Here is a 57,671-nt window from a genome sequence, read left to right on the forward strand (position 1 = left end):
ACTCGGAATCGAGCTGAAGGTTCTCGATCTCGGTGGCGGTTTCGCTGCGCCGTACGCATCCTCCGGACGCAGGCCGATTTACCAGCAGCTCCAAGAGTCCATCGCGAGTGCGCTCGATGCCCGGCTGCCGGGCTGGCGTACCGGGGAGACAAGAATCGTGTTCGAGTCCGGCCGGTATCTCACGGCGGACTCCGGGGCGCTCGTCGCGCAGATCATGGATGTCAAAGACAGCCGCGACCGACGATATGTGATCACGGACACCGGAATTCACCATGTCGGCGGTCTGTCCGGCATTGGACGCGTTCTACCCGTGTCTGCACATGTCATGGCCGGGGCGACGCGCGGGGACGTCACCGGAATCGAGACCGACGACGACACGGATACGCGTGACATCGTCATCGCAGGGCCGCTGTGCACACCGGCCGACGTACTCAACAGGAACGCCGACCTCGCCGACCCCCACCCAGGCGACTTGATCGAGATTCCCAACGTCGGTGCCTACGGGCTGTCTGCGAGCTTGATGGGATTCCTTTCCCGGCCCGCTCCCGCCGAGGTACTCGTTCGTGGAACCGAAACGATATCAGCCACAAGAATTCACTTCGACAGACAGGATCTGACTATGACCACACACGACGCACAGCAGCCGGCGGATCACACACCCGAGACGGCGTGGGATCGAAACTTCGAACGCCACATTTCGCGAGCCATTCCCCGTCTGTCGATCGACGGCGGCCTGAAGGCCGACGAGGACCTCAAGAATGCCGGATTGGATTCGCTGGCGCTCGTCGCGCTGTTGGGCGACCTCGAACGTGAATACCGAATAGCGATCACCGATGACCAGCTGACGGCCGAGAATTTTGCCACTCCCGACTCGATTTGGTCGCTGGTCACGCGAGCACGAGACGCTGTCTCGTTGTAACTCCGCGTAGCGGATACTTGCTCGGCAGTATCGATTCGGCAGTATCGATTTCGAGCAGGTGTCCGCAGCACGACCCCAATATGAACAGATCACTCTCACAACGAGAAATATGTTCCATTTCGGTAATATCGGACTTCGGCAGAAGCTAAGTAGAACCGAATGAAGGAAACTCACCAGAATGAGCGTGTCGAAACTCGAGGGTAGAGGTATTTCGATCAAAACATTCGGCGCCCTCGAACTGGATTCACAAGACACAGTGTTCGAGATTCCCAGCGGGACGAAGCTCAGGTCGGTGTGGGCTTCCCTGGTGATCGACCCAGGCAATACTGTCTCGATGGAGACCGTGGCAGACATCGTGTGGGGGTCCAATCAACCCAAGCGCAGCCGTGAATCCATACACGTCTACATTTCGCAGCTTCGTTCGTTCCTCGATTCCTGTGGCCACTTTCCAGGACTCATCGAAACCCGAGCCGGCGGATATCGACTCGCAGTGAACAAACTTGACGTCGATTGGTGTGTGTTCGACGATGCGGTCAAGAACGCCCGCCCCAAGGCCAGATCCGGAGATCTCGACGGTGCCTGGGAGGACTTCGAAGTCGCGCTGGCGTTGTACCGCGGCCCTTTTCTCTCGGGACTATCGGACAGTCCGCTACTGGAAGCAGCCGTGGACGAGATGAACGAGGGTTACCTCGCGTGTCTGGAGCAACGCAACGAAGTGATGCTGGCACGCGGAGAAGTCGCCCCACTGATCGGCGAGCTGCGTAAACTGACCCGGCAGTTTCCTGTGCGCGAAACGATGCACCGCCAACTGATGCGGGCGTTGTACCTGTCCGAGCGGCAGATCGAGGCGCTCGAGGTCTACAACCGATTGCGGCACACGCTCCAAGGAGACTACGGAGTCGAGCCCGGTCGGCAAGTTCGCAGCGTGCACCAATCCATTCTCGAACGCGATTGCGAAGCGATCCGAGAGATGATCCTCCTGTAGTGCAACGCAATACACCGATACCGATGTCGCATCGGTATCGGCGTATTGCATGTTCTCAGACTTCGACGCGTGCCCCGGCGCGGATGGCCGCAAGTCGGTCGACGGCCTGCCTGGCAACACTGTCGGAGTTCAACAGGCTGTAGTAGATCGGACCCCAGATCCTTTTCTTCAGGAACGCCGATCGCTCGATAGCGCGGTAGATGGAACGGCGTCCGATCTCCGCGGCAATTCCCCGTTGCGCGAAGGCCAACTCCTGACGCATTTGCAGCGAACGTGCGGCCTCGACCGATTCCTCGCGCAGCGCCTGAAAACGTCTGCAGGCGTCGTCGACTGCGATGTCCGTCGAGTGGGTGAGGGCCGGCGGCAACAGATCCGCCAGTACGACGCCGTCGAGAATAGCGTGATTGACACCCTGAGCCAGGACCGGTGAAAGTGTATGCGCCGCATCACCGATCGCCACGAGGCCCGGAGTCGACCAACGCGGTGTGTAGCTGGTGAAAATATCCAGCACGGACGTATCGCGCCACGAACCGATTTGTTCCGCAACCGTGTCGGCGAGTTCCGGTACGAGTCGGGCGATTCGATCGTGCAGCGCAGGCAAACCGGATGCGCGAATCTCACGAAGTCCACCCGGTGGGATGTTGACACCGAGACGTACGAGGTCCGGGATCGTCGGAATGCACATGACGTGGGAATCGGCTTTCATGCGAACCTGATAGCGCGATCGGTCCCAGGATTCCGGCGCGGTCACCTTGATCCACAGGAAGTCACGTTGCATCGGTTTGCGCCGGGACGGAAGCGATGCCATCGCCGTCGTAGTCCCGTAACGTCCGTCCGCAGCGACCACGAGACGGGAGCGCACCGAATGCATTATTCCGTTGCAGCGGAAGCGGACTCCGCTGATCCGCCCGGAGGTACGGTCGAGTTCGGTGACCGTCGCAGCACGAATCATCCGGAGTTTCTTGTGATCGGCTCCGACGAACATCGCGTCGAGCAGCACGTCCTGGGGGACCTCGGTCGGTAGTTCGGAGTCGCGTCGAAGTTCCTCGAACCTGAGCGAGAGAACCGAGGTCCCGGAATCGACGATTCGGAGTCCGTCGACTGTCATGTACGACGCCGGGGACAGATGATCGAACACGCCGAGTGCTCGGAGCACGAACACCGAGTCCGGTGAGATGGACTCGCCGCGAAAGGATCTGGTCGAGGTTGCCGATCCCTCGAGTACAGTGACATCGACACCGTGCATCGCCAATGCCACCCCGAGCGCCATGCCTGCGGGACCACCGCCGACGACCAGTACATCGGTGTCGATCGTCTCGCCCTCGTTCGGAATGTATTCGCCCACGATGCGGCTCCCCTGGTTCTTGGATTCGAGTGTATCGACCGACCGTAGCAAGCAACGAATTCATTTGGATTGCACTGTGATTGCATCTCGCCAAAGACTCGCTAAAGGTCCTGCAGAGGAGCGTTGACCGGCTCGTACACACCAGCTTAACCTTCGACGAGATCGCTTCCCACGTCCCGAAAGGCTGCTACCGCAGATGCAGAACGGAAACGACGGCGCTCGTTGCCCATACTCATACCCCTTCGAGCGGCCCTCAGCCATGGAGATCGCCTCCGAGTACAGCACCATACAAACCGATGAGGCCGTCGCTGTGGTGAATATGCCGTCGGGCGATTCCGCTTTCCTCGTCACGCGATACGAAGACGTCAAGACCGTCCTCGGTGATCGACGATTCTCCCGAGCTGCCACGTTGGCCGAAGGCGCGCCTCGGCTGGGTCCGGTTCCACAGAACTTCCCCACCCTGCTCAACATGGATCCACCCGACCACTCCCGCGTCCGAAAGATGATCAGCGGCACGTTCACCGCTCGGCGCGTGAACACGCTCGTTCCGCACATCGAACAGCACGTCTCATCGTTCCTGACGGATATGATCGTCGCCGGACCCGACGCCGACCTGATCGAGTCGTTCGCAGCAAAGCTGCCGGTACAGATCATCTGTGAGTTGCTGGGCGTCCCCATGTCGGATCGTCCGCAGTTCGGTGCCTGGTCCAGGGCATTCCTGGCGACGACGAGCAAAGAATACACACCTGAGCAGGTCAAAGAAGCGCAGGTTGCGCTGTTCACCTATCTCAATCAGCTGATCGAGACGAAGAAGGCCGATCCGCAGGGCGACATACTCTCGGAACTTGCCGTTCAAAACGCGGAAGACCCCAGAATCTCCGATCTCGAACTGGTCTTCCTCGGTGTGACCCTCCTCGTCGCCGGGCACGAAACGACCGTCAACATGATCGGCAACGGAATCTTTGCTCTGCTGCTCGAGCCCACGAAACTGGACGAGCTCAGGGACCGTCCCGAACTCATCGACACCGCCATCGAAGAGCTACTGCGCCTGTTCGGTCCCGGGACGGAAGGGTTGCTGCGCATCGCAACCGAGGACGTCGAACTGTCCGGAGTCCTGATCCCCGCCGGTAGCGCGGTCCTCCCGAGTCTCGTTGCGGCCAATCGCGACGAGGACAAGTTCGAGGACGCGCAGTCGTGCGCCCTCGATCGAGACGAGGCTCAGCATCTGTCCTTCAGCCACGGCCCCCATTTCTGCATCGGCGCTTCCCTGGCCCGCGCCGAGCTCAGGATCTCCTTCAACGAGATCCTTCGCCGCCTACCCGGCCTCGCGCTTGCCGTCGATCCCGCCGAAGTTCCTCGACCGGAGGGCCTGCTGGTGAACGGCGTCGCACGGCTGCCCATCACCTGGGACGCCGACGCCGCACGCGCATTGCACGAGAAGGACTCCCACACGTTGCTCGACTCACACACACTGCAGGAGCAGATCCAATGAAGGTCACCGACACATACATCACCGGCACCGGGCACTGGTTGCCGGAAAGCGTCACCAGTCAATGGGCCGTCGAGGCCGGGTTGTACTCCCAGGAAGATCGCGACGCCGACGGCTTCATCGGCGCCTGCATCGAAAAGGAACTCGCTCCCCCACAGATGGCCGTCAACGCCGCGCGGGACGCCATCGACAACGCCGGTATCGCCCCCACCGACATCTCTGTCGTGTTCCACAGCAGCATCTGGTTCCAGGGCGTGGACATGTGGCCGTCGGCCTCGTACGTCGCCGCTCATGCCGCCCACTCGGGAGCCAGAGCATTCGACCTCCAGCAGCAGTGCAACGTCGGACTCGGCGGCATGGAGCTTGCGTCGCAGTTGTTGACTGCGATGGAAGACGGAAACATATTGATGACGACGGCCGACCGCTTCGGTGGCGATCGCATCGACCGGTGGAAGACCGAGAACGGCGTCGTATACGGCGACGGTGCCGGGGCGATTGTGTTGAGCCGCAACCCCGGTGCCTTCCGAATCCTCTCCACGTTCACGCAGGCGGAGAACGACTTGGAGAAGGTCGTGCGGGGACCCGAGTTCCGCGAGAACCCCGAAGCCGGGATCATCGACATCACCTCCCGATTCACTCATTTCATCGGAACCGGAGGAATGCGCGAGGCGGCCGGTCGTCTCGTATCTGCGGTGAAAAACTCGGTGGCAGGTGCCTTGGAGGACGCGGACTGCGAGATCGGCGAGATGGCCCACGTCGTCATCCCCGCTGTCGGGCGGACCAAGCTGGATTGGCAACTGCAGGAGCTCATTCCGGTCGATCTCGACAGGACCAACTGGAGCTTTGCAAGTACGACCGGCCACCTCGGATCCGGTGACCAGTTCGTCGGGCTGAGCGCGCTGCAGGCGGCCGGAACACTGAGCGACGGCGACAAGGTTCTGCTCGTCGGCGGGGGCGCCGGTTTCACCTGCACGAGTGTCGTTCTAAAGTACAGTGCTACGAACTTCGGCACCGCACCATCGACTGAGGAGAAGTAATCGTGACGTCGGCAAAAGCAGGCAGTGCACTGTGGGCGTTCGCCGCAGTCATGTTTCTCGCCTACCCGATCATGCGGCCGTACTCGACCGAGGTCGGTATGGAAGGCGCCGAGGCATTCGCGCAGACGAATTGGGTTGTCGCCCACGTGAGTGCGATGTTGGGATTCGTTGCCATCGCGCTTGCCCTCCGAAGCCTCGAACACGTCGTCGCGGCGACAGCCGGTGCAGCGACTGCAGGAACTGCCGTTGTTCTCACGTGGATCGGCGTCGGGCTGACGTTGACCTACTACGGCGCCGAGGCCTTCGCCCTCAACGCCGTCGGCGCGAAGGCGGTCTCCGACGCCGAGCCCGCGATCATGGATCTCGCGGATCCCATCAGGAACGGCGCCGTGCAGATTTCGATGTTCGGTATCGGACTGGTCCTGGTCCTTGTCGGCGGCATCTTCGCAGCCCTGGCCGTTCGACGGTCCGGCGTGCTACCAGCCTGGGCCGGCCTGCCGATCGCAGTGGGTCTCGCACTCTTTCTGCCGCAGTTCTTTGCTAGTCCCGCGCTCCGTATCGGCCACGGGGTCGTCATGTTCGTCGGTTGTGTCGTCATGGCCTGGGCCATGTGGAATGCGCGCACCGAACGTGTCAAGACCGATCTGGCGGCCGCCTCCCACTGAGGACGAGCATCCGACTGTGACGGCCTCGTCTGGTTCACCGCTGCAGTGAGCGATTCGGAGATGCCATCACAGCGGGGCTGCGCAGTTGGCGACACCGAGTACCTGATTCCGTTCAACCGGTTCGACCGCTACTGGGCAGTCCCACACACGTGGGTTGTCTGAGCGGGTCCATCGTCCGACTTCCTTGGGCCGAGCAAACCGGTACGCATTGCCTCGGGGTCGACCACCGATATTGATCGGGATGGCAACGCAAAGGGCCGCGCTGCCATCCCGATCAGTCTCGCGATCTGCTGCGTTTGTCGAGATACAGGTCGCTGTCGGCGCGCGCCAAAATCTCCGCAACAGGTTCACCGCCGGTAGTCGAAGATGCGACACCGACACTGACGTGCGACAGGCGTTGGCGGGTGGCCTGCACGAACGCCTCCACTACCTCATCGCGGTGCCCGGCCAACATGGCCGCGAATTCGTCCCCACCGAGCCGAGCAATGACTGTTCCCGGCGGTGCCAACCCCCTCCAAACCTGTGCCAACTCGACCAACATCGCGTCACCCACGCGGTGCCCATCTGTGTCGTTGACGGTCTTGAAGTCATCGACATCGATCGCTACCACCGTCAGGGAGTTCGGAGCTGGTGTGTGTCGCCGGATCTGCTCGGTGGGGCGCGCTTCCGAGGCCGCTATTTCCCATCCCGCTCGATTGAACACTCCCGTCAACGGATCAGTGCACGAGGCGATGATCAACTCTTTGGTCACAGCACCGAACGTTTCCGCCGCACCGACGATTGCCACCACGAACACCAAATAGCTGATGGGAGACAACGGCGCCGGTGCCCACCACACCGCCGCCAGCACACACGCAACGAGGACACCGATCAAGACACGAGCCGGACGGTTCCGATGGAATGCGCGGATGTACATCGCCACAAACATCACCGCAATCAAACACAGAAACTGTGCCGAGGTCAGGACATGGAACGCCATCACCATAGGCGAGGCGATCAATGCAGCCCCCAACGCCACCCGATGCCCCACAACGGTGCGCGGCCGCACCCATAACGCAACCAACCCCGCGACGCCGACAACGATCGCAATCACCCCACCGGTGATGTTCGCGGTAACCCGATCACCGTGCGGCAAAATCGATGCTGCCACCCCCGCCACGTACAGCATCGTCGTCAACGCCAGATACTGCTTCAACAAACGTGTCTGCAATCGCGCCAACCCATGAGCCGATCCCGGATGCAGAAAGTGATTCAACAACGGCATGTATCACAGCCTGCCAGCAACGACACTCATAATCACGGTGACCGGCGCCGATGACATCACAAAACCCCGCCACGGCGCCACGGAACTCGGGGCACATCAAAGTCTCCGGACTCGCCGGTGCGGTTCACCAGCGGAGACCTCCAAACTCAGAGCGGTTGCGAGGCAACTTCGCCGGCGCGGCTCGACAGAAGTTCTCGCTCGAAGCGCAAACGAAGTGCGTAGACGTCGACGAAGTCTCGCGCCTCCGCACGGTCGAAGAGTGCGACCACTTTTCGCCCCGCGAGTTCTTCCGGCGCGAACGTAGGACACACCACACTCGCAGTCGCAGGCATGCCCGGTACAGAATCCAGAGCTAGGTCCATCAGCAAATCTTCATCACCGTGAACAAAGCAGGCGGCAGAAGGTCTCAGCGTTCTGAATACGCTCGATCCGTCAGCCGAGGCCGACGGCAACAGATTCGAATTCATCCCTCGCGACACGCACTTCACCACCCAGCCCTGCTGGTGAAGAAGTCCAAATCCCCGCGTCGGACGGCAACAGACAGATTTTGCGCTACCAAAGTTGCTCCGCCTGCCAGCAGAAAGCCACCACTGGCCGGCAGCGTGAAGAACAACCGCGCTATGCGAACCTGGAAGGCAGTGGGCACCCCGCTATCTCCCGGATCGCTCATGCGAAGAACGACAGATCCCAGGTCGCCGCCACGACCCGAACGCAGGTCGACTCCCGACCGTCCGACTCTTTCTGGAAGTGTTTGGGCACGAAAAAGACCCTCTGTCCCGCACGTGCGTGCAGGTCAGAGGGTCTCTTGCGCTCCCCCGGCTGGACTCGAACCAGCAACCGTCCGATTAACAGCCACATGAGACCTATTCCGGTAGGTCCACATGAAACCACCACAGCGCCCCTGACCAGCACTGATCGTCCACAACGTAACATCCGAATCCATGCTTGCACGTACCCACTTGTGACAACTGTGTGACAACCGTTTGGGGTCGGCGGTCGACGCTCGGGCCGGTAAACGGCAGTTACCGCACCGTCAAGCTGAGTTGACGTCCATCGCTGTCATGGTTTCGGCGGTCAGGTTGACGGTATATCTATTATCGGCAATGATTGTCACTACAATTAAGGCTGGTCTTGTGGACCCAACTCATCAGACAACCGTGCGCGGCCAGCTTGTTGACTACGGCTCGTCAAGGCCCTGCCGGTCATCGTGCTCAAGAGCGTCTGCGCGGCAAATTTGGGTCACACAAGGTTCGGGCAGGGTTTGGTGTGCCAAAGCGCCTCTTGCCACCAGTGCACACTCTCGCCGATCTGGATCTCGTGCTGGCAATGGGGGCAAATTGTCGCCCCTCGATCCCAGCCCTCGATAATCGGCGCGGGATACTCGAAACTTTTTGCCATCACTTGTCCTAAGTGGTCGACGGTGGGAAGTCACGTTCTCACACGTTAGCTGGTGGCCGATCTGGACCTGGCCGTTGGCCAACCGCCCTGACTGGTGAGGTTGACCGACGCTGAAAGGTGCTGAACGTGCCGTGGGTCAGTGTCGGTACGGCCGCGGACCGACGGGGTACACACAACACCGGCAAGGTTGGATCAATCCATGAGCTTGCATCCGATTGATCTAGCGCTGCAACTATTGACCGAACACGACACGCCGGATACGCGCCTGGCGGTCATCTTCTCGTTCTACTCACAGGAGACCTCGAGGGTGCTGGCCGACCCACCCACGCCTCGGCAGTGCCAGGACGTGCACGAGTGGCTGGTGTCTATGCGTGGAACCACGAAAGCCGCGTACCTTCCCGACTTTCGTGTCGACTGGCCGACACGTCGCCCTGTGGCAGCACTTTCACCCAGGTCGAAGATGAGTTCGATAGCTCAACTTCCCTGCAACGCATGCGAACCGGTATCGGACGCCGTGATCCAGCACTTGCCGATTCAGGTCGAGCCGACCGCCGCTCCTCTGACTTCGAGTTCCAGATGCTCTACGGAATACGAGATGTGGAACAACGGCGGCTGGCCTAGGAACAACAGCACGTGCGAGTGTATGTCCCCTACGGGGAGCAGTGATATGGGTACTTCATGCGACGACTCGCCGAACGACCAGCCAACCTAGCGTTTTTTCTTCGCTCGCTCACCTCGCAGAAGTATTGACCACGATGCCGATGCCCCTTCGGAGGCATCGGCATCTACGCTGCGCGTCCATCTCACAAACGCACCCGGCGGCGAATAAGCACGACAAGCATCGTGCCAAGTGTCTGGGCGCCGCGTGTTGCAGTGCCCAGGCGGCGCGGCCTGGATGGCACCCTCAGACAGAGCCGGGGATCGCGTCCAAATACTGTCGGAGCGCGTCCAAATACTCGATGGCCTGTTCCCGGTCGCTTTCCTTCTCTGCCTCGGAAAGCTGTGCGTACGAGGTGTCCATCTGACGGACCCACCGCGTGACCAGTTCTGCGGGAATGACGAGGCTGCCGTCGGCGCCCTGTACGCACTGCTGGTGTAGGTAGCGCTGCCAATGAGACCAACGCTCGTGTTCGACGTTGGCAACGATCTCGATGAGCTCCGGAGTATCGAGGGCGGAACGGGGAATGCTGGTCACTAAATCAGCCGATCGTTGACGAGGTTCCAATAGTGTTCCCCGGTGACCGTCAGTTCGCAGGATCTGTTCTGCATCGCTGCCCAGTACATGTGCTCAGCGCCCACTGGTCGCACGAGGTTGACGCGGGCGTAGTTTTGCAGCACTTTGAACGTTGCCATATTGAGGGGGTCAGGTGCCGGGATCGAAGAATCAGATGCTTCTTCGGCGGATCGCGCCGGCTCGAATGATGGATCCAGCTTCAACTCGACGCCGGGAACGTCAAATATTTCGGTGAGCTGGTGTAGCTCGGACAACGAGATGGGCGGCTTCGCACGTCTCAACGAAACGAACGTCTTGACATTGGTTTTGAAGACCGGGCGTTGCTGCCACGGTCCCAGCGACTGATCGATGTGTGCATACACACTTCCAGGCGTTATGTCACCGACCAGGTTGGCGGCGGCCCCACTGAGCGCATCGACAAGCAATCCTGTGAAGACACCGGACCCACCCTCTTCCATCGCGTACTGTTCGGCAGTCGATGCCGACAAGATGGTGACCCCTTCTCGTATGTCGGCCTGGACTGCGCCCTGAGCGGAGACGGCGGCAGAGCCGGAATGGCAGCTATCCAGGATGATGACCTTGTTGGTGGCAGGCGACTGGTTGGCGAAGGTCATGACATCAGTGAGGGACAATCCGTCGTCGCCGCCGCGCGCATCACTGGAACACAAGTATCCTCCCGCGTCGTCGAGGTACCCGTGTCCGGAAAAGTAGAACAACGCAATCTCAGCGTCGTCGCGGAACAGTTCTCGGACCGCCTCACGTAAGTCGTGACGATCTACGCTAGCTGCCGGCCCTGTCCCCGTGATGAGCCTGGGCGATGTGAAGTTGGCGGTGCCATCTGCGTCACGTTCGAGGACGCCGTTGACGCTGTACGCGTCGTTAACGCAGCCACGAAGAGGTGAGATGTGGTCGTAATGATCGATTCCCACGATCAGTGCTTTACGCATGACGATTACAGCGAATCGATGAAGCTGCTGATGTTCGTGTCACTCCACGTCAACGTCGAAACTCCTGGGAGGTTGGTTCGGTCGTTCGTGTACGCCCAGATTCCGCGGATACGCTTGCCTTCCTCCTTAGCGCACGTGATCTCCCACTGTTGGCCCGTCGATGAAAGAGAATTTTTGCTGACCAATACGATCACGCCGTGCGAGCGTTTGATTCGGGTGCGTACCTTGTCCTTCCAGCCCTCCTCGTACGCTTCCTTGACGGACATGTCGATGAATTTGTACGGCGCGCGAGGAGACAAAGACTGCCCCTTCAAGAAGTCGCGCTGTCGTTCATCTTCGATCGCGAATGCGACAAAAACGATCTTTTCGTCCGCCATAACGTACCTTTCTCGCTGTTTCCGGCCAGTGGTGACACTGTACGTGCACAGCCCGACGCCAGAAGACATACCGCGACCAGCTGGCCCCGTTCGACATAAACCTGTCGCCAGCAGACAGCTTGAAGAGGTACCGCAACAAGCGCTGACGACGTCCGTGCAGTTCTCTTCTGAAACGTTGCAGTCGTCTTCTGAAACTGACAAATCTGCTGTCGAAGACATCTGTCGAATACTCGCTGAACAAGATCCGCCTCCAGCTCGACGCCGTAGGCGGCTGACGCCTCACTGCGGATACTTCGTCGACGAGGGCGCGAGAGGAGCCTGACTCACTGCTGCACGAGCGGAATGGCGGAGTGGAGGAACTGGGGACATGCCAGCTGGATTCACGTAGTTGACGGGGCGGAACGGGGGGTACCGCACCGTCAAGACATGTTGACAAAACTCGGCGCTGATGTTGCTCAATTCGTTGTTACTCGTAGGTTGACGGGGCACTCTGCAGTGAGCAGGACAAGAGGGGTGCGAGGGGCAAGGCAGTCGCGCAATGTCTATGGTGGCGAGGACAGACGTCGACGCGGCGACTGGGACCTGCGTCCTTGCTGTGTAACCCGCACAGGCGACCTTGCCTAGATATTTGGAGGAGCTCGATGACTGGCAGTAACGAACGTCCAACTGGCCGTGATGGGTCGGAAGGCAGATTTAACAAGCAGATGGATACTTCCGAAACGTTCGTTCCACGGCAGACTGATGATCAAGGTAACCAGACCGGCCGCTCAGTTGAAGACATCGAGTCGACTCCCCCGGACGACTGACGGATACTGGTTTCGTGCCAACTACTTGGTTGTCGGTTCTGCTCTTCGCCGTTGTCGTGGCTCCCGGTATTCTTTACGATCAACAGAGCGCGAAACGCGTTGTGAAAGAGGAGCAGAGCGCATTTCGCGAAATTGGCCGAATCGCTTTGGCTTCGCTTGCATTTAGCAGCTTCGGCTCGGTTCTCGCGATCCTTGCGCACCGCGTCTGGCCGGATACGTTCTTAAACCTTGATCAAGCTTTGCGCGGTGGATCGTCGTACGTCACCGACCACAACGGTAACGCAGCCGCATCGCTCGTTCTGGTCGTAGGTGCCGCACTCGGAACATCCTGGTTGGTCGGCTCAAGTCTGAACGCCCTTCTTGGGGGCGGACTACGGAGCGTCTCTGGCTGGACGACGGTGCTGTCGCCCAGCCATCCGAACAAGCTGCAGCCAGGAACAACGGTGTTCGTGTCCGCGTATCTATCTGATGGCAGTGCCGTCCAGGGCCGCCGCCGAGACTACTCCGCCGACCTCCAGCGCAGCGATCGGGAACTGGTAATTGCCAGCCAAATTTGGACTAAGAAAACTCGGGATTCCGTCTGGAAGAAACGCGATGACCTCGATGCAGTCGTCGTCAGCGGCGCTGACGTAGTGCGACTTGAGGTCGAGTACTCGCAATTCGGAGCGGCTAATATTCCCAGAAAGGAGAGGCTAGAACGGTGGGCCCGCGATCACGTCCCGATGCTACTAAGCACGGTTTTTGCCGTAGTCACCGCAGTTCTGACAGCTGAGATAGCCGGATTCACGTGGGGTGCAGTTGTGGCAGTTGCTGTAGGAGCGGCGGTTGGGCTTCTACTGCGCAGATCCATCTCTCGTCCCACACCCTCTCCGTAGCGTCCGACAGAACGAGTTCTGTCGGACCTGCCGCGTACCGTTAGGCACTCGACTCGCGATCGAGCTGTAGTGGTTGGTTCCCTGTCAACTCAGAGCTCTCGAATGCTATAAGGAGCAGACCGATGCCTTTGCCGCGCGCTTTCCTCAGTTTTGATTTCGACCATGATGCGACCTCGAAGATCTTGTTCGCCGGACAAGCGAAGGACGATTCGCCGACGCCGTTCGCCGTACAGGATTGGTCCTCAAAGACGTCTCTCCCGCAAGCACAGTGGGAGGCCTTGATTCAGAAGAAGATCAATTCTTGCCACATGCTGATTGCTCTCATTGGTACCCACATGAGTACCGCCGGCGGAGTCGCGAAGGAGATTAGGATGGCTAAAGATCAGGCTGTGCCATGCTTCGGTGTCTACGTCAACGGCGCGACCTCTACTAGCACCCTTCCCTCTGGTCTCTCACGAACGTCAGTTGTTGCATGGGACTGGAAGAAAATCGCCAACATGGTCGATCAGTGTGCTGGCCTTGGGAAGAACGCAAGTGTTGCGGGTTGGCGCGCCCTGTGAGTCCGAACCGCCGTGCACTTCTCGTCGGATTGAACTACTACGAAACTAAGCCTTTGGGCGGCTGCGTCGCGGATGCAACCGAAATGGCTGCGAGGCTACGGAAGCACGATTCGGGTGCGCCCAATTTCGCCGTGCAGCTGTGACGTGTATGGGCTCGGGACATGCTTGACGAATTGTCGTCGGGACATGGTTACCCGTTTCGGGGTCGGTGGGCGTTGAAGTTCCGGATGGGTTTGGTGGAGGTGCGGGCGTGTACGCCGAGTTCGTTCGTGCCGTCGAGGACGCGGTAGTAGTTGTCTTCGACCACGACGGTGACGATGGTTCCAGCGAGAGGGCGGCCGACTTTGAGAAGCTGGCCTGCGACCATGACGCGACCGTCTTTCGGTACGCGCCGCTGCACGCTCTGCGGGCCTGACGGCGGTGGGGGCGGCAACGGGCCAGTCGCTTCTCGTGCGCCGCGCAGCGAGGCCACCCTGGCGGGTTCGAGCGGGTTCGACAACGTCGCGAGCAGGACGTTGTCGTGACTGACGTGTATCAACCCGCCCTCAATCCTGAGGGTGACTCGCATGCCGGCACGGTCGACACCGAGGCGCAACCGAGTGCCGGCGACAATGACAGGGCCGTCTCTGCCTGCAGTCCGGTCGATCTCGATCGGTCTCGGTGCAGTCGCTAAGAATGTCGCGTCGACCGCTGCCGAGGCTGGCGCCGGCCGGCCCGGGCGGATGCCGCGCATCGCGAGGCGTTCGAGGTCTGTGTTTGTCAGTCGTGAGCGCACTGTCTTGATGACGCTGCCGTCGAGGATGACGTGGATGCTGACCAAATCGATCCACAGGGTGACCGTGCGTCCGGCGTGGTTGCGGCCGATCCACAGTTGCTGGACGCCAGCAACATCGGCGACGCCGCCCGGTGGCACCCGAGTATCGAATTCGACTGCGCTGCTCACTCTCTCGGCCGGTGTAATAATGGGTCGACGTGACGAACGCTGCGGCGCAGCAGAGGAATTCGTTTCGCCGTCTGCCGTGTCATCTCGCGTGACGGGTTGGAGTCGTGCTCGGAACAGGCTTGCCGGTGGGGCCATCTCCAGGCTTTGGTGCGGTCGTATGGTGTTGTACGCGTGCACCCATTCGTCGAGGGCTGCTTGCGCGGCGACGATGTCGGCGAATGCGCCCGCCTCGTCCAAGAATTCGCGCCGCAGCGTTCGGTGGAACCGTTCGATCTTGCCGGTCGTGGTGGGCGAATGACGGCGTGTCAGTCGTGCCGTGATGCCGAACGAGCGGCAGGTTCGCTCGAACAACACTTCGACAGGTAGGGGGCGGGTGTGTTTCCCGGTGAACTGCTTGCCGTTGTCGGTGAGCACCTCGAACGGCACGCCCCACTTCTCGATGGCGACGACGAATGCTTCGCACACCGCAGTACCGGAGGGCCGTTCGAGGATGGCCGCGGTCACGACGAATCGAGAGTGGTCGTCGATCCCGGTGAGTATCTTGCATTCGCGACCGCCGACGAGAAACAGCCCACCGACGAGGTCGAGTTGCCACAGGTGCATCGGTGCTTCACGCTGCCAACGTTTGTACACCCGCTTATGTTGTTGCTCTTGATGATTGATCAAACCGTTTCGAACGAGCACCCGGTGGACGGTGGTACGGGATGGGCTTGATTGTCCGAGTTCGGCTGCGAGTTCGAAGCAGATTCGACGTGCGCCCCAACGGCGGTGATGTCGGCGCATCTCACAGATGAGGGCTTCGACGTCCGCGTGGATACGTAGTGGGCTCGAGTGCGGCCGCCTCGATGAGTCGACGAGACCGTCGAGACCCGAGCTCTCGTATCGCTTGCGCCACGCTGTGATGGTCTGTCGCGTGACGCCGAACCGTTCGGCTACGTCGCTGACCGATGAACCGTTGTGGACCTCTGTGATCGCGCGGAACCGGATTGGGACTGTGACTCGGCGGGCAATACCGGCATCAGATTCTTGAGGTTGAGGGGAAGGCACACGCAACAGTCTCCAAAAGGGATGAAGCGGAAGGTATGTACCGATGACGCTCGGTCAAAGATGTGTTGAACCCTTACACGTCACGCTCACGACGTACTCAGCGACATGATCATAGTCGCCGGTGTCACGTTCCAATCGATACCAACTTCGAGGTCCATTCCAGTATCGAGAATCGCCTTGATATCGGAGTGGTCTCGGGTGGAGACAATAGAAATACGAGTGCCCCTGTCGTACAAGCCTATCGACTGCGGAGCGGGTTCCGATGAGTCATACCTCAGCGCTAGTTCAAACGACTGCATTGCTGTTCTCCCAGTTGTGCTAGCAAGTTCGAGAGTGATGGTGTTTGTTTCGAGTAGTTCCTTCAGGAGGCTGCGGCCGCGGAGTCGGGTGAATTCGAGTAGATCTGTCAGTTCAGACGACGTTGCGTCGTAGCGGGTTCGCCAGGTGTTGATGCTCATCTCTCCGAGGTGTTCGCGTAGAGACTCGACCGTCGTTTCGTCGGTGGTGGTGATACTCGCAGCGATTGAGTGTGCCAGTCGTCGGGAGCGGATGCCCGAGGACATCAACAGCAATTTGGCTGTGGTGTCGACTCCGTAGCGAATGCATCCGCCCAGCTCGGGACACAGACGAGGGGACTGCACCCGCTCCGGTGGATCCGTGTGCGACACCGACCACCACCGCGCCAACCACCACGACAGCTCCACCGACCACCACAGCGGTTCCCACGCCGTCGTGTGACACAGTGCCCGCCGCACCGGAGGCAACCACCCCTGCGGTGGTCCCACCAGCCGCCCTTTCACCGGCGCCTGCGCCTGCACTAGCGCAGGCGCAGATCCCGGCCGAACCGGCACCCGATCAACCAGTCGAACCCGAGAACGACGACCTGTCGTCGAAGACCGCGGAACCTGATCCGGACTGGGCACCGACCGAAGACCCCAACGCCACCATCGTTCCCGGTCAGATGCGCTCGGACCGTGAAGAAATCCCGGCACCGTTCACCAAGGAAGATGCCGACAAAGCCGAAACCATGGAAGCGCGCCAGCGCATGTCCCGCGCAGTGCAGTCCTGCCAGTACTACTGGCCCTCACCGCACGCGGTGTGCGGTGTCATCCGCGACAAGTACAACTCCCTCGGCGGACCCGCCAGCTTCCTCTCCTTCCCTAACTCCCCCGAATACACCAACCCCGACGGCCACGGCAAACGCACCCAATTCCTCAACGGACCCATCTACTGGTCCGCCGCCACCGGCGCACACCCCGTCGTCAACAGCTTTGTCACGAAGTGGGGATCGCTGGGGTGGGAAAGCGGGTTTCTGGGGTATCCGACCACAGATGAGATTCCGCACGCCGACGGAGTTGGTCGGCGTCAAGAATTTCAAGGCGGAGCGATCTACGTATCGTTTCAGAACGCGCTCGGGTCAGCCATAGCAGGCTCGATCCGCGCTAAATGGAACACCGCGGGCGCTGAAACCCCGGGTTCTCTACTCGGATACCCACTCACTGACGAGTTAGTGAACCCAGATGGCGGCAGGCGGCAGGGATTCGAACGGGGTGTCATGTACTGGTCACCTGCTACTGGGGCGTTTCCAGTCACCGGCGTGATCAGCTTTATCTGGGCATCGAAGGGGGTGGAAACTGGCCAGTACGGCTACCCGGTAGGAGATTTAGTTGTCCAACCTGAGTCAACATTCCAACAGTTTCAGGGTGGAGAGATTCGTTTCTGGAACGAGACCGTTGAAGTGGGGGGGCAGTACGGTCAGCCTTACGCTGACTGCAGGTTCGATACGGAATACCCTCATCGGTCCGAGCATCAAAAATGGAGGGTAAATGTCATCACCAAGGGCTACTGCACCGATCCCAAGAAAAAGATCGCAGCGACAACAACGTTGAATGGCCCGTGGGTCTGCGCCAAGTACGTGGTCATGTCTTGCCAAGGAACGAGGTGGGTCGAGTCGGCCTCGAAAGGTGACGGAGTGAACAGCACCCTCCTGGGACGCAAAGACGAGCTCAGATTCTCCACCAGCTTGCCGTGCGTCGACGGTGAATTTTACGCCTTCACCGAATGGGAAATCACCAACGACAACGGAGGGGTAATGGAGTTCGGACCACTCTATACGGGTACAAAACTCATACCCGCTCCGGGAAGACCCTGCGAATCCGAACCAGAAAGCTGATCTCGGGCAAAGTATAAAACGGAGCTTCTTTGCTCATTTTTCCCTCGCCTTGCGCAGCGATGCGCAGGGCGAGGGGAACCTCGCCAAGGTCCCGGCGAATGTCAATCAACGATTTTTTACGTACTTGAGTGCAAGTAGAGCTATCAGCGAAACGCTACCGGCAGTAACCGCCACCACTAACGAAAAATCAGTGTATGAGCCGGACACAAGCATCCAGACGATCGCCAACACGCTCGCCACTAATATTAGCCAAAGCGTGTTCGACCAACTTTCAAAGAACATACCTTTATTCGCCCTGCCGGCGGGTTCGTCCATCTCCAGCTCCTATGGGTTAATCTAACTATCACAATTATGCAGATGACACAGCAACAGATATTGCCGAGCTTCGCATCCATGCGGCGCTGGGTGTCGAAAAGTCGCTAACTCCGGGATATAGAGAATAGCCCACGGCCCTCCTGTCGCTTCCAGGCGCACTTGTTAGCATCGGAGGATGGGCCAAAAGAAGACCGAGCATGGAAACGAAAACAACGTCGTAGTCCACAGCTATTGCAGGCCAATCAGGGTATAATTTCGACTCCCACAACCGCGGATGCTCGTCAATGAGCCGAACCCAATCGTGCCATCCATCCACCGTATAATTGCGGCCGCTGTGGGCATTAAAGTGCAGAAGTGTTCTGTTTTTACTTTTCAAGCCTCCAACACCTTGGTATAAGTACCACGAGTCATCACCGCTATCTTTGCCGAAATGTACAGCCGTCCACAGTGCGCCTACCGGCAGTACGCTGGCATCCAGAGGATTGGCAATGTTTATATTATTAATAACCTCAAATATTTTACCGTAGTGCACTTGCGGTGATTTAAAGATAGAGAATTCAGCGAGACGTTTCGTAACTGCGACCTCAATAGCAAGTAACTCGACCACATTTAACGCAGGTAACAATTCTGCATCAATATTTTCATCAGAATATAAATAACTGCTTAAAGAGTCTAGCACCAATAGAGTTGCCACTTTTTCACTAACGGTGCTTATTACCGCCAACGGCGTTGTATTAGATTCGGCAGCCAGTCTCAATGTTTGCTCAAGAAAGATTAAACCCGGCCATGTCCCCGATAGCGGCTCATTTCCGACGGTCACGTCACGAATGGTATCAGTCGATAGTCCCACAAGAAGCACGTGAGCCGCACCGCCCGAGGCGCGGCGACGATCTCCAGATTCACTCCTCGTGTCTCGTGCTCGTCAAGGGCGTAGCCGCCACGCGATCCCTGCCCTGGCGACATGAAACATCACGGAATCGTAAATCTGACTCACCCGGTGAGCTGGCCGATAGGTGACACGCTCCGGTCGGTGCGGGGATCCCGCCACACCGCCTCACCACCAACGACCGTCGGCGACAGCAACCGCTTCTCCACGATCGGCCACTGAACCCACAGCGGATCCCCGGCAAGTTCCGTCTGCACGATGTCCGCGACGCCGACCGTCGCCTCCGCGAGCGCTGTGATCGGCCCAGGGATTTCGGACAGTGGGTCCGCTTAGAATAGGGATCTACTGAAATGAGCCAGTCCAGCATGAGTAGATCGCGTCGATCGTTCAGTCCCGAGTTCAAGGACGAACTGTGCCGAGAGGTCATCGATTCCTCCAAGCCGATCAGCGAAAATGCTTATCGTAACAGATCGTTTCATTTCATTGTGCGTAACGATATGAAACTAGGTGCGGCCCCGGACCCGACCCCGTGGAGTCGGGTAGTCGGGTAGCCGGGTGGCCGGGTGGCCGGGTGGCCGGGTGGCCGCGGGGATGTTAGTGGGTGCACCCGAAGGAACCGACCGGGATTGCTGCTCCCGGCTGGCGGGCGCACCACCGGCAGGTGGTGTCGTGTGCGATGCGTCCGAGCACTCCTTCGGCTTCCTCGATGAGGATGGGCAGCTCTGCTGCGCTGGCGAGCGCGAGCGCTTCGGTGGCCCAGCGGGCCGCGCGCGGATCTGCGGCGGGGAGTTGAGCGGCTGCGCCGATCAGGCCGGTGATGATCTGGTGATCGTTCATGTGACTGGGGACCTTCCGGAAGGTTCGGATGAGACGTCCCGGTCGGCCATAACGAGGGTGGTCTGTCAACCCCGGAGAGGGAGCGTGCGAGCGTGGGTTGACTGGTCGGGTCCCCGGCATGGAAGGCTTGGACGACTCGTACGACCACATTGGTGACCCATGGAAGCGGCCCCGGAGGGGACGATCCGGCCGTTCGCGGCCGTTCGCGGCCGGCGCTGGCGGCAACTGTCGGCGCTGGCGTGCATCGGTTCTGGTTACGCTGGGTATTTCTTGCTGGAAAGAAGCATCTTTTTCGAGCATTTCTCTATGGAAGGTGACTGCGCACTGTGGCGAAAAGAGTGTCCATCGAATTGGTCGACGATCTCGACGGGTCTGTCATCGATGACGGATCGGGTGAGTCGATCGAGTTTTCCGTCAGTGGTGTCGATTATGTCATCGATTTGAAGACGAAGAACGCCAACGAGTTTCACCGAAAACTCGATTACTACATCAGCCATGCCGCCCGTGTGGGTGGCCGTAAACGTAAGCCCGCCGCACCTGTTGTCACCGCTCCTGCGGGCAGTTCTGCAGCTGCGCTCAAGCGTGATCCGGAGCAGACGCGGGCGATTCGGCAGTGGGCCGCAGATACGGGTTACGAGGTCAGCGAACGTGGCCGTATCCCGGCCGGCATCGAAGATGCCTACAACGCTGGTCACTGACCCAGCGTACGCCGCGCCGTCCTGTCGGGGTACGGGCGGGAATGGGGCGCGGTGCGGGGGAGCTCGAGGGCGGCGGCAGCCCCCTCGACCGGGAGCCGGGGACGCGCGGGTCCGGTGGACATTGCTGCCCACCGGCCCCCGGCGCTCTAGTCGGTGCCGCCGTCCTCGGTGATTGCGGTGTGGGCCTGATCGGGGGTGAGCGTTCCGGCTGCTGCCTGCTCGACGGGCATCAGTGTGTGGCCGTGCTCATCGAGGAAACCAAGGAAATTGTCGAGGTTTCCCCACGCGGTGCGCCGCCAGGAGTCGTTGCCTTTTCCGCTCATCCGCGCCTCGTAGGCGGCGAGGATCTGCGCGAGCAGCAGCACCTGGGCGCGGGTGTCGCTGGCCTTGTCGATCACTGCGGCGAGGGCCCCGCGTGCGGTGCGGTCGGCTACTCCGGGGTATCCGCCGTCGTGGCCGGTCGCAGCGGGGACGGTCACCGAGAGTAGTTCCGCGAGGTACTGCGGCGCTTGGTTCTGGGTCAGTAGTGCGGGTTCGTCGACGAGGGTGTCGGTGATCCACTTCGCTGCACCCTTCGGCAATGTTTTGCGGGTCAGGAACTTTGCCAGCCACTCCTTGCGGACGATCGTCGCGGCGGCGCTGGCCTTGTTCAGTGCGACCGTGCGGCGGCGCTCGGCGCGCTGACGTTCCTTGTGTGCGAGTTCTGCCGCCGCTGCTGCCTTCTCGCGTGCGCGTGCGCGTGCTGCGGCCTCCGGATCGTTACTCTCGTCGTCGTCGGGGATCGATAGTGCCGCTGCCAGAACGGCGTTCGGTGCCGTTCCTGCCGCTTCGGCGTCGTAGGTGAAATATTCCGGTACCCACACATCCGCGAAGGTCACATCGTTGTAGTGGTAGTACTCCTTTTCGGCTTCGGCGTCGGCGTCGTTCTCTGTCGCGTAGTCGATCTGCTCGTCGGTGATCACGTCACCGGTCGCGGTGATGGTGATCTGCTCGGCGGTGGTCAGCCATACTGCCCAGTGGGTCGGTGCTGCGTTGATGAATTCGGCGGTGACCTCGGTACCGCCGTCGATGGTGACCAGATCCTCGGCGCGGAAGTACTCGCCCCGGTAGGCGGGTTCGGTATCGAGGACAGTGAATCCGCGTTCGGCGTACAGCGCGCCTGCGGTGGTGCGTGCTTTCTTCTCGGCGCGGTCGCCGAGGAGCCGCTGCGCGGTGTACCGGAAGTTGTAGCGCGATTCGAGCAGCGTGTTCACTGCTTCTTCGTCGCCGTCCGCGTCGAATGTCGCGATGATGGACGCCTGCTCGAGGTCGAACTGGCCGGAGTCGAGGGCATCGAGGGCGGTCTGTGACCGTCCCGCTGCGGTGGCGGTTTTCACCTGCTCACGGTCCATCTGCACGGCCTTGGAGATTTTGGTGACAGAGACACCGAGGTCGAGCATCGCGGCAACGGCTTTGGTGCGCTGCCCAGCGGTGAGGTCGATGCGGCGATCGTTGGCGACGACCTGTTGCGAGAGGCGGTCGATTTCGCGTGCCTTCGCGGAGCCGCTGACGGTGCGGATCACTACCGGTACCGTCTCGGCTCCAGCCTCGATAGCAGCAAGCGCCCTTTGCTGACCGTCGAGAACAACTATGTCCTGTCCGTCGCGGATCGCGGAGAGTGCTTGCAGGACACCGTGCATGGCGATGCTGTCGACCAGTGCGCGGAACTGGGCCGAGTCGGTGTCGACTTCGTCGCGGACGTTCGGGCCGACCTCGAGGGCGGTCGGTGCGAGGCGGGCGAACTCCTCCCCCGCCCCTACCGTCGACGCGGCGTCGACGGTAAGGGCTTGTGTTGCGGCGGTGGAGGTTTCGATGCTGACGTGCGGAGCGCAGCGGAGTTCGATTCGGTGGACGCCGCAGGTGGCCTGGCGGTGCCGCCCCTCGTCCGGAGCGGCGCCGCTGGCTTCTACTCCCCTACTGCTTCCTGCTCGGTGCTGTTGGTGGCCATGAGGTCGGCAGCTTTTTTGTGTCCGGTGATCTCGGTGTAGGGCATGGTGTCGGTCCAGCTGCCGCCGACGATGGAGGGGATCGTGACGGTCTTTTTGTTGACGCGCTTTACTGGGTACCAGGTGCCGCGCCAGGCGACCGCGTCGCCTTTGGTGATGGTGTCGGGGCCGTAGTTAGTGGCGCTGCCGTCGGCGATCTGCTCGGCGCGGGTCTTCTCCCAGTAGGCGATCTGGTCGGCGCGTTCGGCCATGCGTTGGGTGATCTTCTCGCGGTGCGCTCCTTGTGCCGGGGTGGTTTTCTCGGTGCGGCGGATGCCGTTCTGTACGAACAGGGTTCGCTCGAATCCGTCGAGGAGTCGCTGATCTTTGCGTTGCTCGGCGGTGAGCTTGTCGATTCGGTTCGCGACGGTTACGGGGCTGTAGCGGGCGCGGGTGGTGACAGCGGCTGCGGCGGCGCGGTTGCGTGCGTCTTTCGCGGCGTCGGTGGCTGCGATGGCTTTTCCGGTGGCGCGGTGGGCTTTGTCGATGGCACCCCTGTGCCGGCTTTCGGAGTGTTCTCCAGAATCCACATGTCTCATGAGACAGAACAGGACCCGCGGGCCACATTTGATGCTAGTCGATGTACAAAGGTGGTGAAGGACTTAGTGGGCGAGGACTTGAGACATCAGTCGATGAAGATCGGCTCTCCCGTGTAGCGGTAGACGATCGCGTTTGCGAGCTCGCGTAGGTTAATTCTGATCTCTTGCGAGGTGAGTACCGTAGCGGAGCCTCCAAACTGCAGTAGCGCACGTAAGTCCGCAAGGTGAGTGTGGGGGCAGTCCCTACAACTGACACCAACTGGTGTCGAGCAACAGTTCCAGAACACCATGCATGCTTGGCCTCGCAGGGTGTCAGATACATATTGTGGCCCTGTCTGCACCGATGAGGTCTACGCTGCCCTCCCACAGTTCTCTGGCTTTCTTGATCTAGTTTCAGAGCCAGGCGCGCCCTCCTGCGATGCGGTAGTGCCGCAGCCTGGTGACGATGAGGACACATTCTATGAGTGCTTCGATCCGGGGCCGGCGTTGCGTCTGCCGGGTGACGACGACGCGAATCGGACGCCGAGCATCATGGGAACGCAACCTGCGGGAAGCATCTTGGAGAACCGCTGCTACAACAAACCTTCCGGCGAATGGTTGGTAGAAAGATTCTACTCGTGCGTCTACGTGTCCGACCTCAACGGACATGGCGTGACCAACAAAAACAAGGCCGATGGCGGTCGAATGAACTACAACGACGTCGAGATCTACGTAAATCGGAGTGAAGACCACGGACGCCGTGTCGACATCAAATTCCGGGCTGTACCCAAGCTCTCCGGACTGGGGCTGAGCACCATACTCCAAGTGTGGCCTAAATGTTCCATACCAGGTCAGAGCTGCAACTTCGATGAACCGTTCGCTTACGAGCAAATCTATGACAACGAGCCTTTCGAGATGACATTCACCAAAACGTTCGATGCTCCCGATTCAGGACAAGTCACGGCACCACAGATTTCTTTCGAGATGAGACACGTCTCCACTGGCAGCGGTCCGGTCGGTTCATACAAGCCAGCACCCCTGCCCTACAAAATTGGCAATGCTCCCCCACTTCGCTGTGATTCTTTCGCCAGGATGCGAAACACTAGCGATTGCGTTTTCAACGGAGCATTCCCCATCCTGGCATTCTCGCCAAAATACAATGTCCCGGAAATTGAATGGCATGTGACACAAGCCCAAAAATCCGAACTGCCTGGGGCATCTCAACAATCCCCGTTACATAAGGCGACCGCAGCGGAGACCACGGCAACGCGAAATATCGCGTGCAAAGATACGCTAGCTTGGCCGGATAGACCCGCGGATGGATCGCAGCAGTGCGATGAGTATCCGTTCGCAGCTGCACGCGAGGGAGCACAAGCAGGCGGATCCGCACGCACGTACCATCCCGAATGCGGCATGACACGGGGAGGCCTGCCGCTCTTCAACGAAGATTCTGGACCAGTTGGATACAGCGTCTGCATGCTGAGTTCTTCCCAGAACCAAAGTGCCGGCTCAGCGCTGACTTGGTTCTATCAGAAGTACAGAATCAATGACGGCGAGGAATTTTCGGTCACCTCGCTCGCAGGTACCCCACCGACTCCAGCGCCAGTCAGCTAGGCAACCCGCCCCCATCCAGCATCGCGGTCGACCCGATTCGGCAAAAGTTGGGTCGACCGCCGGTGGCGTTACCCTTAGCATGAGGTCCATCGCCGGGGTGTTTCGCGTTGCATTCCGGTGCTCGTCGCCTCTGGGAAGCATACGAATCGAGGAATTCATGACCGAACCGATAACCGTTGATCTTAATATCCAAAACGGGGCTATCATCATTCGATCTGTTAACAATTTCGATCCCATCGACACACCATTCTTTCCAGACCCCCCAAGTCTTGTAAAGGGAAGTGAGGGGTTAGCAGTCATACACGCCGGCGGAAAAGGCCGGGTCCGCGTTACGCTGCTGCTCGACACACCGGAAACCGGTAGCGATAATTCAAATTGGGAAGAGTCGGAAGAGACGATTTTCTCCGTTGTCGACCAAGACCTATTCCTGGATGGCTCAGACGGAGAATTGTCTGCACCGTTCAGGCTTTCCAGAACCGGCCGCTACGCAATCCGAGTATCGGCAACGGGTCGTCGGCGATATTTTGATTCTTACACAAACGCGGACGAGGAACCCCGAATACATCTGGAACTGCGAATCTGGCCGGTCGCAAACGCACTGTAGAGACACGTTCAAACGCCAACGACGAAATGTTTGTCATTGCACCCCACGTACGGTGCTTCCGTGATGATAGGACTGTCGAGTTAGCGGAGACGGCTACTACTCGCGGGCGAGCTGTCGACTGCAGTCGACGCCCTCTCTGCATGGCCTTTGTCGGTAATCACCGCCAGCTCCCCCTTGGAACCTTGAGGATCTCCCGCATTCGTTCGATCTCGCGCACTTCGAGGGCGATTGCGTCGGCGGGTGTCTGTCGCAAGGTCGTGGCGTGTTCGGGCCGAATCAGTCCGGCGGTGAACCGTGACGTTCGGATCGGTGGGTGCTCAGATCCCCAAGCCGTCGCCCGTTACGACTGTCCACGTGTTCGCGGAGCGCCTGATTGTCATGGTGCAGTGCGGCGATGACCGTGGCGGCCGCGTGCAGCTTGTTGCGCAGGTCGGCGCACTGGGCTGTCTTGTCCTTAAGCTTCTTGCGAACCTCGTCGAGGTCGGCGTCGCGGCGCGCTTCACCGACGGTGCGACGGCCGTGCTCAGCCACGTGGGCGTCCCACTCGGCCATGATCTCGGTCGCGCGGTTCATGGTCGCCCGGGAGACCCCCGCTTCCTGGTAGAGGTTCGTTTTGGTGAAGGCCCCGTCGGTGTGCCTGGGTCTACCTGCGAGCAGGCACGCCATCGCGTCCCGGAGCGCCTTCTCGTTCGCTTCCGTCACGCTCATGCGACGGTGTCGCCTTCGGTCCGGTCGATCACAGTCTGGACGTCCTCGACCTGTCGGTTCAGTGCAGCCCTCCTGCAGGAAGGTAGCTTCGGATCCTTGAGCAAAGTGAGCAAGCTGGCATTCTCCGCGTTCCAGATCGGTAGGTGGGCAGGGGCGATGATGCTGTTGACGCAGCGTCCCGGTTGGCATCGGTCGATCAACGGCCCTCGGTGTCCCTCAGGGATCTTCACCTCGCCTTCAAGGCATTTGGCGCCAACCGGGTTGGTTTCGTTCACGGCGCAATGGTTGAGCTTGCCGAACCGGATCGAGATCCGGGCCTTGCGCAGCAGATCTTGTTCTACCCGTCTGTCTCCCCGGCGGGCTCTCCCGGTGGCCACCCGGTCCTTCATCGTTGTTTTGATCTCGTCGAACGTGTCCTTGAGCTGGTCGGCGCCGAGGCCGAATCCGATGTTCTCGCCAGCGTGATGCGCGTCGTAGAAGTCAATGAGCCCCTTGAACCGGGCGTGATCCACCGCGGTCCCCAGCAGTTTCTCCCACTGCGGATCGCACGCACCGTAGCTCTGGGTGGTGCGGTTGGCCAGGGTCCGGGCCGCGACGTGCTTGAGCTGAATTCCCAAGGCGATCTCGCCCCCGGGCTCGGTCTCGGTCAGCATCGACATGGTCTTGCGGAACATGTGCGGGGTCACCCGTGCCGCCGGGATGTGGATCCCGTGAGAGGCGGTCCCGGCGTTGACTCGCTCGATGAACTTCCGGACGATCACGCCGCTGTTGAAGCCGCCGCCGGACTTAGCGTGGGCCTTGTCAGCGGAGAAGATGAGGTCGGGATGGTCTGAAAGTTCCTCGGCTATTGCTAAAGCCTGCGCGACCGGCTCGATGATCCACCAGTGTGCGACCGGCAGGTCGGGGTCGTGTTTGCGTTTAGTCGAGATGACGGCCGGTGCTCCGTAGAACTCGGTCACCGAACCTCTGGTGATCTCTCTGACCTCCGAATCGCGCATCATGGTGAGCGCCGCAACGAATACATAAGCAGCAGCGCGCAATGCGAATGATTCGTCGAGCACGCTGCGCGAGCACAGGCCAGGGTGCCAGGGACCTGTGGTCCCGTCCGGGCGCGTGACCATCGCGTACTCAGTTAACAGCCCGCCCGGCAGGCCCCGGCCAGCCTCGACCGCGGCCTCGACTTTCGCACGAATCCGGGGAACAACCGCGCTCCTTGTAGTGTGCTGGAAGGCTCTCACATCCCGCCGGATACCGATCATGAGGCTCAGCAGCCGCCAGTTGATGTCACCGGGCACCATGGACTCTGCGGTGGCGACCATTCGGTCGGTGTGGACCGGGATGTGGTTCACAGGATCGGCCAGGTAGGCATCGAGCAAATCCTCCCGTCCAGAGAGGGTGCCGGCGGCAACGTTCTGGAGTCGTTCGTAACGGCGCCGCGCGGCCAGAATATCGGGACCGAACACATCGATGTACTGCCACGCCGCCCGGACCAGCGGAAACCACGTTCCCGGTGGAATATTCGGCGTCGTCACATGATTGGTCTTGGCGAGATTGGCGGCCTTGCGCGATGTCACACCCGGCCAGGGATCGGAGGGTAGGCCACCGCCGGTGAGCAACGGCCCAAGCCGATGCAGCAGTTTGATTGTCGAGATGAATGTGTGCAGGGACGACGGGCTCAGCGCTTCGCGCTTGTGGGCGATGAACTCTCGAGAGTCGTCCTCTTGCCACAGGCCCAGGTTCGAGTTCAGCCCTCGCTCAGATGCCCAGCTGGCCAGAATTCCCAGCCGTTGGACGATGGCCCGCAGCGAACGGCCCTGAGCGGGCCGCACTCTCAGGTTCAGCACCGCTGCCTTCACCACGGGATGCGTCGGGTTGAGCATGGCCATGCTCAACTCACGAGCCCGCAGGTTCCACACCGGGTCGACGAGCTTGGCGAAGCTGATGTCCCAGGCCGAAGGAGGCAGATTCGCCGGTTTCTGGACGGCCACCAAAGTCCAGTTGACGATGTTCCCGAAGATCGGGACCTCGGCGCCGGGGATCAGCGGGACCGACTGCAACACCGGCTCGTCATCTGAAAAGATGCCGCGAGGAACAAGGGCAGGGACGATCACAGGTCAAACTCCGTTCGTGCGGCCAGCGGAAGTTGCAGGCTTAAGGTTTCGTCGCGGATCTGGGAGCGAGCGGCGTTGATCTCAACAGCTGTCCGCTCAGCGAGGACTGCGTGCAGGTTCGCCAGACTCTGACCCCACACCGCGTGGAAGTGCGGCGGGGAGAGCCGGAGTTTGAGCTGCTCAAGGTGATCGGAGAACAACAACAACTGGGGAAGATTGGAGGGCAGAACGAACGCGTTCTGGCATTCCAGGCAGCGCAGCGGCGCGACCGCGCAGAGGTCGCCCCGCTTGCTGTAGGGCGAGTCGAACGGGTCGCGGCAGCTGGTGACGCCCATGTCCAGCTCGCCGGCGATGATCTGCCCGGCCTGCTCACCGGTGATGCCGAGCGCATCGAGCACAGCGGAATCCTCCAGTTCCTCGACCGCGGCCCCGTCAAGGGTGATCGGCCCGTTGACCGCCGCGTCGAACCACGAGCGTTGCGCTTGGTTCACCACATGCCCGGAGATCACGTGCACCGTGGTGCCGTGCGCGTAGTGGCCCTTGAACGTCTCGACGGTGTGGTCGTCGGCGATATCGGAGACGACACCACGGGCGGCGATCACCTTCTCGACCTTGCCGGACTTGCGGATACGCCGCAGGTCGACGGGCACAGACAAGTCCAGTCCGTGGGACCTGGTCCACCAGGTGAAGGTTTCCCTCGCCCCCGTCTCGCCTAGACGCGTGATACCCAGGACACGGCCCTGATCGCGCGCTGCTGCCCGCAAGAACAGCGGCTTCGACTCCAGGCCGCAGTCCTGCCGAGCCCGATCGGTCACAGTGAGCAGGCGCTGCACCACCTCTGCCACGTCGCGGCCCGACACCGCCGCGTTCTCGGTATTACTGTTCCCGAACACCTGATGGCGAACCAGGTGAGCCCGGTTCTTCGTCATCGTCAGTCGCACTCCCGACGGGGTGAACTCCACATCTGCTTCGTCGAGTCCCGACACTTCCTCTGGAGCTCGCCCCGTCGCATCCATCAACAGCACTTGGAAGCCGTACAGATCCGCATCCCTGGGGTAGAGCAAGCTGACCAGAACGGCCACCAGCCGATGCCGAAAGTCTATGGGCCGCAACGGCGTACGCATCGATGCGAACTCGGACAGTTCGACCGGCCACAGAGACAAACGTGGTAGGCCCGCAACGATGTCGGCAACACTCAACTCGCCCCGGGCCAGAGCCCACAGAAGATTACCCGCGTCCATCCACCCATGCTGGTCGGGATGACCCCCGGCGGATGCGATCATCGCCTGACCCTTCGCCAGGCGATCCTCTACCTGGCGGATCCCATCCCAGGCCGCCCTGATCAGCGCCCGCTTCTCACTCCTAGAGAACTCGTCAAGCTCCGTGCTCTTGCCCGCTCGAACGCCATGCGGCGCCGAGATCAACCGAAGGACACCCTCGCTGACCAACACGTCTTCGCGCTGAGCACGGAACTTCATCAGACCCCGCAATGCGCGGGCTCTCATAGCCGGAATAACCGAGCCGGCCCGGTATCCGGCCGGTAGCGTGCGCCACCACTGGCTGACGAGGTAGGCAACGTCGGGATAATCAGTGGCCAGCGACAGACTCGCAGGGCTCACGCACTGCTCGTCGGCATAGACCGCGAACTCCATGATCGACTTCCGGTAGTGGTAGGCGAGCCCGGCGGCACCCTGGGTCAGCGAGAGGTAGCTGACCCATTCGTCGGCAAGCTCAGCGACCAAGGCTGAACAACCATAATTGGCTGGATCCAGGGTGATCGTCACGTCTTTGCGGTTGGATTTACAGGTCAGTTGCCGGGGCCCGATCCGGTTCGGGGCCTTCGGAATCCGGGTGAGCTGGACCGCCGCGCGATACTCTGAACGTCTAGGCACCGGCGACCTCCGCCCGGTCGGCGTCGAGCGCCCGCAACGCAATATCGGCGTAGGTGGCGCCGTCATGGGCGCTCCACTCGCGGAACGCGGCGTCGACGTATTTCATGGGATCTTCGGTGTATCGCAGGTATTCGTAAGTGCTGGAGGTCTGTAGGTGGCCGAGTCGACGCTGGACAGTCAGCACGGGGTTGAGTGAGTAATGCTCGGGGAGCGTGATCATCCCCCGGGCCTTGTCGCGTTCGATCTCCCCCTGGACCCGCACACGTTGGAGATACTTGAGCAACTGCACCGCGAAGGTGTGGCGTGCGTCGTGGAATCTCCACGCCTTGCCAGGCAATATCGGGGCGCTGGGATGATCAGCGTGGGCGCGCATCCGCAGCCAGGCATCCTTGCGAATCCGATCCCAGGACGACGGTCCGAGCATCTTGCCGCCGTGCCCGATGAACACCGCGAGCGGCTCCACACCGAATTCGTTCTCCCAGACCGTGACCCGCCGCAGTTCCGGGCTCATCGCCGACATCACAAACTGCCGGCGGCGGCCCTCCAAAACGCCGTGCAGCCTGCCCTGTTCGTGGTCGATCTTCGAGACCACGAACAAGTCCGTGCCCCGCCGCGCCAGAGCCTTCGCTGAAACTTCAGCGATCTCCGGCCGTTCCAGCCGCAGGAAGTGATCGACCATGTCCAGCGCAGCAGACGGGACGTAGACGTCCCGAGGGCTCTCGTACTTCGCGCACTTCTGCAACCTGAACGTCACTGGATCCCCTGTTCGGCGGCTACCCACACCGAGTTCGGGCAGCAGCAGCGTTGACCACTCTTGGAGCCGCATACCGGTCAGCAGCGCCAGCTCCAGGGCGGCTCGCCCTCGGTGGGGAGCCCAGCCGCGGAACGAATCGTCCACACTCCCGTCCGGGAGCTGGCCGCCGAAGCCCACGTCCCGGAAGAACAGATACTGCTCGACGGACATGTGCCGGATTTCCATGCCCCTGCGCACGCCACTGTGCAATGAATTTCGGGTCTGACTCCGACCGATCAGCCGAAACGGTCGACGCTCGATCAAACCCCGGCCCAGAAGGAAGTTGTAGAAGCCGTTGATCACCACCGCTTCCTTGTCCCACGTCGCCCCATCAATCGGCCGGGTGTCCAGTTCTGTTCGCGCCCAACGGTAGCCGACAAGGTCAGCTTCGGTGGCGCCCAGGACATCGGTGCCCCGCTGGCGGAGAAACTCCGCTAGCCGACGCACGATGTAGGCATACGCCCTCATCGTCTCCGGCTGCTTGTTCTCATAGGCCAAAGCGCGGAACCAACCACAGATCGGCTCCACCGGCCTCATCTGCTCATCCACGATCAACGGCATGCCGTCCTGCAGCGTCCGATGTTCCAAGACGGCGTGGGCGTCGAGCCCTTCGGGCTGAGGCCACAACGGCAACAGCTTCCGGGTCACGTAAAAGATCTCCATCTGTCCTCCCAATTGAGACGGTTCCAGCCATGTGGAGTAACCGTCACCTCATGATCAAAAATTAAGCCCCGAAAACATCTCAGAGGTCTCATTGAGACAGAGGCGAACTATGGAGAGAAGGAGTGGTGGCCGATTTTTATCGGCTCGCCCCCTGGTGGGAGTGCGTTAACGGAGCGTTGTTCAGCTTCCCAGGCTGCGTCTTCTTCGCTGCTGCGGCGTATCGCTTTTGTCTCGAGTGCGTCGACGCGTGCGGCTTGGCGGCCGGCGCGGTCGGCTTCGACGATGTCGGTGGGGCGGGCTGCGGTGTCGATGTCGAGCTCGACGTCGAATCCTGCGGCGCGGAGTGCGGCGGCGGTGGCGTCGATGGTGTGGGTTTTGGGCGCGCGGTCGCGGCTGCTGCGGATTCCCCAGGTGGTGATGCTGGGGAACCAGCGCCAACCGTGGGCTTTCAGGATGGCGTTGGTTCCGTCGTTTTTGCTGGTGCCGTCGATGAGCGTTCCGGCTGCGGCACTGTGGGTGATGGTCAACATGTGTTGGCGGTTTCCTTTTCGGTGGCTGTGCAGGTGGGTGGGTGCGGCTGTTCAGTGGGTGTGGTGGCCGGGGGTGAGGCCGATCAGGTTGTCGCTCTCGCCTTGGTAGCGTGCGGCGAGGTCGGCGAGTGTGGGCCACAGGTCGAACGCTCCGTTTTTTGCCGCGTGCTGCCAGGTCGCCCAGAGGTGCCGGGGTGCGGTGGCGGGCAGGGCGGCGTGCATGGTCCAGCGGGCGGCGGCGCGGCTGGTGGCTACCTGCTCGAGCATCTGGTGGGTGGAGGCCCGGATCGCGGGGCCGGGGTGCCTGGCCTGGGTGATGGCTTCGGCGAGTGCGTCGGTGCTCTTGGGGTCGTTGGCGAGGATGTTTGCGGCGGTCCAGAGGATGCCGGTGGAGGTGCCCTGTAGGTCGGTGGGTACGACTGCGGGTGTGTAGCTCATGGTGACCTCTTCCTCGAACCGGTTCCCCGGTCCTTGCTCTGCCAATTTCTTTTTGCCTTACCGTTTTCTTGAGCCGGTTCGAACCCGCGGTGTCGTACATTCGAATCGGCCTGGGGGCACCGGGTATGACTTTTTCTTTTGAGCCGCACTTGATGGCCGGAACGGCATGGTCGCCCGGTGTTCTCGACGACTCGACCGCTCATTGAGAGATGCGACGACAAACAGATCGCTGTGTAAGGCCACGACGGTGCAGTCGTCCACCAGGTCCATCTGCAAGGTTCATGTACCGGAAGCGGAAGGGATGTAACAACTGTGACGAAAGTGTGGGTAGGAGTAGATGCTGGGAAGACCGCGCATCATTGCGTGGTCGTAGACAGTGATGGGCAGCGGCTACTGTCGCGGCGAATCGTCAACGACGAGAGCACTATCGAGAAACTGATCGACGACGTCACCGCGCTTTCCGACGGCAGCACAGCGACGTGGGCGACCGATCTCAACAGCGGCGGAGCCGCATTGATGCTGGCTCTGCTCGTCGCGGCAAAGCAGGTGGTGTTCTACATACCTGGCCGGGTCATCTACCACGCGGCCGCCGGTTACCGAGGCGAGGGAAAGACCGACGCCAAGGATGCCGCGATCATCGCCGATCAGGCCCGGATACGCCGCGACCTGCACCGAGTCCGTATACCGGACGAGAGCGCTGCTGCGTTGCGGATCCTCACCGGGCACCGGACGGACCGAATGCGAGACCGCACCCGCACCATCAACCGACTCCGAGCTCTGCTGAGCGAATTCTTTCCCGCACTCGAACGGAACCTGGATCTGTCCAACGCCAAAGGCACCTTAATTTTGCTCACTGGTTACCAGACCCCGGACCGGATCCGCCGCATGGGACGCTCTCGCCTGGAGACCTGGCTCCGCACGCATAAGGTGTACAACCCCGACAAGGTCGCTGACGTCGCACTCGATGCTGCACGCGCACAACATGCCCGAGTACCAGGGCAGGATGCTGCAGCGGGCACAATCGCGACACTGGCCCGCCAAGCTCTCGACATATTGGCCGAGCTCGCTGCGCTCGACAAACAGATCACGGCGCTGTTCAGCAGACACAGGTACGCCGCAATCATCGAATCGATGCCCGGCTTCGGACCGTTGTTGGGAGCAGAATTTATCGCCGCCACCGGCGGCGACATGGAGTCGATCGGTAGCGCGGACCGGCTCGCTGCATTGTCTGGTCTCGCACCGGTCCCCCGCGATTCCGGGCGGATCAGCGGGAACCTTCACCGTCCACGTCGGTACGACCGCCGGTTGATGCGTGTGTTCTATCTGTCGGCGCAGCTCAGTATCCGATCATCGCCGGAATCGGATGCCTACTACCAGCGCAAACGAGCGGAAGGGAAACGTCACACGCAAGCCGTCATCGGCCTGGCTCGTCGGCGTGCGAATGTGCTGTGGGCCATGCTTCGCGACGAACGCATTTACGCACCAGCAGAATCCGAGAAGGGGGTAGCTGCCTGAACCCTCTATTGGACGCGATAGTTCGTGGACGGCCCGCTCAGAGTTCGGCGCAAACGCGGGGAATCGATGTCTGCTAGCTGAGTGCCTGGTGCTTCTGCGGCCATGGATTCTGCGGCGGTGTGAACCAGTGCTCGGACGTCGTCGTCGCTGAAGTAATTGCGAGCGGTGCGGCGGTGTAAGCCGCATGCGCGCCCGCCAACGACAAGGCGAATTGGCGTGTCGCGAGGTCGTCAGTGTGGTGGTTATGGCCCGCTAATCGAAACCGGTGAAGGGCCGGTTTCTGAGGTGAATCTCGTTAAAAAACTTTTTCGGACTTTTCGGTTTGTTCGGAGTGCGAGACCGCAACAATGCCCTTACAGTACATCGCAGCGGTCACTATCTGGTACCGCTGGCGCTCGGTATGCGAGCGTGACGTTGGGGGCCGGGCCAATTCATCGGATTGTTGCGCCGGTGCCTGAGATTGAGGGAGTTACTCATGGGTGACACTACGCAGGTCAAAGGTAATCGAGACGACAACCTGCTCAATCAGCTCGACAGTCTTGACGTAGTGGAGGCGGCCGAGTTGCAGGACGGCGCCGCTTTCCACGCATTCCGTTTCGCAGTCTGACGGACCTCAGGGGCCATTACAGGTGTAATAAACGACCGGGTCTGCAGAGTCGTGCAGTCAACCTGCGTCGTCCGTTCACCAAGGCCTGCGAGCGGTCGATCACCTCGGTGATCGACCGCTCGCAGGCCTTTGGACGCAACACTTTTGGGGGAAATAGTGCGCGCCGAGAATCCTATGATTCAACTGGTCTTTCCCGGTGTCACCGAGGCGCGCCTCTTTCCCTATCTCAGCCTACCGATGCTCACGTCTTACCTGCAGAAACACCAGGTGTCGGTGCGGCAAGACGACCTGAACATCATGCTCAGTCAGCGACTGCTAGCGCCGGAAGTGCTCAAACAGCTCCAACATCGTCACGCGGAAGGATCGTTCACACGATCGCTCCCGGACTTCGGTATTGATCACCACCAAGATCTGATCGAGTCGGTCATCGAAAAGAATCTGAACGCAATACCTTTCGACGTCGGCTTCCGCATCGTGACGACCCTGATCAACACCGCCCTGAAAGACAGCGTCTTGATCAGGCCATGCAATTCCCTGGCCGAAGTTCTCCGCGCTGCTCACGACGAGCGAAACGAAACGGACGTCGCCCTGAGCGAGTACACCGACTTAACGCATCGGACCGTCGTACTGAACGACACACGGATCGTCGGAATCTCGGTAGCTTTCTTCAGCCAACTGGTCCCAGCCCTACGCCTGGCAAAACAGATCCGAGACGCCGACCCAACTCGCAGCATAATTCTGGGCGGACAACAGATGATGATGCGCGGTCGCGAACTCGCATCGCTGCCAGCGATCTACAACTTCGTCGACGGCATCGCTACCGGGCAAGGTGAACCCGTATTGCTTGCGATGGCCGTACAGGTGATGAACGGCAACACCAGACCGCACGAGGTAGCAGGTGTGATCACCTCGATGGGTCTAGAACGCGGACCAGCTCCACGCCACCATATTTCGCAGAACCCAGCACCCAGCTTCGCTGGCCTACCATTCGAAAACTACTTCGCCCCGGTCCCGCAGCTGCCCCTAATCACCTGCGTCGGATGCTACTGGGGGCGGTGCACATTCTGCTCGTACGGAAACCGTGGACAAGGATCCAACTATCAGCAGATCACACACACCGATCTCGCCGAGGTGATACGAAACGCGCTCCGAGAGACAAGCTCTCGCTTCGTCGCATTCGTAGACGAGAATTGCAACCTTCGATTGATTGTCAAAGCAGTGCAGATCGTCCGTGACGATGGTTACGACTTCACCTGGTCAACACGAAACAGACTCGAACCGATGCTCGCGGATCGCGCTTTCACAGACCTCATGGCAGCTTTGGGCTGCCGGTTGATGAGCGTCGGCTACGAGACCAACGTGCAGCGTCTGCTCGATGAGATCGACAAGGGAGTCGACGCGTCACTCTACGAAACAATCGTCGACAACCTCGACCAATCGGGAATCGCTCTACGGTTGAGCATCATGGGCGGGCTGCCCGGCGAAACCGAAGAAGAAGCAGTGCAAAGCCGCCAGTTCCTTGTCGACATCGCCGATCGAATCGGCATCGACGCTGCGCAGATGATGATCGCGGAACCAACCTCGCTGATGTTCGAACACCACACCAGCTCCGACTATCTGACGGTGGACAGGGGGGACGAACTGCAGTCCAATAGCGACTTCAGCTACCTCGGCGGTCGGCACGGACACGTCATCGACTACGAAGGGGCGGACCGGGAGGAACGATCGAACTGGCTGACAGAAACCATCAGAGTCGTCGCTCCCGGCAAGAACGACGAGAAGCACCCACGATGGAAGAAACGCGGCAGCGTCGCAGAGCGAAGCGCACTGCAACTGCACCCCTGGATAGTTGTGCACGACAGCATCCTGATGGACCTGCGTTGGCAGCTGCGCTACAACATCGCGCTCGACCACGTGAACATCATCGATCGCGGAAACCGCACTGTTCTCGAAGCACGCACCGGGAAGGGACGAAGCTTGCTGGCCATGATGGAGGATGCAGATGTCGGAACCTCGTAACAAGGCAGTTCGACGCGGCCTGGGCGTGGGAATGGATCTCCCGTGGGGAGCGCCCGTCGGTTTCGATCCCGACACACCAGGCCCGAACGCGCGCGTCCGGGCATTCCTGGACCGTCATGCTGCTGATTACGCCTACCTATCGTTCGCATTTCAACCACGCGGCACCGTGCCGCTCACAGTCGCTCACTACCGCGAGCCCTACCGGGCCCTGATCGACAGCCTTCCCGCGCAGATGCCGGTCGCTCTGCACCAGACGCTGCTCAACCTCGGTTCGGTCCAGGACTACGACCGGTCGATGATCTACGAATTCACGAACGAACTGAACCGGGAATTCGATTGGGCATGGATCGTCGAAGACCTCGGAATGTGGTCTCTGGGGGGCATACCCATGCCGTACCCCCTACCGCCCTACCTGGTCGAAGACAACGTCGCCAACGTCGCCGGCAACATTGCCGAAGCGGTATCCCATCTCCACATGCCACTACGCGTGGAGTTTCCAGGGTTCACCGATGGTGTGACCGTCGTCGTCGGCGACATCGACGCCTACGACTTCTTCCGCCGAGTGACCGACATCTCCGACTCCGAGGTCACTCTGGATGTCGGGCATCTCATCAGTTGGCGTTGGTGGAGCGGGCGCCGCGGCCGAGAATTGTACGGCGACCTGAACCGCTTGCCGTTGGATCGTTGCCGGGAGCTACATCTGGCTGGATCGGCGATCAGCCGTGGCCGTTTCCTGGATCTTCATCACGGTGTCCTGATGGAAGAGCAACTCGTGCTGGCAGAGGAGCTGCTCAGTCGATGCCCGAACCTCGAAGCAATTACCTACGAAGACCCCAACTACGGACGCACCGGTGAGCTGGTACCGAAGAGCATCGAACGGTTGGAGCGGCTGCGCGGGATGGTGAGCCAATGGGCAGCAGCCTGAACGAGATCGATGCGGCGTTTCGGCATCGCCTGACCTTTCCCAGCGATCGACGCGCAGGTGGGACATCTGAGGTACCCGATCACACTGCAGGTGTCCCGCAGATCATCCAGGACGTCGATACCCAGCAGCTCGCCCGAGTGTCCTACGAACTCACTCAAGGGATTTCGCAAGGAGCGATCGGAGGGATACCTCTGCGCGATCACTTCCAAAGAAGCCTTCATCGAATCTACGGTGATCGGCACAATGCCGGGCAGAGGGCAGCGGCGGGGTTTCTCCGAAGCAACCACAGCGTTGGTGTCGACATGTTGGGTTTGCGGCAAGGCCGTTCTGTCATCGAAGCATTCGGTGACTTTCTGATGGACTGCGAGTGTATCGACCAAGCTCATGCGGCTCAGATCGAGCACGATCTACTTACCGGACTGCTCAAGACACTGACCAGACATCCAGACACCGGTTTCGTTGTCCGCCATCAACAAGTACATCGAACAGGGTCCACATCCTGGGTCGCCTACAGCGACGCGGCAGGTGCTCTTCGCGACACCGGCCGTGCCCCTGTCCAGCCCATCGCGTTCGTCGCCTGCAATGGACGTTTTTTCACCGGACCGGTCGCACTGGTACTGATCGCTGGCTTGCTCTGGAACAGCGATCGCCGACCGCTCTGGACCGCACAGTTCGACGAAAATTCCATCGCTGCAGCACGCACCGCGCTGGCATCGAAAGGACTGATCCAATGATCGCGTTGCACGAAGAACACGGTGAGATCATTGCCTCCTGGGACCGTTTGGGATACTGCGGAGAATCGATCGTGTGCTTCGATCGTCATCTCGACCTGAAGCCACTCAGTGCGCGAGCAGCCGCAGATCTCGATGCTGCAGCTCAGATCGGTGAGCTGGACGCGCAGAATCGCCGACTCCCGATACGGGAAGTCGAAGGTAGCTACGGACTCGACGATTTCTACGCCGCAGGCGCAGCGCTGGGGCACGTATCGATGCTTACCTGGGTCCAGTCGTACGACGGACCGGACTCCCCACAGCAGCGGCGCCGACTCCTCAATCAAGTCGCACCGATACGGGCAGACCGAGAGACTCTCCTCGGCACGTCATTCACCGATCAGGGAGCCCTCACGACGACGCTGTGTGGTCTGACGCTCACCATCGCGACTCCGTCGATGTTCGCAGCCCAAGCCCCCGCCGCCGCTACCCGTGTCGACCTCGACCTCGATTGGTTCGCCGACACTGTCGGCGGAATCGACTACGAGCCGAAAGATCTCCTCGCTCTGTTGGACATCCACAACCTGCGCTCTCGTGTGGACTCGATGACCTACTCGATACGCAGCGGATTTCTACCAGAATCGATGCGTTACCTCGCGGACACGATCGCCACCGAGCTACACACGAGCACCGAGCAGCACGAACGAGACGCCATCGATCTTCCGCGACGAACCTTCGCCGCCCTGCGAGGTGGCGCAACCGAGAACACAGCACTGATCGCAGCGGAACTGGAGCCACTCGGCCCGATCGGGCTCGTCCTCCGCGGAATCCTTGCGGTGAAGTCCGGGGATGTCGACATGGCAACGCAATGTTGGACAGATGCAGCCGCTGCTCGATACGAATCTTCATGGCTGGCCTACACGATCGGTCTACAGTTCTACGCGCAGCGCAACTTCGGTGCGGCTTCGGCGTGGTTGACCCGGGCGATCGGCGACGGTGTGGACACCGTCGAAGTCAAGTCAAGATTCCTCGGTGCCCTCTGCGACGTCCGCCTCGGCGATACCGCAACCGGCCACGACAAACTTCTCGACTTCGCGTGGGATTTCCCGCTGCATGTCGGGGCCACCGCGCTATCGATCGAGCTCGGTCCCACGCTGACACGTGAGACCCCTGAGTTTCTGCTCGACCAAGCGACACGACACCGCGAGCTGATCGGTGCAGAGCGATGAGCCGACCACACCTGTGAGCGGCCTACAAATGCCCCGATCGGCCCAGGACTGCGCTTGTAGCCCTGGAACCTTGATTCCGCCAGCCTGAGGTCCACGATAGATAGGAAAGGGACTACCGCCACATGACAACCTCTTCGCAGATCGATCAACCCTTGACAGTCAACATGGACCGGGTGCGCGCGTTCGTCGCATCGAGCCCACAGGTCCCGGTCTCCGGCTTTCTGTTGCCTGACACCGCTCTGCGCACCGTGACCGCGCTGCAGGGTCTACTGGCACGGAAGACCCTGAAAGACCTGCTGAAGACTGTGCACGCACGTAGTGCAGCCGCCACCGATTCCGCAGATCGACTTCGCATGCAGATCGCGGTGAATGCGCTGCTGGACGTCGAGCCGGACAAGCTCGAGCAGATACTGACCAGGCCGGAACTGATCGCCTGGATCGCGGTGGCCAAAGCCTCGGACGCCCCCACGGTCGACCACAAGGGAGCCGATCCTCTCGCTCACCGACTGCTGTTCGTCCTGGCTCCCGAAGTTCTCGCCGCTCGCCTCGATACCGTTCCACCGCCCATCCGAATTCAGGCCGATACGGACGGGCGCTTGGCCGTCCCCAGGATGGGATTGCTCTGCACGCACGTATCGGACACCGGTTGGTGGGAACTGAGCTTCAGCGGCAACGATCTCGTTGTCAGCGACGGAACAACGCCAATCATCATGGACGCTCAGTCCGATCATGTGGTACCGCTGCAACGCATCGCAGACGGTCCATTCGTCGTCCCACGGGCATCGGCATGGTTAGACGCGTTCGGTGCCGACTCCGCAGCCCTGACACCTGCAAGCGAGATCGAGGTGGGTCAGTTCGTCGACTACTTCACCGAAGGAGCCGAACTGCTCGCGTCTCATTGGCCGCCAGCATGGGCCGAAACCGCGGCAGTGATCGAACAATTGGTGCCCGTGCGGTCGCAAGGGCTTACACCGTACAACTTCAGCGTCCATGCCTTCCGGGGCCTGATTGCAAGTACGCCCAGACCGGGTCCGATGGCGGCACAGATCCTCGTCCACGAAACAGGACACAATCTGATGAGCACCATCATCGACCTGCTCCCGCTGTGCACCAACCCCGACACTCGCGTCATCAGTCCAGTTGTCAACCAGGAGCGGGCACTTCCTGCTGTGTTCCACGGCTGCTTCAGCTTCGGGAGGGAAGTACACCTGACCCAGCTGCTACTCGAAGCCGGCGTCGAACCGGTCGCCACGACCGACATGGACAAGTACTTGAAGGACCGAACCGACACCGTACGAGAGGCGTTGAACGTTCTCACCGACACTGCCGATCTGCTCCCCGCCGGCACTGCCATCGTAGAAGAAGTGGCACGGGTGCTGGCGAAAGTCGAGGGATCATCTGCTCTGTGATCTACTCGTTCGGTCGGGAGGGGCGCGGCATGTCTTCGCCTCGGTCCGACCTGTCTCAATGACGTTCTAGCGATGGGCATCACATGTTGAACAGTCGACGAAAGGGTCCTTTCGCCGAACCTGGCTTTCGATGGTTATGGGGCGGCCAGCTGGTCGGACTGATCGGCGACCAAATCTTCCCGATGGCTATCGTCGCAATGTTGTCCGAGCGCTCGGGAATGGCACTGTCCCTAGGATTGGTGTTCGGTGCACGTTTCGCAGGACTGAGCCTGCTGATCATCGCCACCGGCGTCCTAGCCGATCGCCTGAACAAAACCGTCATGCTGTTATCGAGCAACGTCATTCGCTTCAGCGCAGTCATCTTCATCATCGCCATGGGCGGCGATCTGCCTCTATGGGCGTTGATGCTCACAACCTTCCTGATGGGCGCCGGCGAAGCAATATTCCAACCCGCCTACGACTCGACAATCCCCTCGATCGTCCCAGCCACGAGCATCGAAGCCGCGAACGCAGCCACCAATATGCTGCGTTCCATCGCGCAGATCGTCGGCCCTGGCATGGCCGGTCTCGTTGTCACCGGTATAGGTGCAACCTCGGCGCTCACACTCAACGCCGCGACATTCCTCGTCGCAACATCGTGCTTACTGGCACTTCGGCGGGTAGCCGGAGCCAAACTCGACTCCAGTCCAGAGGCAGGGAATTCGCTGGTCACAGAAGCCCTCGAAGGCTTCCGCGTCGTGTTCTCGATGCGCTGGCTGTTCACACTCGAGATCATGTCGGTCGTGCACGTACTACTGGCGGTCGGTCCATGGTTCATCTTACTGCCCCTCGTCGCCACCAACCGTTTGGGCGGACTCCAGTCGTATGGATTGGTGCTCTCTGCCTTTGCACTCGGCGGACTCGCAGGGGCCGCCCTGGCGGGGAGCATCGGAAGACGCACACAAATTCCCGGGGTCTGGGGCCTGATCGGATTGTCTCTGTTCGGCGTGGCATGCCTATCGCTTGCACTCCCGATTCCGCTCACCGGAATCCTCGCCCTAGCCGCGCTCGGCGGGGCGGGTACACAGTTCTTCGATGTGCTCAAAACCACCGCAATGCAGAAGGAGATCCCCAAAGGGTTCCTCGGTCGAGTGTTTGCGGTGGACTTCTTTGCCTCGTTCGTGATGATGCCCGCCGGCCAGATGCTCGCAGGTTTGCTCATCACAAGCCCCGAGCGCGCGAACACTGCGGCGATCTTCGCCGCGGTCGTCATCTTCTCTACGACACTCCTGCCTCTGTTCGCCCGCTCCGTACGGCATCTAAGCAACCAATCAGCCGACGACCGTGTATCCGCAGCGGGATCGATCGAGTGAGAGCGCTCGACAAGCTGCGAACCGAACTCGAACTCGCATGCCGCACGCTACGCGCACCGGTCGAAATTGAGGTCGGGACCACCGACGGCTACATCACCTCCCTATTCAGCATCCCCGGAACACAAACTCGATGGGGCACGCGAAACCAGACAGCAGAAGCCGTACTGGAAGCGGTCCATCAAACAGGCCTCGAATGGCTCGCAGACGACATCGAGGGGGCCGCCAGTGGACGTCCTCTACCGGCCCGGATCACCGCAGACATCCTCGTGCCCCCGTTCCTCGCCGCCGTCCTCATGCACGAATGCATCGGACACACCAGCGAGGCCGACAACTACCAGGCCTACAGACACCGTCTCGAACCGAACCTGGGCGACTACTGGACCGACCTACCGCTGCTTGTCCGTGACGATCCGACAGAGCCAGGGCATTCCGGTTCGTATCGAACAGACGACGAAGGTACGCCCGCCCAGCCGGTCACCTTGGTCGAGAACGGTCGCTGGACAGACCTTCTGACCAGTACGCGCACTGCTGGTACCCATCAATCCAACGGTCACGGCCGATGCCTTACGCCAGGTGGACCGCCCCTTCCTCGAATGGCTTTTTTTACCGTTGGCGCCGGCGACAGTAGCTACGACAGCCTCCTATCGAACATGGATGGCTTCCTTCTCGGCGGTATCGGAGGTGGCGGTTCGGTACGGGAGTACATGAGTATCAAACCTCTGTGGGCACGCCGAATTATCGACGGCCACATCACCGATGAGTCGTATACGGATCTCGTTCTCCGCGCCAAGAAGGACCAGCTCGTCAAACGCCTACAAGCTATAGGCGACAGCCCCCGAACCTACGATCCATTGCATCCGTGCTGCAAAGAAGGCCAAGACCTACCAATCACGATGGCGGCACCGTACCTTCGCCTGAATCAAGTAATTTTGTACCCCGACTGAGGTTGTCAGTCGAACAGCGGACGGCTTCGACGAGGCCGGGCCGGGCCGCGGAGCTGATGCGACGTCAGCCGGTTTCGCGTTCTCAGCGGCGAACCGGTTGGCGGCTGTTGCGAGGGGTGTCAGGCGAACCGAGGGATTGGACCGAGTCGACGAGGTCGTCGTCGGTCACCGTGGATAAGGATTCTGCTGCGTTTGCCGGCGGCAGACCCACATCGTTCAAAGGCTCGCGACCTCATTCACGTTGACAATCCCTATTGAGATGCCTTACCGGACCATGAGGATGCCCTCGCGGCGCTTGTCGGCCGCACAGCTTACCCGACCATCTGCACTCATCCGAGCGGAAATCCCTTCATTCTGGGGTGGTTGGCCGGTGACCGTATCGAGATTCATACCGAGGGTCGCGCCATGGCAGTATTCGTCGGCCAGATCGCGGCGCCATTGCACGATGTTCGGTCTCGTCTTCGGTCGATCGTTGGAGGCCGGGCGTATACGAACGCATCGGCACTCCTGGGTGGGAGTTTTCATGTTCTCAGTTCGGTCGACGGTGTCGTATCCATGAATGGAACTGCATCGTTGTCGCGGAGGATTTTCTACTCTCGAATGCGAAACAGCACCGTAGCGTCGAACCGGGCCGACATTCTTGCCGATCTCTCCAACTCCGACCTCGACGCGGAGAGCATTGCGGTACGACTACTCGTGCCGCCCGCGCCGGATCCCCTCGACACCGGTTCGATGTGGTCCGCTGTACATCCCGTTCCCGCCGATCGACAGTTGTCGATCCATCCTGACGGCCACACTGCGGCCGCGAGGTGGTGGACAGCACCGCCTGCTGACATGTCGATCGCAGACACCACCGAGGCTTTGAGGGTTGCAATCAGCGAGGCGGTCGCGCTACGAACCGGCGATGAGGTTGTGACTGCAGACCTGTCCGGGGGACTCGATTCGACGCCCTTGGCGTACCTGGCGTGGAACAACTACCCCAATGTCTCTGCGGTGACATTGACCGGCATGACCGAAGATGACGGTGACACCGGTGTAGCTCTTACTGCGGCATCGATGATGGCAGGTCTGGACCACCTGATGCTGCCAGTCGACAAACTGGTCAACACTTTCGACGGCATCATTACCCCGCCTGCCAGCAACGACGAGCCCTTCTTCGGGTTGCAGCTCGGACGGCAAGCGCAGATCGCCGAACAGATGTCTCAGCGTGGCTCTGCCCTGCATTTCACCGGCCATGGCGGGGACGAGGTGTTCTCTGTCCCATCAGTGTATTTGGGTGATCTTCTTCGTACGAACAAGCGTGTGGGGTTGGACCATGCACGGGGTTTGCGTGCACTGAACAAGTGGTCCTGGTCCGACGTCGTGAACCTGTATCGCGACACGGACAGTTACCAGAAGTGGACGAACCACAAATTCGATCTCGCACCGGAGCGGCGTTCTGGGCGGTCCACGAGCAGGTGGGGTGAGGCGGCATACGTTCCTGCATGGGTCACCCGCGACGCGCTGCAGTATGTCCGTCGACGCTTCGAGAACCTCGACAAGACGCTCACTCCGCACTCGCCGTCGCCCGCCCAGCACCAATGCATCGAATCGATTCGAACAGCCGGCCGCATCTCGAGGCTTGCAGGAAATATCTACGCGCAACACGGGATCTCCCTCGCGTATCCCTTGATCGATGACAAGATCGTTGACCTAGCGCTGCGCGTACGACTCCATGAGCGCGGTACTCCCTGGGAGTTCAAGCCGTTGCTCCGATCCGCTACCGCGAAAATTGTTCCACCAGAGCTCATGTCCAGATCCACCAAGAACGACATGACCGAGGATGTCTATCGCGATCTGCGATCTGCCCGCGAGTCGCTACGAGAGATGTGCGAGAACTCTGTCCTGGTGTCGATGGGCCTGGTCGACAGGAAAGAACTGCTGACTGCATGCGGGATACAACACGCTGCCGGGCTGTCCCTCCCCTCGTTCGTCATGACAATGAATTGCGAGGCATGGCTCAGGTCACAGTTGCCAAAGTCCCACCGAAAGCTCGAGGTGCACCTATGAATGTCGGCAAACCCATGGCAATCGCAAGACCAACCGGAGGCACGCCTGTCACCACTGCCAAGGTGCACTCACTCGTCTTCCTCGCACGTCTCGTAGCGAGAATGAGCCCAGCGCGGATCGAGCGAACGATGACGATACTGGCCAAGAACGCGAAGCCGGCCACGTATGGCGACATTCGCCAGGCCCAGGGCAGTGTCTTGTCGATCAGTGCGATATGCGCCGGGGACGGCTGCCTCCACCGCTCGATCGCTGTTGCAGCACTGTGCAGGCTCAGCGGCACCTTCCCTGAATGGAAGACCGGCTTTCAGGTCGACCCGTTCCGCGCGCACGCGTGGGTCGAAGCCGAGGGCCGCGCAGCCGACCACGGCATGGACCCTGCTCGTTGGATCGAGCTCATCACCGTCAGAGCAGGAGCGCGCCCGTGAAATTCAGAATCGATGTCCGCGTACGAACAAGTGATGACAAAACCGTCATTTTGGACATGAAGACAGGGAAGTACTGGCATCTCAATTCGACGGCCAGCATCATCGCTGAAGGAATACAAAACGGCGAAAGCCTGCCCGAAATATGCGCCCTGGTATCGTCCGTCAAGAATGTGGCGCCTCAGACAGCAGCCAGCGATTGCGCCCAATTCATACAAGAATTGTCGAACGTTGGACTACTGGAGGATGTACCAGCAGAGACAAGGTCCCGGTGAAAGCTGGACTCGGATCGTAGAGGTGGTCGAACGTGAGCTTCGGTGAGCGGGTGGTGGCATGGCTGCCGCAAAGATGGCTGGTCAAAGCACTCGCTCATGCCGAGTTGTTGAAGTTTCTGAGCGTGGGTGCCATCACATTCGTATCCACTGTCGCTATCTTTTTCGGTCTCAAATGGACTGTTCTCCCGAACAACCCTGTTACCGCCAACATTCTCGCGGTATTGGTTTCGACGATTCTGTCGTATGTTCTCAATCGCGAGTGGTCGTTCTCCGACCGCGGCGGGCGTCCGCAACACCATGAAGCAGCCCTGTTCTTCGGTGTAGCTGGAGTCGGTTTGGCACTGAACCAAGTCCCACTGTGGGTTTCGCGTTACATCCTGGATCTACGCACCCCTCATGTGTCGTTCATTGCGGAGAACTTCGCAGACTTGGTCAGCGGCACGATTCTGGGCACTTTGATCGCCACCGCTTTCCGGTGGTGGGCAATGAGCAAGTTCGTATTTCTACACCGCCCGACTCAATCGGCCGCACCAGCGGACTCCGAGACTGCGGACTCCGACCTGGACAAATCTGCCTAGCCTGGGCGATCAGGGGCTTGTCGTTCGATAGTTGACTCCCCAACTGCCGCACGCATCCTGTGAGCTGTCGCTAGTCTACGAGATTGCCACGAAGCCAGTCGTTCACAGCCTCGTACACGGCATCTTGAATTCGCATTCCGCGTTCGGCGCATGCAATCTTCAATCTGCGTTGCAGTGCCGGGTTCATCCTCGTGGCGAACGGAACAAGGTCGGTTTCAGCTTCGGTCACTGTCTGCACGTCATCGACAGACCCGATCGCCCCAGCACATCACGTCGAACGGGACGTGAGTCTGTCATCTCCATATGCCCCTAATCGATTGAGCGAGCAGCTGATTCCGTACAGAACCCCCGCCCCGACACCACACCGCTATACCGACCATACAGTCCCTTTGCGAGGGTAGCGTACTTCAACACCCGCGCGGTGTACGTCCCGACCCCGAGCTACCTCGGCACCACGAGTAGCGACACTTACACGGCATCGCTAGGCACCGAGAGGGTGGTAATCCTGAGTGCAGCAACCAAATCGGCATACAGGTCATCGGATTGAAGGAGCTCGGAATGGGTCCCGGTCGCCCTTATCCGCCCGCCGTCGAGCACGACGATGCGATCGGCGTCCATGACGGTGGAGAGTCGATGCGCCACCGACACCACGAGCCCCGTGCGTGCGAGATCACGTACTGCGTCGACGATCGCACGTTCTGTTCGAGCGTCGAGCTGCGCGGTGGCCTCATCGAGTAGAAGTACCGGTGGGCGAGAGACCAGCACGCGCGCAACCGCCAGTCGCTGTCGTTCGCCTCCCGACAGAGTCGCTGCTGCGATGTCGCTGTCCAACCCGTGAGGCAAAGATCTGATCTTCTTCGCCATATCTACCGCCTGCAATGCGGACCAAACCGCGTCGTCGCCGGCGTCCGGGACGGAGTAGAGGACGTTGTCGCGGGTGGTCCCCGCGATGACCGGTGTGTCTTGTTCGACATAACCGATCCTGGTGCGTACTGCCTCGATAGTCCAGTTTTCGTATGGAATGCCGTCCAGCAGGATATTTCCACTGTCCACGTTGAGGAAGCGGAGTAGGGCAGAAAGCAGGGTGGTCTTACCCGCGCCGGATGGTCCTACCAGTGCGACATGGCCCTGGCGCGGCAGATCGAGGTCAATCGCATCGAGCGCAGGGGCGCTGTCGATAGCGTGGTGCACGGTCACCGATCGGAGCTCGAGCACGGTCTCGGAGGGGACTGAGCGCCCCGGTGGTTGCCCACATGCGCCAGGCGCATCGGTTTCCTGCGCCAACGAAGTGACTTCCGCTATCCGTCGTGATGCTGCCAGCCCAGACTGCAGCGTCGCGATACTGGTGATGATCATGACCACTGGCAAAGCCAGTCCGAACACATACAGCAGAAATGCCACCAGACTCGGCACATCCAGCGCAGCCGTCGAGACACGCCACCCACCGACGACCAACACAACAATGATCACTACGTTCATAGCTAAGCTGGTCAATGTCGAGGCAGCAGTTTCGATTCGAACTGCGCGCACGCCCAGGGAGCGCGCATCATCGACATGATTCCCCAGCGCCTCAAGCTCCCGTTGCTCCGCTCTGGAGGCTTTGACGGTGCGCATCGCCCGGACCGTACTGTCCAATCGACCGCCAAGCAGACCGAGATGTTCCTGCACCTGCTGCTGCAACCGCGACAATTGAGGCATCAGTACCAGCGACATACCAGTACCGACTGCAACCACGATTACGGTCACCATCAACAGCATCATGTCCAGGTAGCCCATCAGCACGAGACTGCCGACCAAAGCGATTGCGCCATTGACGAATTGCACGACGCTCGACGTGGCGGCCTCCCGAATCAGTGTTGTGTCTGAGGTCACCCGAGATGTCATCTCGCCGGCAGTGCGCACCGCGCCGATCCGCGCACCCATCAGAGCTTCCAGCATTCTGTTTCGGGCTCGTCGCACCACACGTTCGGCCATCTTTCCCAGCATCACTGTCTGCATGTAGGTCACGATGGTGCTCAGGATCAACACCGCAACCAACATCAACGCCACGTCCGTAACCGAGGACTGAGAACCCAAACGCTGCAGGACTTCTCGAGTGACCATTGGACTCGCCAGCTCAGCACCAGAGCCAACAAGTCCCAAGAATATCGCCGACATCAAGACACGGCGTTCTGGCCGAATCCACCCCGCCAACAGGCGCCAACCCCCCTGCGTAGGATCGTCCGGATCCAACTCTGCTTTTAGCGGCATGCCTGACACTCTAGAGAGATTAGACCTGCTCAGTCCGTCATCTCTTTTACGAACTCCCGTTCGGGGGGGGGGCACCCGAATCGGGGCAAAACACGGTAGTGCCGAATCCTAACCAGGATAAGTGGCTATCCAACTGTCGAGCTGGTAACCAAATGACGGTAGAGAGTCGCCCGCCCGATGCCTAGGACTGATGCGATTTCTGTTTTCGGGAGTCCACTGCACGGATATCAGCAGTGGTGTGCACGGGCTACGGGTGTTGCGGTCGTGGTAGCGGTCGCTACCGGCGAGCTAGTCCGTCGCCTTAGGGTCGCCGCGTGAACTCGATGGTGTATCCGGACAGACCGTCGATCGACAGGCGATACTCGAGACCCTCGCGAATCGGGTCTCTGCCTGCGCCCACCGCTCCTCCGACGCCGTCAGCACGCCGGCCTCCACGATGTCCAGCTTGTCTGGGTCCATCACAAGCCTCCCAGTCACCGAGAACCGACCGCACGATCGTGCAGCGCACTTCTGACCTCTGAATTTCAGAAGCCAATGCACTCACCCACAAAACGCCTGCTAACAGTGCAGTCGTCTTCTGAATCTGACACCCATGTCACGCAGTTGTTGTCGGCATCCATTGCGTCTTCCTTCGTTCTGGCTTTCCCGGTTATGTGTTGCTGAGGCGAGCACGGCCTTTATGGGGTGAGGGTGCTCAGGTGACGGTAGAGGGTGGCTCTTCCGATGCCGAGGACTGATGCGATTTCGGTTTTGGGGGTGCCGTCGTGGAGCATGCGGGTAATTTGGCGGGCTTTGGCTGCGTCGATTTTAGGTGGTTGTCCGCCGATGCGTCCGCGGGCTCGTGCGGCGGCGAGGCCGGCCATTGTTCGTTCTTTTACGAGGTCGCGTTCGAATGCGGCTAGGGATCCAAAGATGTTGTAGGTCAGTCGTCCTCCGATTGTGGAGGTGTCGATTCCTTCGGTGATGCTGCGGAGGGTTGCGCCTTTGGTTTCGATGAGGTTGACGGTGTCGATGAGGTGTCCGAGGTTTCGGCCTAGTCGGTCTAAACGCCAGATTGCGAGGACGTCGCCTTCGCGGAGGTTGTCGAGGAGTTGTTGGAGTTGGGGTCGGTCTTTGTCGGCTCCGGATGCGACTTCTTCCCAGATGCGGAAGCAGCCGGCGGTTGTCAGTGCGTCTCTCTGCAGGTTCAGTGATTGGTCGGTGGTTGAGACTCGGCAGTATCCCAGGATGGCGCTCACGGGGTTGACTGTCTCAGAAAGGGCGGGCGGGGCACAGTGGGCACTCTGGAGGGTGAGACGGGTTTCTGAGACACATCACAGGTTGATAACAAATCGGTTTTCGTGTCAGTTTCAGAAGACGGCTGCACGCTGTCAGAAGTGCACTGCACAAACTCCTCCAACTGCCCCCTCGGACACTATGCGGGGCGCGCGGTCGTCGCGGGTGCGAGGTACTGCGGCGTTGCCATCGCAGCGAAGACGGTCTCAACCGACTCCGACAGCCGGGTTTTCAGCGTCGGAGATTCATGCCCGCCGGGTACGCCTTCGGTGAGGTAGAGGTGGAAGTGGCCGACGATGGCGGCGGTGAGGGCCCGCACCATCGTGTCGGCGCTGAACTCTGGTCGGATGCATCCGAGGTCCGTAGCTTTGGCGGCGAGTTCTCGCAGTGCGCTCTCCCACACCCGACTGGGGCGTCGGGTGCGTAATCGTGGTTCGAGAGCGAGGTATGTTTCCGCCCGTACGAGTGGTTGGGCGGTGTGCTCGTCGGCGATAGCGTCGACGAGGCAGGCGATGGCGTCGAGCGGGTGCGCGGACTCAGCGGTCCGCCAGCGTTCGGCGATGGCGGTGTAGAGCTGCTCAGCGTCGGTAAGGACGCCGTCTGCGAGCTCTGCTTTGCAGCTGAAATGAAAGTACATCGCCCCTTTGCTGCAGTCGGCGCGGTCGAGGATGATATTGAGCGAGGCTGCGGTGTAACCGTGGGTAGTGAATTCGCGTGCAGCTGCAGCTACGAGCGCGGCCCGGGTTCGTGTTGCCCGGGGTTGCAGCCGTTTCCCCGATGAAGAGTCCCAGTCCGAATCCGTCGACCAGTCGGAGGATGCCGGCCGAGCGTGGTGCGGCCACCCGTGCTGCGGTGCCGGTGAACGGTGATCGTCGTAGCCCACCGCATCGAGTACGTCCTGTAGGGACTTGATGTCAGCGCTCAGGGCCCGTGCCGCCGAGCCTGGTGTCCATTCCATGGCGAGTTCGAGACGGCCCAACGCAGCCGACGTCAAGACACCGTACCCGGTTTCAATCTTGGCCATCGTCGGCGCCGACGGTCCACCGAGCGTAGGTACGTCTGTCCGGGCCAGTCCGAGGTCGATTCGGCGTCGTTGCACCGCGAGCGCGAACCAGGCCGTGTTGCGCAGGTTCGCCACGGGGACCCCTTTCGGGCGTGAGGTCGATCGAAGGACAGCGGTGAGCGGCGACCGGTGGAGGGTCGGCGCTCACCGCTGGCAATGGGTCCCTGGATTATGCCCGTTCAGCGGCCGATGTCGGTCAGACGACGTAGGCGCCTGTGGAGGGTTACCAGTAGATGGTTCCGCCCAGGAAGGTGCTGTACTTGCTGCCATCGGGGTTGGTGACCTCGGCTGCGGTGGGAAACGAAAGCGCGCTCTGCGCGGCGCCGAGGGAGTTGTATAGGTCTTTGATCTCTCCGCACACCTGATACGGGGATGGCCAGTAGGACTGGCAATCAGCGGCGACGGTAATGACCGTGCTTGATCCGGTGTCCGGTGCGGCCTGTGCCGTAGCCATCGCTGCGAGTGCGGAACCGCCGACAACACCTGCAACTAGCAGGCCACGGATACCGGCGGTGAGGGTCGATCGAATCATGAACAAGTCCGTGCTCTCGGAGGGGTAGAGGGTGACGTGCCTGTAGCAACCGTTGGGTCGGTGTTTACCTGCGACGACCTGCCAGCAGTACTTCAGCGACGGTAGCAGGCAGCGCGTGGCATTCGGACAGTGAATTATTGAAATGATCCGCCACACGCACGTTGCTCGACTTAGTTTGCTAAGCAACGTTTCTCGGGTGCCAAACGTGTCCATTCCTTGACGAATGCTACGGACAGGCCACTTGGTCTGTTAATTCCGACCAGATGCAACCGTTCAGTTTGTTTGGGGCGTTTGTGTTTACTGTCCCTGTTGTGAACGTGTGGGATTTGATTAAGGATGCTGGAAGCGGCCCATCGGGGCACCGCTCCATGCGAGATAAAGGAAATCCATGACGATTTCGTTCAGACCTCTGCGGCCACCACGCCGTCGAACCCGTTCAGCGACAAAGTCGTTGTTCACCGCGGGCACGGTGGCACTGTTCTTGGTATCCGGTACCGCTGGTGCGTTGGCCCAGCCGGCGCCGACACCATCCGCAGCTCGGGACACGGTACCGGCGCAGCGTGCACCGGCCACCGTGGATCCGTGCTCGACGCCGACCACCACAGCGCCTACGACCACAACGACAGCTCCACCGACCACAACCACCACGGTGGCTCCGACGCCGTCGTGCGACACCGTCCCCGCAGTTCCCGAGGCGACGACCTCTGCTGTGGTCCCGCCAGTCGCCCCAACGCTGCCCGCACAGGCCCCGGCCCCCGCGCAGGAAAGCCCGGCTCCCGAACCGACTCCGGCGTTGGCCGATGCGCCGCTCCCGGCAGAACCGTCCGCCGTTGAACCGGTCGAACCGGAGGACGACGACTTATCGTCCAAGACCGCCGAGCCCGATCCGGACTGGGCACCGACCGAAGACCCCAGCGCAACCGTCGTGCCCGGTGAAATGCGCTCGGACCGTGAAGGGATCCCTGCGCCGTTCACCAAGGAAGATGCGGACAAGGCCGAAACCATGGAAGCCCGCCAGCGCATGTCCCGTGCTGCCGCAGGCTGCCAGACCTATTGGCCATCGCCTTACGAGGTGTGCGGTGTCATCCGCGACAAGTACAACTCACTCGGTGGACCCGCCAGCTTCCTCTCCTTCCCCAACTCCCCCGAGTACACCAACCCCGACGGCTACGGCAAACGCACCCAATTCCTCAACGGACCCATCTACTGGTCCGCGGCGACCGGCGCACACCCCGTCGTCAACAGCTTCCTCAATCGCTGGCAACTCAACGGCTACGAAGCCGGGCGACTCAAATACCCGACCACCGACGAGATCGTCCTCCCAGACGGCGGACGCCGACAAGAATTCCAGCAGGGCGTCATCTACGTCGCCTTCCAGAACGCCGTCGGATCCGCCCTCATCAACGGGCCCCTGCGCGACAAATACAACTCCGTCGGCGGCCTCACGCCGGGCACCAGTTTCCTCGGCTACCTCATTCAGGATCAGATCGCGCCGCTTCCGGACGGCCAAGGACAGATGGCTCGCTTCCAAAACGGCGTCATCTACTACCACCCCACGTATGGAGCACATCCGGTCAGTGGAACAATCCTTAATTCGTGGGCATTGGGCGGGTATGAATCGGGTACTTGGGGCTACCCCGGTTCTGACGAATACAACGAAAACGGGGAACCGGCACAGGTATTCCAGAATCATGTCGTGAACGTCGAAACACAATATGCTTCGGACCCCGCTGATCCCAATGGGCAGCCCTTGGCGCGTCAGAGTGACGGTCGGGCCACGGTCACAAGCGACGGTCAGGTGCAGTTCTACGCTGGTGACAGCTATAGCCACTCACTGACCAGGGGCGTCTTCAACGCGCGCCGCGGCGTTGAGGACTCTCGCCTTCTCACCGCCTCATGGAACTTAACCCAGACATACATTCTGAGTAAAGCTGCTTATGGGTTTAACACCATGATGGATTGCAGTGGATACATGTACAACGCCGAAACAGGGAGATTCCTAATCCAGGACAATTCAGACAAGCATAAGAATGTTCCGATTGATTATCGCTACCACATTTCTCAAAGTAGACATGATGACAACACGGATTATCAGATGGTGTTGGGCTGCACCTTCGAAAATAAGACAAGGCAGCAGGCCGGTAGCGGCAACATTGGTTACGGCATAACCATTGCTCGATACGTCATGGGTTACGAGTTTCTGATCTGATCTACTCGATCTGACCATTGCCGACACCACTGCAGCGAGGATGATGAAGTTGATGACCGCCGTGATCACGGCGCCTACATTGACGAATGTCTCAGGGCTCGAGGTGATTTGCACCAGCCCGCAACTGCAAATTCCCTATCATCGCTGGCGAGTTGACAGAGCTAAAACATGTCAGCACATTTGCGTCTGAGGTGTAGGTAGATGCAGGGCTCCCGGTGACCCATGGGTTTGACCTACTCGGGACCGCATACGACCGAAGGTAGCCGCACTCGACGTGCGGGTACCTTCGGTCGCGCACCGTTGGGTATCACACGAACGCTCGGCGTCGCCTGAGTCGTGCTGGTGAAGTGAATTGCGACTATCGGTCTTCATGACCCGCCGCCGCGTATCTTAACCCGAGCCTGCGTCTACTTTGCTGGAACGCAGTTGACCTAGCTCAGACGGCGATACCCCCACGACAACATACATGGCCCGTGGCTCGTCCTGGTTCTCCTGCCGCACGCCTAAATCGACATGAAGCACCAAAACGGGCACGCAATCAAAATTCGGAATACGTGGAAATAATTTTTCGGCTAAGACGACTCCTGATCCATAGTTCTGCTGAACGCATCAGTCCACAGGCCCGAATAAGGAAGCTCTCCGAACCTGTCGCTAGGCCATGGCATTACAACTCCGCCAACGCTATATTCAATTTCCCTTCTCGGCGGCATACGGCGTGGTTGCACATTAACGGCTCGGTAAATATAGTCGTCTTGTTGAATTTTCTCCCACCAAAACTCGACCTGCTCCCCGACCACAGCCGAACGATTGCGGTCGAACTGGCGAATTGACTCTCCTGATGTCAAAGGCGGGTACCGAAGCGCCCACAGATCGCTGTATTGGAACCAACACCCAGAGGGCGTGTCTGGTGACTCTATAACACCCCAACCCTCATCGACGGACCAAAAAGATACCAACCCTGAGCTTGCCATCCTTAAATTCTACTCGGCTTCAATGAACCGCCACGACCGCATTGCCTCATTCCGTCCAATGCAAAGCATCGGGACAGCGATTCGGCAGACCGATCAAATTATTTTACGAGCCCGATACAGCTTTCATTGTTGAAAACTACTACTCCTTAATAAGCGAAATGCCTGCAATAGCAGCACTAAATCCTACAGCGGCAGCCGTAACGCCCGCCACAACTGGAAATAGAAACCAAGGGGAAGTTGCAAGCTGACCGTCAGGAACCGGCGCAAGGTCAGTAAATGACGCGCCAGTTGTCAATAGGTTTGGCTCACCATCACTAGCAACAGGTCTCTCAAAATCTTGCTGTAAGACGTAGTAGGAATTCTTGGGAGACTCTGGCCGGACAAGTTCGTAGACGCCAGCGCAAATAAACCCCAGAAATGAACCAAAAGCTAGGGCCGCCAAAGTAATACGAAGTTTACTCTTGTTCATCTACAGGATAATACGCGCACAACGCGTCATGCATCACCGGGCCGGAAGCTTGTTATTCCCCAACTCGGAGGCAAGATCGAGCAACAGCGACGCTTTCGGTGCATACGGCGACGGGCGGATACATCAGACTTTATTCTAGCGATTTCGCTAGACCGCTGGGCGGGCAACTGACGTGCAGCTGCGTCTGGTTTCGCAGACCGAGTCAGGTCGCGTGTGTCGTAAACGATCGTTTTTGACCCATGCTGGTTTCGAGACGCCGTCGTCGAGCAGACCATGTGTCAAAAGTAGTGTTCAAAACTCCGAGCGGAAAATGGTTCATATCGTTGAGTTCTGACACACTCGGTGCTCATGGGCGAGCTTTTGGGGTACGCGAGGGTGTCGACGTCCGAGCAGAGTGTCGATGCGCAGAGAGACGCTCTGAGCGCCGCGGGGTATTCGCGGGTGTGGGTGGAGACGGCGAGTGGTGTCACGACGTCGCGGCCGGAGTTGTCGGACCTGTTCTCGCATCTGCGGGCGGGTGACACTTTAGTGGTGTGGCGACTCGATCGACTCGGGCGATCGCTCCCCCATCTTCTGCAGACCGTCGAGGATCTCGAATCGGATGATGTGGGGTTTCGATCGTTGACGGAGTCGATCGACACGACCACTTCGGGCGGCAAGCTGATCTACTCCATTTTCGGGGCGCTGGCGGAGTTCGAGCGCAACCTTATTCGCGAACGGACGCACCTCGGGTTGGCGGCCGCGCGGGCACAGGGCCGGACGGGCGGTCGGCCCCGCCAGATGTCGGAAGCGAAAGTGAAGCAGGCCAAGCGAATGCGCGCCGGTGGTATGTCGCTGACAGACATTCGCGACGTGGTGGGCGTCTCACGGTCGACGTTGTATCGCTATCTGAAATAGCCCGGAGCTGCTGTGCGCGCGGGTCGCACGCGAAGTGGCAGCGCGCTATTGCGAGGAGTGTCGGTCGGTTGAGCCTGGGTCGGACTCGATAGATATCGCGTTCACTGCTGCTCGTAGCCGCTGCGGGTCGACGACGTGGTCGGGATTGCTGACAAGGACCGCGCCGTCGCCGGTCCGGTGGGTGTGGATCCGGAATCCGCGAGCTTTCGCCTCTGCCCGTAGCTGCGATCGCCACGTGGTGAAGTCCAGACTTTCGACTGGGCCGCGGCGTATCACCAGCGCCCCCATTTCCTGGACTCGATTCAAAAGCTCACTGTCGGTGAGCGGGTGCCCCTCGTCGTCCATCATGGCCCGAGGTAACCACATTGAGGTGAAGCAACGGAATTAAACGGTGAACTCTGTTGCAAACCAAAACATTCAGAGTTGCCCAATCCGATCGCTATGGGCGCGTCCGAATTCGTGGTTCTTGCGGTTTCAAGGCGCGGGGTTTAAGCGTACGGTTTCGTCACCCTCCGCAGCTGGTCGCTGGTACGCATCGTTGGCGAGCAGCGGATTCCCGCAAACGTTTCTGGAACACGTCAACGAGCATGTACCCAAAAATGTCAGAGGCGCTGTCTATCATCAGTCCATGAGTGGATGCACAGCACCGTCACGGGGCCATCACACAGCGAGTGGGGCCGCCGCCTGCCCAGTACACGGTCGCAGCAGCGGCTACGGTTCTTACGCACCGAGGGCTTACTCTCCGCCGATCTACCAACCGCTTACCAGCTCTTTGGCCAGCGTAAGCAGCGGACGTGCATCAAGCGGCAGGACGCGGCCGAGCTGGTCGACAAGCAGCTCGTCCGTGACATACACGCCCGCCGAGGTGAAGTCACTGACTCCGGTGCGGCGCGTGGTCGAGATCCAGGCCTTGGCCCATCCTGAATACTTCGACGTTTTTCTCTGTCACGCCTGGGACGACCGGCGCGGCGCGGCTAAAGAACTTAGCGATTTGCTTGAGGCCAATGGAGTGTCGGTCTGGTTCAGTGAAAAGAATGTTGCACTCGGCGTGCCGCTCCTCCGCGCAATAGACAAGGGCCTTGCGAAATCTCGCGCCGGGATTGTACTGGTCACCCCTAACCTCCTGCAGCGCCTCAAGTCGGAAGGAATAGCCGACAAGGAGCTGTCGGAGCTCCTGGCGCGTGACCAGCTCATCCCCGTTGTGCACGAGACGACGTACGACGACTTGAGGGAAGTCAGCCCCTTGCTCGGCTCTCGCAGCGGCCTGAGCACCGCC

56 protein-coding genes and 1 pseudogene (2 of these 57 only partly in view) are annotated in these 57,671 nt (G+C 60.4%); 28 read left to right on the plus strand and 29 right to left on the minus strand.

Annotation, left to right across the window (positions count from 1 at the left end; genetic code table 11):
* A protein-coding gene (locus BJI47_RS22740) for a phosphopantetheine-binding protein (protein ID WP_088945813.1) crosses the window boundary here: on the plus strand, positions 1 to 919 show its 3' portion. 629 nt of this gene lie to the left of the window's left edge; 919 of the gene's 1,548 nt are visible here — the last part of the coding sequence; its start codon lies off the left edge, out of view; the stop codon is at positions 917 to 919.
* Positions 920 to 1,097: 178 nt separating this feature from the next.
* A complete protein-coding gene (locus tag BJI47_RS22745) occupies positions 1,098 to 1,904 on the plus strand; it encodes an AfsR/SARP family transcriptional regulator (RefSeq protein WP_088945814.1) in 807 nt (268 codons plus the stop codon).
* A 55-nt stretch (positions 1,905 to 1,959) separates the two neighbouring features.
* On the opposite strand, the gene BJI47_RS22750 is transcribed toward BJI47_RS22745, so the two are convergent.
* The gene (locus BJI47_RS22750; protein ID WP_125458794.1) at positions 1,960 to 3,249 is read right to left on the minus strand and encodes an FAD-dependent monooxygenase; all 1,290 of its coding nucleotides are present in this window, start codon (positions 3,247 to 3,249) and stop codon (positions 1,960 to 1,962) included.
* A 259-nt stretch (positions 3,250 to 3,508) separates the two neighbouring features.
* Between BJI47_RS22750 and BJI47_RS22755 the strand changes: the two genes are divergently transcribed.
* From BJI47_RS22755 to BJI47_RS22765, 3 genes are read left to right on the plus strand one after another with little or no spacing between them, the layout of a single operon-like run.
* Positions 3,509 to 4,741 carry a cytochrome P450 gene (locus BJI47_RS22755; RefSeq protein ID WP_254900755.1) on the plus strand — a complete coding sequence of 411 codons (1,233 nt, stop codon included), beginning with the start codon at positions 3,509 to 3,511 and terminating at the stop codon, positions 4,739 to 4,741.
* On the plus strand, positions 4,738 to 5,775 hold the full coding sequence (locus BJI47_RS22760) for a ketoacyl-ACP synthase III family protein (RefSeq protein ID WP_088945816.1): 1,038 nt from the start codon (positions 4,738 to 4,740) through the stop codon (positions 5,773 to 5,775). Before BJI47_RS22755 ends, BJI47_RS22760 begins: the two co-directional genes overlap by 4 nt.
* Positions 5,776 to 5,777: 2 nt before the next feature.
* Positions 5,778 to 6,440 carry a hypothetical protein gene (locus tag BJI47_RS22765; protein WP_088945817.1) on the plus strand — a complete coding sequence of 221 codons (663 nt, stop codon included), beginning with the start codon at positions 5,778 to 5,780 and terminating at the stop codon, positions 6,438 to 6,440.
* Between the two features lie 274 nt (positions 6,441 to 6,714).
* Here BJI47_RS22765 and BJI47_RS22770 read toward each other — a convergent pair whose 3' ends face one another.
* The 3 genes from BJI47_RS22770 to BJI47_RS22780 all read right to left on the minus strand — a co-directional run bounded on the left by BJI47_RS22770 (position 6,715) and on the right by BJI47_RS22780 (position 8,374).
* Positions 6,715 to 7,704, minus strand: coding sequence for a diguanylate cyclase (locus BJI47_RS22770; RefSeq protein WP_088945818.1), 990 nt, complete (start codon positions 7,702 to 7,704; stop codon positions 6,715 to 6,717).
* Between the two features lie 146 nt (positions 7,705 to 7,850).
* Entirely contained in the window at positions 7,851 to 8,066 is a 216-nt protein-coding gene (locus BJI47_RS24275; protein ID WP_217808573.1) for a nucleotidyl transferase AbiEii/AbiGii toxin family protein, read from the minus strand.
* A gap of 122 nt (positions 8,067 to 8,188) precedes the next feature.
* Complete coding sequence (locus tag BJI47_RS22780; RefSeq protein WP_088945820.1) at positions 8,189 to 8,374, minus strand: hypothetical protein; 186 nt, start codon at positions 8,372 to 8,374, stop codon at positions 8,189 to 8,191.
* A gap of 1,289 nt (positions 8,375 to 9,663) precedes the next feature.
* Here BJI47_RS22780 and BJI47_RS24860 point away from each other — a divergent pair.
* Positions 9,664 to 9,852: pseudogene (locus tag BJI47_RS24860) on the plus strand (proline dehydrogenase family protein); the annotation flags it as partial.
* Between the two features lie 154 nt (positions 9,853 to 10,006).
* Here the strand turns inward: BJI47_RS24860 and BJI47_RS22795 are convergent.
* Genes BJI47_RS22795 through BJI47_RS22805 form a run of 3 tightly spaced genes read right to left on the minus strand, consistent with a single transcriptional unit; the run spans position 10,007 to position 11,660 of the window.
* Positions 10,007 to 10,297: a hypothetical protein gene (locus BJI47_RS22795; RefSeq protein WP_217808574.1), complete on the minus strand. Its 291-nt coding sequence runs from the start codon at positions 10,295 to 10,297 to the stop codon at positions 10,007 to 10,009.
* The gene (locus BJI47_RS22800) at positions 10,297 to 11,283 is read right to left on the minus strand and encodes a caspase family protein (RefSeq protein WP_088945822.1); all 987 of its coding nucleotides are present in this window, start codon (positions 11,281 to 11,283) and stop codon (positions 10,297 to 10,299) included. The genes BJI47_RS22795 and BJI47_RS22800 overlap by 1 nt, the downstream gene beginning before the upstream one ends.
* Positions 11,284 to 11,288: 5 nt before the next feature.
* Positions 11,289 to 11,660, minus strand: coding sequence for a TIR domain-containing protein (locus tag BJI47_RS22805; RefSeq protein WP_088945823.1), 372 nt, complete (start codon positions 11,658 to 11,660; stop codon positions 11,289 to 11,291).
* Positions 11,661 to 12,480: 820 nt separating this feature from the next.
* Here BJI47_RS22805 and BJI47_RS22810 point away from each other — a divergent pair.
* Together BJI47_RS22810 and BJI47_RS22815 are read left to right on the plus strand one after the other, a co-directional pair.
* On the plus strand, positions 12,481 to 13,341 hold the full coding sequence (locus BJI47_RS22810; RefSeq protein ID WP_088945824.1) for a DUF6338 family protein: 861 nt from the start codon (positions 12,481 to 12,483) through the stop codon (positions 13,339 to 13,341).
* A 122-nt stretch (positions 13,342 to 13,463) separates the two neighbouring features.
* Complete coding sequence (locus BJI47_RS22815) at positions 13,464 to 13,901, plus strand: hypothetical protein (protein WP_088945825.1); 438 nt, start codon at positions 13,464 to 13,466, stop codon at positions 13,899 to 13,901.
* 190 nt (positions 13,902 to 14,091) lie between these two features.
* On the opposite strand, the gene BJI47_RS22820 is transcribed toward BJI47_RS22815, so the two are convergent.
* Positions 14,092 to 15,855, minus strand: coding sequence for an IS481 family transposase (locus tag BJI47_RS22820; RefSeq protein ID WP_088945928.1), 1,764 nt, complete (start codon positions 15,853 to 15,855; stop codon positions 14,092 to 14,094).
* Between the two features lie 122 nt (positions 15,856 to 15,977).
* Positions 15,978 to 16,676, minus strand: a complete 699-nt coding sequence (locus tag BJI47_RS22825; RefSeq protein WP_139804876.1) for a hypothetical protein — start codon at positions 16,674 to 16,676, stop codon at positions 15,978 to 15,980.
* Between BJI47_RS22825 and BJI47_RS22830 the strand changes: the two genes are divergently transcribed.
* Positions 16,667 to 18,064, plus strand: a complete 1,398-nt coding sequence (locus BJI47_RS22830) for a hypothetical protein (protein ID WP_254900756.1) — start codon at positions 16,667 to 16,669, stop codon at positions 18,062 to 18,064. The two genes, BJI47_RS22825 and BJI47_RS22830, sit on opposite strands and share 10 nt — an antisense overlap.
* Before the next feature lie 105 nt (positions 18,065 to 18,169).
* Here the strand turns inward: BJI47_RS22830 and BJI47_RS23875 are convergent, their stop codons facing one another.
* The 4 genes from BJI47_RS23875 to BJI47_RS22835 all read right to left on the minus strand — a co-directional run bounded on the left by BJI47_RS23875 (position 18,170) and on the right by BJI47_RS22835 (position 20,102).
* Positions 18,170 to 18,379, minus strand: coding sequence for a hypothetical protein (locus BJI47_RS23875; protein WP_125458798.1), 210 nt, complete (start codon positions 18,377 to 18,379; stop codon positions 18,170 to 18,172).
* A 34-nt stretch (positions 18,380 to 18,413) separates the two neighbouring features.
* The gene (locus tag BJI47_RS23880; RefSeq protein ID WP_125458799.1) at positions 18,414 to 19,199 is read right to left on the minus strand and encodes a hypothetical protein; all 786 of its coding nucleotides are present in this window, start codon (positions 19,197 to 19,199) and stop codon (positions 18,414 to 18,416) included.
* Between the two features lie 170 nt (positions 19,200 to 19,369).
* A complete protein-coding gene (locus tag BJI47_RS24285) occupies positions 19,370 to 19,522 on the minus strand; it encodes a hypothetical protein (RefSeq protein ID WP_176225016.1) in 153 nt (50 codons plus the stop codon).
* A gap of 337 nt (positions 19,523 to 19,859) precedes the next feature.
* Positions 19,860 to 20,102, minus strand: a complete 243-nt coding sequence (locus tag BJI47_RS22835; RefSeq protein ID WP_088945827.1) for a hypothetical protein — start codon at positions 20,100 to 20,102, stop codon at positions 19,860 to 19,862.
* 326 nt (positions 20,103 to 20,428) lie between these two features.
* On the opposite strand from BJI47_RS22835, the gene BJI47_RS22840 reads away from it, so the two are divergent.
* Entirely contained in the window at positions 20,429 to 20,800 is a 372-nt protein-coding gene (locus tag BJI47_RS22840) for an Lsr2 family protein (RefSeq protein WP_088945828.1), read from the plus strand.
* A gap of 146 nt (positions 20,801 to 20,946) precedes the next feature.
* Here BJI47_RS22840 and BJI47_RS22845 read toward each other — a convergent pair whose 3' ends face one another.
* Entirely contained in the window at positions 20,947 to 22,845 is a 1,899-nt protein-coding gene (locus BJI47_RS22845; protein WP_088945829.1) for a ParB N-terminal domain-containing protein, read from the minus strand.
* Entirely contained in the window at positions 22,746 to 23,354 is a 609-nt protein-coding gene (locus BJI47_RS22850) for a DUF3560 domain-containing protein (RefSeq protein ID WP_254900757.1), read from the minus strand. The genes BJI47_RS22845 and BJI47_RS22850 overlap by 100 nt, the downstream gene beginning before the upstream one ends.
* A gap of 435 nt (positions 23,355 to 23,789) precedes the next feature.
* On the opposite strand from BJI47_RS22850, the gene BJI47_RS22855 reads away from it, so the two are divergent.
* Together BJI47_RS22855 and BJI47_RS23890 are read left to right on the plus strand one after the other, a co-directional pair.
* Complete coding sequence (locus BJI47_RS22855) at positions 23,790 to 24,956, plus strand: hypothetical protein (protein ID WP_176225018.1); 1,167 nt, start codon at positions 23,790 to 23,792, stop codon at positions 24,954 to 24,956.
* Between the two features lie 157 nt (positions 24,957 to 25,113).
* A complete protein-coding gene (locus BJI47_RS23890) occupies positions 25,114 to 25,560 on the plus strand; it encodes a hypothetical protein (protein ID WP_125458803.1) in 447 nt (148 codons plus the stop codon).
* A gap of 276 nt (positions 25,561 to 25,836) precedes the next feature.
* Here the strand turns inward: BJI47_RS23890 and BJI47_RS22860 are convergent, their stop codons facing one another.
* The 6 genes from BJI47_RS22860 to BJI47_RS22885 all read right to left on the minus strand — a co-directional run bounded on the left by BJI47_RS22860 (position 25,837) and on the right by BJI47_RS22885 (position 32,695).
* Positions 25,837 to 26,268, minus strand: coding sequence for a hypothetical protein (locus tag BJI47_RS22860; RefSeq protein WP_088945832.1), 432 nt, complete (start codon positions 26,266 to 26,268; stop codon positions 25,837 to 25,839).
* Positions 26,265 to 28,379 (minus strand): hypothetical protein, encoded by a 2,115-nt coding sequence (locus tag BJI47_RS24340; protein WP_217808575.1) that lies wholly within the window; start codon positions 28,377 to 28,379, stop codon positions 26,265 to 26,267. Before BJI47_RS24340 ends, BJI47_RS22860 begins: the two co-directional genes overlap by 4 nt.
* Positions 28,376 to 30,271, minus strand: coding sequence for a hypothetical protein (locus BJI47_RS22870; protein WP_088945833.1), 1,896 nt, complete (start codon positions 30,269 to 30,271; stop codon positions 28,376 to 28,378). The genes BJI47_RS24340 and BJI47_RS22870 overlap by 4 nt, the downstream gene beginning before the upstream one ends.
* Complete coding sequence (locus tag BJI47_RS22875; protein ID WP_139804878.1) at positions 30,264 to 31,712, minus strand: hypothetical protein; 1,449 nt, start codon at positions 31,710 to 31,712, stop codon at positions 30,264 to 30,266. Before BJI47_RS22875 ends, BJI47_RS22870 begins: the two co-directional genes overlap by 8 nt.
* Before the next feature lie 122 nt (positions 31,713 to 31,834).
* Complete coding sequence (locus BJI47_RS22880) at positions 31,835 to 32,257, minus strand: DUF3560 domain-containing protein (RefSeq protein WP_088945835.1); 423 nt, start codon at positions 32,255 to 32,257, stop codon at positions 31,835 to 31,837.
* A gap of 51 nt (positions 32,258 to 32,308) precedes the next feature.
* The gene (locus BJI47_RS22885; protein ID WP_125458804.1) at positions 32,309 to 32,695 is read right to left on the minus strand and encodes a hypothetical protein; all 387 of its coding nucleotides are present in this window, start codon (positions 32,693 to 32,695) and stop codon (positions 32,309 to 32,311) included.
* Between the two features lie 312 nt (positions 32,696 to 33,007).
* On the opposite strand from BJI47_RS22885, the gene BJI47_RS22890 reads away from it, so the two are divergent.
* From BJI47_RS22890 to BJI47_RS22945, 13 genes are all read left to right on the plus strand, one after another.
* Entirely contained in the window at positions 33,008 to 34,210 is a 1,203-nt protein-coding gene (locus BJI47_RS22890; RefSeq protein ID WP_088945837.1) for an IS110 family transposase, read from the plus strand.
* A 475-nt stretch (positions 34,211 to 34,685) separates the two neighbouring features.
* Positions 34,686 to 34,817, plus strand: a complete 132-nt coding sequence (locus BJI47_RS24865) for a hypothetical protein (RefSeq protein ID WP_254900758.1) — start codon at positions 34,686 to 34,688, stop codon at positions 34,815 to 34,817.
* A gap of 174 nt (positions 34,818 to 34,991) precedes the next feature.
* Entirely contained in the window at positions 34,992 to 36,836 is a 1,845-nt protein-coding gene (locus BJI47_RS22895; protein WP_088945838.1) for a radical SAM protein, read from the plus strand.
* The gene (locus tag BJI47_RS22900; RefSeq protein ID WP_176225019.1) at positions 36,820 to 37,761 is read left to right on the plus strand and encodes a DUF692 family multinuclear iron-containing protein; all 942 of its coding nucleotides are present in this window, start codon (positions 36,820 to 36,822) and stop codon (positions 37,759 to 37,761) included. Before BJI47_RS22895 ends, BJI47_RS22900 begins: the two co-directional genes overlap by 17 nt.
* Entirely contained in the window at positions 37,746 to 38,495 is a 750-nt protein-coding gene (locus BJI47_RS22905; protein WP_088945840.1) for a hypothetical protein, read from the plus strand. The genes BJI47_RS22900 and BJI47_RS22905 overlap by 16 nt, the downstream gene beginning before the upstream one ends.
* Positions 38,492 to 39,700: a hypothetical protein gene (locus tag BJI47_RS22910; RefSeq protein ID WP_088945841.1), complete on the plus strand. Its 1,209-nt coding sequence runs from the start codon at positions 38,492 to 38,494 to the stop codon at positions 39,698 to 39,700. Before BJI47_RS22905 ends, BJI47_RS22910 begins: the two co-directional genes overlap by 4 nt.
* A gap of 122 nt (positions 39,701 to 39,822) precedes the next feature.
* Positions 39,823 to 41,109, plus strand: a complete 1,287-nt coding sequence (locus tag BJI47_RS22915; protein ID WP_088945842.1) for an HEXXH motif-containing putative peptide modification protein — start codon at positions 39,823 to 39,825, stop codon at positions 41,107 to 41,109.
* An 83-nt stretch (positions 41,110 to 41,192) separates the two neighbouring features.
* Positions 41,193 to 42,461 (plus strand): MFS transporter, encoded by a 1,269-nt coding sequence (locus BJI47_RS22920; RefSeq protein ID WP_088945843.1) that lies wholly within the window; start codon positions 41,193 to 41,195, stop codon positions 42,459 to 42,461.
* A complete protein-coding gene (locus tag BJI47_RS22925; protein WP_176225020.1) occupies positions 42,458 to 43,405 on the plus strand; it encodes a metallopeptidase TldD-related protein in 948 nt (315 codons plus the stop codon). Before BJI47_RS22920 ends, BJI47_RS22925 begins: the two co-directional genes overlap by 4 nt.
* 600 nt (positions 43,406 to 44,005) lie before the next feature.
* Positions 44,006 to 45,454, plus strand: a complete 1,449-nt coding sequence (locus tag BJI47_RS22930) for an asparagine synthase-related protein (RefSeq protein ID WP_176225021.1) — start codon at positions 44,006 to 44,008, stop codon at positions 45,452 to 45,454.
* Positions 45,451 to 45,879, plus strand: coding sequence for a lasso peptide biosynthesis B2 protein (locus tag BJI47_RS22935; protein WP_217808576.1), 429 nt, complete (start codon positions 45,451 to 45,453; stop codon positions 45,877 to 45,879). The genes BJI47_RS22930 and BJI47_RS22935 overlap by 4 nt, the downstream gene beginning before the upstream one ends.
* Positions 45,876 to 46,151, plus strand: coding sequence for a PqqD family protein (locus BJI47_RS25090; RefSeq protein WP_176225022.1), 276 nt, complete (start codon positions 45,876 to 45,878; stop codon positions 46,149 to 46,151). The genes BJI47_RS22935 and BJI47_RS25090 overlap by 4 nt, the downstream gene beginning before the upstream one ends.
* A gap of 32 nt (positions 46,152 to 46,183) precedes the next feature.
* Positions 46,184 to 46,729, plus strand: a complete 546-nt coding sequence (locus tag BJI47_RS22945; RefSeq protein ID WP_088945847.1) for a GtrA family protein — start codon at positions 46,184 to 46,186, stop codon at positions 46,727 to 46,729.
* A 70-nt stretch (positions 46,730 to 46,799) separates the two neighbouring features.
* On the opposite strand, the gene BJI47_RS24290 is transcribed toward BJI47_RS22945, so the two are convergent.
* The 6 genes from BJI47_RS24290 to BJI47_RS22970 all read right to left on the minus strand — a co-directional run bounded on the left by BJI47_RS24290 (position 46,800) and on the right by BJI47_RS22970 (position 52,524).
* Positions 46,800 to 46,958 carry a hypothetical protein gene (locus BJI47_RS24290; RefSeq protein ID WP_176225023.1) on the minus strand — a complete coding sequence of 53 codons (159 nt, stop codon included), beginning with the start codon at positions 46,956 to 46,958 and terminating at the stop codon, positions 46,800 to 46,802.
* A 239-nt stretch (positions 46,959 to 47,197) separates the two neighbouring features.
* Complete coding sequence (locus BJI47_RS22950; RefSeq protein WP_088945848.1) at positions 47,198 to 48,979, minus strand: ABC transporter ATP-binding protein; 1,782 nt, start codon at positions 48,977 to 48,979, stop codon at positions 47,198 to 47,200.
* 677 nt (positions 48,980 to 49,656) lie between these two features.
* On the minus strand, positions 49,657 to 50,217 hold the full coding sequence (locus BJI47_RS22955) for a recombinase family protein (RefSeq protein ID WP_088945849.1): 561 nt from the start codon (positions 50,215 to 50,217) through the stop codon (positions 49,657 to 49,659).
* Positions 50,218 to 50,393: 176 nt separating this feature from the next.
* Positions 50,394 to 51,392: a TetR/AcrR family transcriptional regulator gene (locus BJI47_RS22960; RefSeq protein WP_088945850.1), complete on the minus strand. Its 999-nt coding sequence runs from the start codon at positions 51,390 to 51,392 to the stop codon at positions 50,394 to 50,396.
* Between the two features lie 148 nt (positions 51,393 to 51,540).
* Complete coding sequence (locus BJI47_RS22965) at positions 51,541 to 51,849, minus strand: hypothetical protein (RefSeq protein WP_254900759.1); 309 nt, start codon at positions 51,847 to 51,849, stop codon at positions 51,541 to 51,543.
* A 330-nt stretch (positions 51,850 to 52,179) separates the two neighbouring features.
* Entirely contained in the window at positions 52,180 to 52,524 is a 345-nt protein-coding gene (locus tag BJI47_RS22970; protein WP_125458806.1) for a hypothetical protein, read from the minus strand.
* A 118-nt stretch (positions 52,525 to 52,642) separates the two neighbouring features.
* Here BJI47_RS22970 and BJI47_RS22975 point away from each other — a divergent pair, with 118 nt between their 5' ends.
* Positions 52,643 to 54,058 (plus strand): hypothetical protein, encoded by a 1,416-nt coding sequence (locus BJI47_RS22975; protein WP_254900760.1) that lies wholly within the window; start codon positions 52,643 to 52,645, stop codon positions 54,056 to 54,058.
* Positions 54,059 to 55,168: 1,110 nt separating this feature from the next.
* On the opposite strand, the gene BJI47_RS23895 is transcribed toward BJI47_RS22975, so the two are convergent.
* Positions 55,169 to 55,498 (minus strand): hypothetical protein, encoded by a 330-nt coding sequence (locus tag BJI47_RS23895; protein ID WP_125458807.1) that lies wholly within the window; start codon positions 55,496 to 55,498, stop codon positions 55,169 to 55,171.
* 348 nt (positions 55,499 to 55,846) lie between these two features.
* Between BJI47_RS23895 and BJI47_RS22990 the strand changes: the two genes are divergently transcribed.
* The gene (locus BJI47_RS22990) at positions 55,847 to 56,395 is read left to right on the plus strand and encodes a recombinase family protein (RefSeq protein WP_088945852.1); all 549 of its coding nucleotides are present in this window, start codon (positions 55,847 to 55,849) and stop codon (positions 56,393 to 56,395) included.
* A gap of 45 nt (positions 56,396 to 56,440) precedes the next feature.
* Here BJI47_RS22990 and BJI47_RS22995 read toward each other — a convergent pair whose 3' ends face one another.
* A complete protein-coding gene (locus tag BJI47_RS22995; RefSeq protein ID WP_125458808.1) occupies positions 56,441 to 56,743 on the minus strand; it encodes a hypothetical protein in 303 nt (100 codons plus the stop codon).
* A 496-nt stretch (positions 56,744 to 57,239) separates the two neighbouring features.
* Here BJI47_RS22995 and BJI47_RS23000 point away from each other — a divergent pair, with 496 nt between their 5' ends.
* Positions 57,240 to 57,671: the 5' portion of a toll/interleukin-1 receptor domain-containing protein gene (locus BJI47_RS23000; protein ID WP_254900761.1), read on the plus strand. The gene runs 66 nt beyond the window's last position; 432 of the gene's 498 nt are visible here — the first part of the coding sequence; the start codon lies at positions 57,240 to 57,242; the stop codon falls past the right edge of the window.

It is taken from the genome of Rhodococcus sp. 1168, from assembly GCF_002091955.1.
Classification (GTDB): Bacteria; Actinomycetota; Actinomycetes; order Mycobacteriales; family Mycobacteriaceae; genus Rhodococcoides.

Excerpts from the sequence above, each read along its gene's own strand:
- BJI47_RS22745 (WP_088945814.1), top strand. The coding sequence starts at position 1,098 with ATGAGCGTGTCGAAACTCGAGGGTAGAGGTATTTCGATCAAAACATTC.
- BJI47_RS22755 (WP_254900755.1), top strand. The coding sequence starts at position 3,509 with ATGGAGATCGCCTCCGAGTACAGCACCATACAAACCGATGAGGCCGTC.
- BJI47_RS22760 (WP_088945816.1), top strand. The coding sequence starts at position 4,738 with ATGAAGGTCACCGACACATACATCACCGGCACCGGGCACTGGTTGCCG.
- BJI47_RS22770 (WP_088945818.1), bottom strand. The coding sequence starts at position 7,704 with ATGCCGTTGTTGAATCACTTTCTGCATCCGGGATCGGCTCATGGGTTG.
- BJI47_RS24275 (WP_217808573.1), bottom strand. The coding sequence starts at position 8,066 with ATGGACCTAGCTCTGGATTCTGTACCGGGCATGCCTGCGACTGCGAGT.
- BJI47_RS22780 (WP_088945820.1), bottom strand. The coding sequence starts at position 8,374 with ATGAGCGATCCGGGAGATAGCGGGGTGCCCACTGCCTTCCAGGTTCGC.
- BJI47_RS22800 (WP_088945822.1), bottom strand. The coding sequence starts at position 11,283 with ATGCGTAAAGCACTGATCGTGGGAATCGATCATTACGACCACATCTCA.
- BJI47_RS22805 (WP_088945823.1), bottom strand. The coding sequence starts at position 11,660 with ATGGCGGACGAAAAGATCGTTTTTGTCGCATTCGCGATCGAAGATGAA.
- BJI47_RS22815 (WP_088945825.1), top strand. The coding sequence starts at position 13,464 with ATGCCTTTGCCGCGCGCTTTCCTCAGTTTTGATTTCGACCATGATGCG.
- BJI47_RS23875 (WP_125458798.1), bottom strand. The coding sequence starts at position 18,379 with ATGGACGAACCCGCCGGCAGGGCGAATAAAGGTATGTTCTTTGAAAGT.
- BJI47_RS22835 (WP_088945827.1), bottom strand. The coding sequence starts at position 20,102 with ATGAACGATCACCAGATCATCACCGGCCTGATCGGCGCAGCCGCTCAA.
- BJI47_RS23890 (WP_125458803.1), top strand. The coding sequence starts at position 25,114 with ATGACCGAACCGATAACCGTTGATCTTAATATCCAAAACGGGGCTATC.
- BJI47_RS22860 (WP_088945832.1), bottom strand. The coding sequence starts at position 26,268 with ATGAGCGTGACGGAAGCGAACGAGAAGGCGCTCCGGGACGCGATGGCG.
- BJI47_RS22880 (WP_088945835.1), bottom strand. The coding sequence starts at position 32,257 with ATGTTGACCATCACCCACAGTGCCGCAGCCGGAACGCTCATCGACGGC.
- BJI47_RS22885 (WP_125458804.1), bottom strand. The coding sequence starts at position 32,695 with ATGAGCTACACACCCGCAGTCGTACCCACCGACCTACAGGGCACCTCC.
- BJI47_RS24865 (WP_254900758.1), top strand. The coding sequence starts at position 34,686 with ATGGGTGACACTACGCAGGTCAAAGGTAATCGAGACGACAACCTGCTC.
- BJI47_RS22895 (WP_088945838.1), top strand. The coding sequence starts at position 34,992 with ATGATTCAACTGGTCTTTCCCGGTGTCACCGAGGCGCGCCTCTTTCCC.
- BJI47_RS22900 (WP_176225019.1), top strand. The coding sequence starts at position 36,820 with ATGTCGGAACCTCGTAACAAGGCAGTTCGACGCGGCCTGGGCGTGGGA.
- BJI47_RS22905 (WP_088945840.1), top strand. The coding sequence starts at position 37,746 with ATGGGCAGCAGCCTGAACGAGATCGATGCGGCGTTTCGGCATCGCCTG.
- BJI47_RS22910 (WP_088945841.1), top strand. The coding sequence starts at position 38,492 with ATGATCGCGTTGCACGAAGAACACGGTGAGATCATTGCCTCCTGGGAC.
- BJI47_RS22915 (WP_088945842.1), top strand. The coding sequence starts at position 39,823 with ATGACAACCTCTTCGCAGATCGATCAACCCTTGACAGTCAACATGGAC.
- BJI47_RS22920 (WP_088945843.1), top strand. The coding sequence starts at position 41,193 with ATGTTGAACAGTCGACGAAAGGGTCCTTTCGCCGAACCTGGCTTTCGA.
- BJI47_RS22930 (WP_176225021.1), top strand. The coding sequence starts at position 44,006 with ATGCGAAACAGCACCGTAGCGTCGAACCGGGCCGACATTCTTGCCGAT.
- BJI47_RS22935 (WP_217808576.1), top strand. The coding sequence starts at position 45,451 with ATGAATGTCGGCAAACCCATGGCAATCGCAAGACCAACCGGAGGCACG.
- BJI47_RS22950 (WP_088945848.1), bottom strand. The coding sequence starts at position 48,979 with ATGCCGCTAAAAGCAGAGTTGGATCCGGACGATCCTACGCAGGGGGGT.
- BJI47_RS22965 (WP_254900759.1), bottom strand. The coding sequence starts at position 51,849 with ATGATTCGATCGACCCTCACCGCCGGTATCCGTGGCCTGCTAGTTGCA.
- BJI47_RS23895 (WP_125458807.1), bottom strand. The coding sequence starts at position 55,498 with ATGAACAAGAGTAAACTTCGTATTACTTTGGCGGCCCTAGCTTTTGGT.
- BJI47_RS22990 (WP_088945852.1), top strand. The coding sequence starts at position 55,847 with ATGGGCGAGCTTTTGGGGTACGCGAGGGTGTCGACGTCCGAGCAGAGT.
- BJI47_RS22995 (WP_125458808.1), bottom strand. The coding sequence starts at position 56,743 with ATGATGGACGACGAGGGGCACCCGCTCACCGACAGTGAGCTTTTGAAT.